This window comes from Cytobacillus sp. OWB-43 (assembly GCF_034651445.1).
GTDB classification, from domain to species: domain Bacteria; phylum Bacillota; class Bacilli; order Bacillales; family Cytobacillaceae; genus Cytobacillus; species Cytobacillus kochii.
Genome location: NZ_JAYEFF010000002.1, coordinates 57,672 through 115,342, shown reverse-complemented (window position 1 = coordinate 115,342; position 57,671 = coordinate 57,672). Strand labels below are relative to the sequence as shown.

Below are 57,671 nucleotides of genomic sequence, written 5' to 3'. Positions count from 1 at the left end.
ATAAATAAATGTATAGAGGAGGGAGAAAAATGAGTACGCAGATTTTTAGAACACCACAAACGGTCTTATATGGGAAAGGTTCTTTTGAAAAGCTTGGCGAGGAAGCCAGTTTAAGAGGAAAGAAAGCCCTTATTATTAGTGACCAAATTATTGATGGCCTAGGGTGGACGAAAAAAGCGAAAGCCAACTTAGCAAAATCTAATGTTGAAACTATTCTTTATTTAGGTGTATCTACTGAACCAACTGATAAGTTTGTGGCAGAGGCATTATCTCTTTTTCAAAAGGAAGCCTGTGATTTAATTATTTCGCTTGGAGGTGGAAGTTGCATTGACACAGCCAAAGCGGTAGCTGTATTAGCTACTAACGGTGGATATATTGGTGACTATATGGGCGCAGATAAATTAGCAAGTAGTGCGGCTATCGATCATATTTCTATTCCAACAACTGCTGGAACTGGATCTGAAGCAACAGATGCAACCATCATTACGAATACGACTAATGATGTCAAAATGATGATTAAACAACCAGTCTTTATGCCGACTGTAGCTATTGTGGATCCAGTGCTTTCGATGTCATCTCCCCAACATGTCACTGCAGCTACCGGGGTCGATGCGCTCAGTCACGCGATAGAAGCGTACATATCGAGAAAAGCACACCCAATGACAGATATGATGGCTTTATCAGCTATGAAATTAATTGTCGAGAATATCGAGACAGCTTTTACAGATGGTGAGGATTTAGAGGCAAGAGAGGCAATGGCATTAGGTTCAATGCAAGCAGGGATGGCATTTTCTAACGCAAGTGTTTGTCTTGTGCACGGGATGTCAAGACCGATAGGTGCCCTTTTCCATGTGCCCCATGGCTACTCCAATGCTATGCTATTGCCGGCTGTTCTAGAGTTTAGTAGAGAATCTTGTGTCGATCGGCTAGCCGATTTAGGAAGAATCTTTACTAAAGGAAGTGAGCCTCTAACAAATGAGCAAGCAGCTGATTTGGCAGTAGAATCCGTTAAAACGTTATGTGTGAACTTAAATATTCCTAATCTGTCTGGATGGGGAATAGATGAGAGTCTATTTAAACAATCGATTAGTAAAATGACGCATGATGCCATGGCAAGCGGTAGTCCTGGGAATAACCCAAGAGTGCCAACAGTTCCTGAGTTAGAAGATTTATATCTTGCTTGCTATCATTATCAATTTGCTCAAAAGGAACAAGTGAAGTAATAGTCCGGGGGAGGGCGTTTAAATGTTAGGAATGCTAGGGTTAATATTAGGTTTAGTCCTACTGATGTTTTTAACATTAAGAGGCATTAATATCATTATTGCTGCCATTCTAAGCTCGATTGTTGTTGCCATAACAGGTGGCTTAAATTTAGAGACGGCACTGGCAGGTTATTATATGGACGGCTTCACAAATTATTTTGCCTCTTGGTTCTTAATTTTCTTACTAGGAGCGATTTTTGGGAAGATAATGCATGAGACAGGTGCCGCTGAGAGCATTGCCCAGTGGATTAAGAGAACATTAGGCGCGAAAAGGGCTGTATTTGCCGTAGTGGCTGCAGCCGCAATCATGACTTATGGTGGAGTAAGTTTATTTGTGGTCGGTTTTGCTGTTTATCCTATTGCTGTTTCATTATTTAGAGCGGCGAATCTTCCACATCGATTTATCCCTGCTGCTCTTGTGTTTGGATCGATTTCATTTACGATGACCGCACCAGGTAGTCCAGAAATTCAAAACTTAATCCCAACTGAGTTTTTCGGTACAACTCCCACGGCTGGCGGTTGGGTCGGGGTACTCATGGCACTTCTTGTAATGATTACGGGAGGCCTGTTATTAAGCAAATTCGTTCAAAATGCTGTTAAAAGAGGGGAAACTTTCTCATTGCCAGGAAATAGGGCAAAAGAAGAAGTATCTGCAGGTTTGGCGGAGAAAACAGAAGGAGAACTCTTGGTAGAGGAAAAAACATTACCTCATATTGTTTTCTCAATTTTGCCATTAGTCTGTGTTATTGTTATGCTAAATATTATTGCACAGTTTGCTTCTTCTACTGCAGCAGCCCTTATTTCATTAACGGCTGGTATTGTCCTTGCATGTCTGACAATGTACAAGTTTTTAGCACAATTTTGGAATGCGTTAGCAAAAGGAGCACAAGATGCACTTGTTGCCGTTGCGAATACTTGTGCGGTCGTTGGCTTCGGTAGTGTAGCTGCTCAAGTGCCTGCATTCGATTCTGTAGTCGATGGACTTGTAAGTTTGCCAGGTCCACCTATATTAGGTTTGGCGGTGGCGGTCACATTAATTTGTGGAATTACAGGATCAGCCTCAGGTGGTTTAGGTATTGCCCTACCTATTTTAGCGCCGATCTATTTAGCTCAAGGTGTCGATCCAGGAGCCATGCACCGTGTAGCGACATTGGCTTCAGGTGGTCTAGATTCTATGCCACATAACGGTTATGTTGTTACAACAGTGCGAGCGATTTGTGGAGAAACACATAAACGTGCGTACTGGCCAATATTCTGGCTCAGTGTAGTTATTCCAACAATTGCTATGTTACTAGCAGTAGTCTTGTATTCTATATTTTAAAATTTGAGAGGAGTATGACAAATGACAACAACTACAACATCTACATTAAAGAATTTTATTAACGGACAATGGGTAGAGGCAAAAACGGAAAACTATCAACCGGTTCCTAATCCAGCAACTGGTGAAGAGTTAGCGCAAGTACCGATTTCAACTATTGATGATGTCAATGAAGCAGTAAAAGCAGCAAGCGAGGCATTCAAAAAGTGGAGTCAAACGCCAGTACCAAAAAGGGCACGCGTACTTTTTAAATATCAACAACTACTGGTCGACCACTGGGATGAGTTGGCACAGCTTGTAACCGAAGAAAATGGTAAAAGCTTTAAAGAAGCATATGGTGAAGTACAACGTGGGATTGAGTGTGTAGAATTTGCTGCAGGTGCACCGTCGTTAATGATGGGTAAACAATTACCTGATATCGCCACAAATATCGAATCGGGTATGTATCGCTATCCTGTCGGGGTAGTGGGCGGTATTACACCTTTTAATTTCCCGATGATGGTCCCGTGCTGGATGTTCCCATTAGCCATTGCTTGTGGTAACTCATTTGTATTGAAGCCATCAGAAAGAACACCTTTACTTGCTAATCGCTTAGCAGAATTATTTAAAGAAGCAGGATTGCCAGACGGCGTATTGAATATCGTTCACGGTGCTCATGATGTCGTGAATGGTTTATTGGAACATAAGGACGTTCCAGCTATTTCGTTCGTTGGATCCCAACCTGTTGCTGAATATGTATACAAAACAGCTTCCTCTCACGGCAAGCGAGTACAGGCGTTGGCGGGAGCGAAAAACCATTCTATTGTTATGCCAACAGCTGATTTAGACGCTGCTGTTAAAGAAATTATTGGTGCAGCATATGGCTCTGCAGGAGAGCGTTGTATGGCATGTTCAGTTGTCGTGGCAGTAGATGATGTGATTGAGCCCTTATTACAAAAATTAAATACCGCTGCTGATCAAATTACAATCGGTAATGGTATGGACGAAAATGTATTCTTAGGTCCAGTGATTCGCCCAGAGCATAAAGCACGTACAGCTAGTTATATTGAATCAGGGGAAGAAGAAGGTGCCGTTTTAGTACGTGATGGACGCAAGGATGAAGCTTACCATGAAGATGGTTATTTTATCGGGCCAACCATTTTTGATAAAGTAACACCGGAAATGAAGATTTGGAAGGACGAAATCTTCGCACCTGTTTTATCAATTATCCGTGTATCATCTCTCCAAGAAGCGATTGATCTAACGAACCAATCAGAATTCGGAAACGGTGCTTGCTTGTTTACGAAGAGCGGCAGCGATGTCCGTCAGTTCAGAGAACGTATCCAAGTGGGTATGCTAGGGGTAAATATTGGGGTACCAGCACCAATGGCCTTCTTCCCATTCTCAGGTTGGAAAAATTCATTCTATGGTGATCTTCACGCAAATGGTAGTGATGGTGTGGAATTTTACACACGTAGAAAAATGCTCACTCAACGCTGGGAGTTTTGATCGATTTAAAAGGAATTTGTCGAAAATAAAGGATTCTCTTCCTTTTTTCAAGAATATTTCTGGGGAAATAAAATGAATCGGAGGGGAATATGTTGGCAAATGACAGTTTGTATCAAAAATCAAAGATTAGTAGAATTGGAGAATTAGGAAAGTCAGCAGCGGAAGCCAATAAAACCTTTTTTGCCTTTGATAAGGCAGCATTAGCGGATGGCGCTATTACGGAAAGAACGAAAGAAATTATTGCTGTCGCCTGTGCTCATGTTACGGGGTGTCCGTATTGCATTGAAATCCATGTAGGTAACGCGAAGAAATTGGGGGTTTCAAAAGAGGAAATTACAGAAGCAGTCTTAGTAGCAACCGCTCTTAAAGCAGGCTCTGCCTTCGCACATGGCACTCATGCGTTAAATGCTTATGAGGAAGTAGAAGCAGATAACCTCTACCAAGCGGCTAATATGAAGAGAATGACTGAGTTGAAAGACTATGCTCCAGATGCGGTAAAAGGTTTCTTTGGTTTTGATGAAGCAGCTATGAAAGACGGGGCCATCAATAAAAAAGATAAAGAGCTTATTGCTGTCGCCGTTGCCCATATTACAGGTTGCGCCTACTGTATTGACATACACACAAAGAATGCGAAAAGACTCGGTATTACAAAAGAAGAACTTGTCGAAAGCATCTTTGTCGCAACTGCTTTAAAAGCAGGTTCCGCGCTAGCACACGGTATCAATGCATTAAACGCCTATGACGAATAGGTGAAATTAGATCACTCCACGGCCATCATTGCCCGTGGGGTTTTTTTGATGGGGAGTCTAATAGTTTAGCCTCTCCTGAATAAAGTGGGAGAGATTAGGGTTGCAACTAAGAAGGATGGCGTAGCTGTTAGCGTATGGGTCACGAGCACAAGAGGGAGGGGAGCTGTTAGAAGTGTTAGCAGAATGAGAAATGTACACAAAAGATTAGAAAAATACCAGTTGTACTGACAAATCACAAATGTGAACAAATGTTTTAGAAAACCGTAACTTGCCATATCTGTGCGTAATAACCGTGAAGGATGTCATCTACTAAGGTATAATAGAGTTATGACATATAAAGGACGACATGCTTATGAAAAAACAATTATATTGGCTCCCTAGTATTTTGTGGATGGCAATGATCTTTATTTTATCTCATCAACCAGGGACACAATCAAGTCAATTAAGTGGTGGGATTACAGAAGTTATCGCTGCTTGGGTTCCATTTTCAATTGAAAACTTACATACTTTAGAGACTTTTATTCGCAAAAACGCGCATTTTTTTGCTTATTTTATTTTAGGGATATTTATTCTTTTTGCCATAAGACAAGGGAAAATACTTACTCGTCAAAAGCTGCTTATATCCTGGATTCTCACAACAGTTTATGCGGCGACTGATGAATTTCATCAGCTTTTTATTCCAGGGCGTTCGGGTGAAGTAAGGGATGTATTAATTGATAGTGTAGGCGCAGCAACAGGGCTTATTTTATATTCTATCGTTTATTATTGGCGGAAAAGTAAAAATCGTGGGTCCGTATAGTTACAAGAAGGTTCAAATTGAGAAACCCACACACAAAGACGGTTCAAAAATCAGCATGAAATCGAAAATCACAAGAAGTGTGGGCAAATTTAAAAAGTCCGCACTTGCTCCAATCACCCATTATGCAAACATCATTCGCTTTTACCTAGAAAGACTTTTACATTACAATTAAACTGAGCACCAATACAGCATTAATCGCATGCTTAATGACGAGGCGCAAGTAACATCACGCCAACACCAACCAAGCAGATGGCAGCTCCAATCCAGTCATACATATCAGGTGCTTTTTTATCAATGCCCCAGCCCCAAAGGACAGACAAAATAATGAATACACCACCATAGGCAGCATACACACGTCCGAAAGATGGGAAGGCTTGAAAGGTAGCAATCACGCCGTATAAGGCTAAGGCAACACCACCACCAATTCCCCAATAAAAAGGTTTCCCCTCTCTTAGCCATAGCCAAATTAAATAACCGCCACCAATTTCTGCAATTCCGGCTAATAAAAATAATATAATCGCACTCAAGATTTACTCAACTCCTATTTTCTGTTTATGGTAAAATATAGGTAACGATATCAAGGAAGAGGACATCTGATGAAAAAATTTATAATATTCTTACTAAGTTTTATCGTTCTTATTTATGTATTTGAAATCGGATCCGGTCTAATCTTGACACTTATATATACACCCGAGATTACATTTGGTACAACGCAAAGTCAAACAGTAGAATTTGGGGCCATTGCTAATCCGTTCCCTTATTTATTTGCATTACTTGCCGGCTGTATCGCTTATTTTCTATCTCAACGATTATATCATGCGAAGTAAACTTGGGGTCATAGTTTGAAAAAGAAAAAAGACGAAGAGAGTAAAATGAAGACAGATGATGACTGGAATAGAACTTTTTACGGTGCGCCAACTGTTGGGGGAATGGTTATTGTTCTTGCCATCATAGGGTATATCATTTATCAAGTGTTAATGAGTTAGTACAATCAAGATGATGTTCTTTAAGAGCATCTTTTTTTATGGAGCATGAATATAAGGAGTGATTTAATGCTAACTTTCAGTTTCATCGGCTTCTATTTGATGCCAGTCCTATGTATTGTTTTTTGCTTAAATTTGGTTTCCCTTTTGAAGAAAATCCGTGATGAAAAAGAAACAGAGAAGAATACTTTTTGGCTGACAGTATCGTTTAGCTTAATCGTTTATACGATTACGATGATGCTAATAGCTATTTAGATACAAAAAAAGAGCCCCTTCGATTGAAGGGCTACTCCTTTTTCACTAATTGCGGAGCTATACGGCCACCGGCAGCTTTTTCATAGGCATAGGCCATACCAAGTATGTCACCTTCGCTCCACATTGTACTAAAAAAAGCGAGGTTAAAGGGGGAGCCGTTACTATAAAACCCTGCTGGTATTGTTATGAGTGGCAATCCACTAATATTAATTTCGGATATGGTAGAAGTCGCAACATCCTCACGATCTAAAGTTGGTACATCTTCTAGCATGGTTGGGTAAACAAAAGCATCTAATTGTTGCTCAGCCATAATGTAGGTAATGGTGCGTAACAGTTCGTTCTTCGTTTCTTTAAAGCGTGTTAAATCAGGTAAGCGTTCAGCATTTTCGAAAGCTTTGTCGGCTTCAAGTGGTCGGACAAAGGAAGCTAAGGGCTGGTCTTCTTCCCAAGGTATTGCTCCCGCTTTTAAGAAAACTTTCTCCATATTTAACGAAGGATCAAGGTTTTTGAAGTATTGATTAAGGTCGTAAAAAAAGGATTCTCTTCCAATCATTGTATCAATAGTTTTCATATATGGAGCCAGTGGCTTTACATGAAAAGGATCCTCAATCACCTCTGCACCCAGTGATTGCAATATTGAAATACTTTTTTTATAAAGTGCTTCCGTTTCTGCCGTCATTTTCGTTTCTCTCCAACTAGGGCCGTATAAACCAATCTTTTTCCCTTTCAGAGCATGTGATGAAAGGAAAGATGTATAGCCCTTCTCTGGAATCGTACTAGAAATGGTTTTAGCATCATCAGGTGAATAGCCTGCGATAACATCAAGCATAATCGCTGCATCCCGCACCGTTCTGGCATGTGGCCCTAGTACATCTCTTGTACTGCCAGCAAGCGGAGTCACACCTGTAGTAGGAATGAGTCCGAATGAAGGTTTAATACCAACAATTCCTTGCGCTGCTGCTGGTACTTGTATGGAACCCGCTGTTTCTTCTGCTACTCCAAGAACGGTAAAGTTACCAGATACGGCAGTAGCCGTGCCACTACTACTACCACCAGGTGTTAATTTTCTATTTACCGCGTTGTATGTAGGACCTTTCCAACTAGTATTAGCATGGTATGCACAACTAAAGGCAGGGATATTTGTTTTGCCGAGTATGATGGCATCAGCTGCTTTTAATCTAGAGATAATGGTGGCATCTTTCTGTGGTAATAATTCTATTCCACCTGTATGTTTAGCGAGTGGAGCCCAGCCAAATGTAGATGGAAAACCAACCATATCGACAGCTTCTTTCACAACTACGGGGATACCTGCTAATGGGCCCACCTTTTCCCCACGCATTCGTTTCGCATCGATGGTTTTCGCATCAGTAAGCGCCTGTTCGTTCATAAATGTAAAAGCATTATATGTCGATTCATATTGTTCAATGCGCTCAAGAAAAGATCGAATGACTTCTTCAACTGTATACTCACCTGTATCATACAATTTGTGAAGCTGTTCAATTGTTATTTCCTCAAATAAAAATAAATGCTGATTTTCTGATCGTAACGAGTGCGTTTTCATCACATCATCTCCCTTCAACATTTGTGTATTTAATCTATACTATTACAATTGAGGAGAATTTGCATGATTATTGTTAGAGAATTTAACAAAATATGTTATTGTGTTTGTGAGATGGGTTGATTCAAATCGGCCAGGAGGTGGTTAAATGTTATCGAGAAAGAACTTTTTTATTTTACTCTTGCCATTCTTTCTTCTCTTTGGTTGCCAAGGTGCAGAAGAAGAAGAATTATTCCGATATAAGGGTGCCTATATTGGTGACAATAGTGCCGTTGGAAATATACTGAATGAGACAGCGGACTCAATAGATTATTTTGAATTAAAGACAGAGCAAGAACCGTATGGTTTTGAAGTATTTTATCATGAAGTCAATGATGGAGAGGCATTAATGAAAAAACAAGCGACTGTTCTTTTTTCCTTAGTGCGAAACGTGGAATGGATAAGTTTTCATGTAAATGGAAGTGAAACGAAAGTAACGAGAGATGAAGTAAACAATTGGTATGAAAAAGATATAGCAGGTGTAGGGAGCCAAAAGGAGCTAGAGCAATTAATAAACAGTTGGAACTAGATCTATTCTACCTATGACTGCTGAACTATAGGCCTGCATCGTCACTTTTGCAGGTCTTTTTTTGATACTAAAACTACCTAGTAAATTGGAATGAGAGATAAGTATTTGGTAGAACAAGTGACCTATTAAATGGATGTGGGAGGTTGAATATTTTTCCTTATTTTTCTTGTTGTACATATAGGTAATTGGATTTAAAAGTCTTGCTAGAAAAGGAGTGGAAGCACTTCTTCTCTATTATTCAAGTGTGAATGAGTGTAAATAATAGGAAGAATGAGAAAAACATAGATATCAATAATATATTCTGAATTTTTGGTAAACTATTACGTTTTTCATTATGATGCGTCTCATTTATACTACGTGTAGTGTTTTTTATCAAGAACAATATAGAACACATGAAAGAACAAATGACAAATGAAAGGGGGAAAGTGATGATTCTAGGATAAAAGTCACAGCAGTTGAATACTAGCTTTACTTTGTCCTAAAAATGAACACACATCTATGGTTGATTCCCCTATGAAAAATAAATGTGAGCAAGAAAGGACAGTATGAGAGTGAAAAAGGTAACGACCATCACAATCATTATTTGTCTCATGATTGGTCTAACAGGTGTCTTCGTTCAAGCATTTTCGAGCGAATCTCTAGGAAAGTGGAGTAATGCATTATTCGAGATAAGTGAGGAACAGACCAACAATGAGCTGGCAACCGCCTATGAATCTTGGTCTGAACAAATGAAACAGCAAAAGCTAGATGCACAACTAACCTATGAAAAAGCAATGGAAAAAAACGTAGTAGTTTCAAGTGAAGAAGCGAAAAAAGAGATTAACCAATACTTAACTTTATACAAAGTAGATATTCAAAACATAAAAAAAGAACTAAGCGACTCATTTGATACGTATGAAGGTGAAAAGAAGGAAGAACTTAAATCTGAGATGGATCAAGAAATACTATTATTTTTAGAAGAAACGTTAGAAAAATAAATTTCGACAAAGGGGTCGGGAAGATGAAAAAGAAAATCATAGCTGGTGCAGTTACAGTCGGATTGCTAACCGGAGCAGGCTTTTCGTTAGCGAATACAGATGCGGGACAGGCTTTGAAAACTTGGTATGATAACTTATTTAACCAAACAAGTGCTGAGGTTCTGAGTGAATCGGATGCCAATTTTGAACAGTTATTAACAGAGCTCAGAGCAGAAAATGAAACATTAAAGGAATTAGCAGCCAGTCAAATTGACGAGAAAACATTGCGTGAAATTGAAGGTTCTACTTTAGCTATTGACCAGGCCAAATATGAACATATTGCATCCCTAGATGGTGAGAAATTGTTGATCTTGGAAAATATGGATTATCAATTCTATCAACTATTTTTAGAAGGCTATTTTCATATTAAGGCAAAAGGCGATTTAATGCAGGAGGAAGCAACGGCTGGTTTCCAAGCTTTTGCTAGTGAGAAGGGCCAGTCGGCTTTAGAGCAAGTCACAGCGGAATTAAATCAAGCGAAAGCTGATGCAGTAACAGAACTTGAGCAAGAGATTGTAGCAGCGAAACAGGAAATTGTTACAAAAGTGGAATCTCAAGTTGAAATTAGTAGCCGAAATCTTCGTAATCAGGCGAATTGGAAGGCTGAAGAAATTCGAGAGGCATTAGATGCCATCCTAGCTAATTTAGTCGCAGAACAAGAGGCTGCTATAACAGCGAAAGCTGCTGAATTAGAGGCAGATGCAAAGATGAGTTTAGATGACGTTGTCAACAATATTGTCAATGATTAATTCGTTTCAGGGCCAGCTTGCTTGGCCCTGGAAATCTCGTAAAGGGAGGAAAACAAAATGAGTCATAAAAAAAGGAAATATATCAAAATATTGTTTAGTTGCCTTTTCGCAGGTTTCCTTCTTTCTGTTAGTTTTCGATTTGTTTCTGCAGGTGAAGATATGGAATCGATGCTAACGAATTGGTTTTCTGCAAAAAAAGCAGCGTCCATTGCCGAGATAGAAACGGCTGTCAACGAAGAAAAAAATAAACAAATTGCTAAATTAAAAGAAGAAATCCCACAAAAACTAGCGGAAGCAGATCAACAAATAAAAGAAAAAACACAGTCAGAAGTGGCAAAACGTGTAGCTGAATTAGATGCGTACACAAATGAACTGATCAAAAATTACGATCCAACCATTGAGGAGAATCAGAAAAAAATCGCTGAGTTAGAAGCCATAATGGAAGCAGCAAAGGCTGATATGACGGCAGTAGCTGAGGAATAGCTGAGTTGATCCATTCTTAACTGATTCCACTAATTCATCACTAACAGGGGCCTGTCTTTTATTGTTAAACTTTGAATCGATGTGGGTTGAAACCGTTCAAACTGAAATCCGCATTTGAAAGCTTGACGCGATACCGGGTTAAACGAATCAAATTTACCGATGTCTCCAGTTAATTAACGTGTTTCCAACCTAATCTTACAAAAAAATAATCCAAACCCTTCCCTATATTGCTGCTTTTTCATTTTAATCAAATCCAAGATTATTAAAATTTAAAACATCATCTGTCCTCATCTAAACAAAATCAAACTCCAATCTGAACTCTTATCGATTCCAATTTCAATCCATAAAGGTCATATACCGCACCATAAAAAAGAACAAAGACCAAAAAGTCTTTGTTCACACATAACTTACTTTTCAATGGTTCTCATTGATAGTCGGTGTCATTTCCATACGATTAATAAAACTTCACTACGCGCTCAAGAGGTAGTCTAGTTGTATTAAAGGCAGGTGCAGCGCTTTTACCGATAGCGATTAATGTAATCGGGAATATATTTTCTTCTAGCTCAAATTGTTTGGCGAAGGCAGCTTTATCGAAGCCTCCCATTACGATTGTATCTAGCTCACGTTCTTTTGCGAGCAGAAGCAATTGCATTGAAATCAGACCAGCATCATAGCTTGCGATGTTCATTAGTCCTTCTTTCGGTTGGCCAGGATAAAATTGGTGTGTATTGCTGATGGTACGGTCAGCAATGGATTGATCCATGTAACCAGCTTCGACATTTTGAGTATAGATTTCCTCAACATTTTTATAAGCCTCCGTATCACCAAGTACGGCAATAACAGCAGAAGCATTTTCTACAATTTTTTGGTTGTTGCCAAATACAGGTAATGCCTTTTTCATTGCTTCATCTTGGATAGCGATAAATCTCCATGATTGTAAATTACTAGAAGAAGGAGCTGAAATAGCATGTGCTAATAGTTCTTCTAAACTTTCTTGATTTATTTTAAAAGAAGGGTCGAATACCCTCACAGACTTGCGTTCATTCATAAGAGTAACTAATTCTGACATTTATTTCTCCACCTTTACTTATGTTTAGTAAGTTTATATCGTTTATAAACTTACCATTCGTAAGTTATGTTGTCAACTAATGAATATATGGTACTATTTAATGAGGACAGGTAAAGGAGCTATAAAGAATGGATTGTAACCATAAATTGAAAACGGATTCTAAGCATATCTGTAGCAACTACCATGAAGCGATTGAATTTATAGGTCGCAGATGGATGGGCATGGTCATCTATTCCTTAATGGACGGACCGAAGAGATTTTCTGAATTAGCAGATGAAATTAATGGTATTTCTGACCGATTACTTACAGAACGGTTGAATGAACTCATTAAGGAAGAACTTGTGAGTAAAACATTTTTAGAAGATTCTTCGAAAAAAGTTGAATATGCCTTAACAGAAAGAGGAATGAGCTTGAAGAAAGTTATTGAAGCCATTCTTGCTTGGATTGCCGAAAACGAGAAGTAATAACCAAGACAAATATTGTAGCTGAAGAACGAACAAATCTATAGAGGATTTGTTCTTTTTTTGGGGCTCTTTTTTATATTAGAAGGAGTTAATAATTCTTTTGTTGAAAGCTATAGATTGTATAATAAATTGAGCTTGAAGAGGGGTGGAGGGGAAATGAAAAGTATCTATGATCCGGTATATTTAGAGGAAATCATAACACGTATAGATCATTTGAGCTCCAATTCAAAACGGCAATGGGGGAAGATGAATGTCGCCCAAATGCTGGCTCATTGCTCAGCCTTTCAAGATATTGCGATGGGGGAATCTTCTCCTAAAAGGAGTTGGTTGGGAATCTTTGTAGGAAACTTCGCCAAACCGATTTTTTATAACGAAAAGACTTTACCTAAAAATATGTCTACGATTCCGACCATTTTAATTGTCAATGATAGGGACTTTAGCAAAGAGAAGGAAAAGTTGAAACAAAAATTGTTGCAATTCCATGCTGATGGACCAGAAAAGTGTACAACCCATCCCCATTCTTTTTTTGGTAAACTAACCGCTGAGCAATGGGGAAAGGGTATATACAAGCATCTAGACCATCATCTCAAACAGTTTGGTCTATAACTCATCATCTTCGTTCTTCCTTTATTTTCTTCATCAAGGCTTCACAACCAGCGCTCACTAAATCATATGTTTCCTGGAAATTCCCGGTATAGTAAGGGTCCGGCACATCTTTTGCATCTTGAGTTAAATCTAATAAACGGAATATTTTTGGATGCTGAGGTTGACCAAGTATACGGTATATATCTTTTATATTCGATTCATCCATTGCCACAATATAATCAAATGCTTCGAAGTCTTCTTTCTGTAATTGACGTCCTTTTAATCCTTTAGAGGAAATACGATAGTCTTTTAAAATCGCGAGTGTCCCTTTATGTGGAGGCGCGTCAATGTGCCAAGAGCTCGTCGCTGCTGAATCTACGAATATTTCCTTCTCTAGTCCAACTTGTTCCACCTTATGTCTAAATATCGCCTCTGCCATTGGTGAACGACAAATATTACCTAAACAAACGAATAACACTTTAATCATGAGGATGCCCCTTTCCTTTTACAAAAAATGATTCAGTCGAAACGACCATAAGTTCAACAATTTGTTCAGCCATATATGTGGGTGTATGTGGGAAGTCCTCTTCAATCCAGCGAATAATGAGACCAGCAATGCCATTGGCTCGATAAATATATAACCATTTAGCGTCAACTGAACTATCCTTAGGCAACACATAGTCGTATTCATCTAAAAAGAGTTGTTCAATTGCTTGTGCCATTTGATAGCGGAAATCGACACGAATATGGTCACTTAATAATAATTGATATAGAGATGCATGTTCTTTGAAATAATTGAATAAAGTAATCTCCTCAATCGGAAGTTCTCGTAAATAAACTTGTTCATAAGCTTGATAAGGAATACCAATTTGTTCAATCATCTCATGTAATGTCTCATCAATGACCTCTTTTAGTAACTCGTCCATCGAATGAAAATTGGCGTAAAATGTTCCACGATTATAATTTGTCTCTCTTGCAATCTCAGATATAGTAATTTGGGCGAAAGGCTTTTTGTATAATAATTCAATAAATTTTGTTTTAATAGCTGCGCGTGACCTTTGTACGCGTTTATCTAAAAAATCATGCTCCAAGAGAATCACCTCTTCTCTTATTATGTTGAATTCCTACATATTTTGCAATTTTACTGAACAAAATAAAATCGGTTGCACATTACTGAACAAAATGACCCAGTTTGTATATTGAGACACTAAAAATGATGAGATTTAATAGAAACTGAACAAAGGAAAGGGAGGAAAGAACAATGACATTTCCAGTATTAGAAGGTAAAGTCGCTATCATTACAGGCGCAGCAATGGGTATGGGGGAAGCGACGGCTAAACTTTTTGCAGAGGCAAAAGCGAAAGTAGTCGTAGCTGATTTTAATGAGGAAAAAGGCCAAGCAGTAGTAGAAGAAATCAAAGCTAGTGGCGGAGAGGCCGCTTTTGTAAAAGTAGATATCTCGAAATCAAAGGAAGTACAAAACATGGTGCAATTTGCTGTAGACACATATGGTAAATTAGATGTAGCTGTAAATAATGCTGCGCTAACACCAGATGATAAATTAGCCGCTGAGTTCGATGAAGATTATTGGCACCGTTTAATGTCTGTAGACTTAACAGGTACGGCTCTTTGTATGAAATATGAGCTCCAACAATTAGAAAAACAAGGAAACGGTGGTTCGATTGTTAATATCTCATCTGTAAGCGGATTCCGTCCACAACCACAAAATATTGCTTATGTAGCAGCCAAGCACGGAGTAGTTGGAATGACTAAAGTAGCTGCAATGGAATATGGTCCAAAAAATATACGTGTGAATTCAGTAGCTCCTGGTGCAATTGATACACCAATGCTCAGAGGTGCGCTTGATCAGTTTGGATTTACGGAAGAAGAATATGCTCCACAACTAAGCTTGTTGAATCGCTTTGGTCAACCAAGAGAGATTGCTCAAGCAAGTCTATGGTTAGCATCAGATGCATCATCTTATATTACAGGTACCACTATTCATGCGGACGCTGGATATACATCTAGATAAGGTACAATTATTAGAGCTCTTTTTAAAAGGGGCTCTATTTTTTTACTCCTCATAACGATTCATCCCTCACCCATATCGCCTTCGTATAGGCAACCCTCATTCCTGCTCGCTCCATATTCCTCTGACTACCTGAACCATAGGAGGCCTGCCCAACTATCCATTTGCAGCCGATTTCCTGCGCATGTTGAAATCTTTGTTGAATAAGTGCAGACTGCACACCTTTTTGACGAAAAGTAGGTAAGGTAGAGGCAGCGGCGAGGTTCCCCCCTTTTTCATTACAAAAAAGTACGCCGACACCAGCCGGTTCATGATCCACTAACGCTAAGTAAAAAGTCCATTCTGGTAACGAATAAAGGACAGCATTGTTTTGTGCTACGCCTTCAAGTAAGAAAGAAGGCATTTGAAAGCCTTGTGTGTATATGTCAGCAAAAGTTTGGAATTCATCTTGATGTAAGGCGCGAATTTCTATTGCGTTATTAACAGGTTTTATGGTACCTGGTAACTGCTTATATAAAGTGGTATGAAAGTCTATCTGATAAAAACCACGTTTATGCAATGCCTTTAATAATGATTGGGAATGATGACTCGGTGCAATTTCGAAGCGAGCAGGAATATGTTTTTCATCATAAAAATCAATTATTTCATCAAGCAATAACTCGTCTTCTCCACAAAGCCCTTTGATCACATTAAAAGCTGGCCCCGGAATACTTTTAACAGTGTAAGCCATCGTTTGTCCGAATGATTGAATGGATACGCCCATTGGATTATTTTGTAGGTTTCCAATAGCAAGAAGGCGTGAAGTTAGTGTATCCATTTCGATTTGTTCCCATAATTTTTCTTTCATACATTTCACATCCTTGTTCAACTTTTTTTCGACACCCTTCTGGATATTTCCTCTTTGAGAAGTTTTTTTCTATCTTATGTCAGCATTGATTTCACCTGTCATCTAATTTTTATAAATGAAATACCTACCTACGGACATAAAAAATGTTTTATAAGAAAAACGGTTTGAACAACTAGAAAAAATTGTTTATTAATAGTGATTTATCCCTCCGAAATTGTTGTTTTAAGTCAAATCTGGTTGTCATCTATCGGTAAAAAAAGTTTATTTCCATGTGATGGCTATGAAATATTTATATATTAATATATTAATCGTGCCAATTTGACAATGAAAAAAAAAGGAAAAGAGGAGGCGGGCATATGTGGATTATTGTTGTTTGCTGTCTCATTTTATTAACGGCAGGAATTATGGAGAAGAGAAAACATCGTAAGAGGCTAGATGCGTTAAAGATACGAGTAAATATTAATGGAATCCGCGGGAAATCAACAGTCACAAGGCTTATTACCGGGATATTATTCGAAGCTGGTTATAAGACAGTAGGAAAAACAACCGGAACGGATGCGAGGATGATTTATTGGAATGATCCAGAAGAGAAACCAATCGTAAGAAAGCCTCAAGGGCCTAACATTGGTGAACAGAAGGAAGTGATTAAAGAGACGGTTGAGCGTGGGGCGGAAGCATTGGTCAGTGAATGTATGGCGGTTAACCCCGATTACCAAATCACTTTCCAAGAAGAATTACTACAAGCGAACATCGGCGTTATCGTTAATGTATTAGAGGATCATATGGATGTCATGGGACCAACATTAGATGAAGTTGCGGAGGCTTTTACAGCGACTATCCCACATAATGGTTATCTAATTATTACCGATGATGCATATCGTGATTATTATGAAAAAGTAGCTGCGGAACGTAACACGACCGTGATTGTTGCAGATAATAGTAAGATTTCAGAAACATATCTAAAACAGTTCGATTACATGGTTTTCCCTGATAATGCCTCTTTAGCACTGGCTGTAGCAGAAGCGATTGGTATTGATGAAAAAACGGCAAGACAAGGGATGCTCAATGCGCCACCAGATCCAGGAGCGATGAGAATTTCGCCAATTGGACATTCGAAAGAACCATCCTATTTTGTTAATGGTTTTGCGGCAAATGATGCGTCTTCAACTTTGAATATTTGGAAGCGCGTAGAAGAAGTCGGATATCCGACAAAGGAACCCATTGTTATCATGAATTGCCGTGCAGACCGCGTTGATCGTACGGAACAATTTGCAAGAGATGTTTTACCATTTATCCCAATGAAAACACTTGTTGTGATTGGGGAATCGGCGGAACCGATTGTGAAAGCATACGAACTAGGACTTATACCTGCCCATTCATTAGAAAACTTAGAAGGGTCGGATACGGGAGAAATTCTCGAGCATTTAAAAGGAGAAATGAAAGGTTCTACCATTTATGGAGTCGGCAATATACATGGTGCTGCAGAACCGTTAATAGAAGAAATTCAACATTTGAAAATAAAACAATTAGTCAGTTAAGGAGCGTTTTCCATGTTTGGTGATGATTTATACATATCTCTTATTCTAGGCGTCCTACTCAGTCTCTTATTTGCTGAGAAATTTGGGATTATGCCTGCTGGGTTAGTCGTGCCAGGTTATCTGGCTCTTGTATTAGACCAGCCAATCTTTGTTTTAATTATTTTGCTCGTCAGTTTATTAACTTATGTGATTGTAAAATACGGTGTATCAAAGGTCGTTATTTTATACGGACGTCGCAAGTTTGCTGCGATGCTGATTACCGGGATATGTCTCAAATTGATATTAGATTATTTTTACCCGATATTACCGTTTGAGATTAATGAATTTAGAGGGCTGGGGGTTATTGTACCAGGATTGATTGCAAATACGATTCAAAAACAAGGAGTTACCATTACATTAGGTAGCACACTGCTTTTATCCGCTGCCACATTTGGCATTATGTACGTGTATTACCTATTTTAAAGGAGAGAGAAGACCACAATGGAACATAAAAAGAAACCTAGGAAGCTTAATTTTCATGAACAACTTCTTCGTTTCTTAAAGAAGCAGAAAAGGCGTATTCCTGTGCATATCATGATTCTTTTTCCGGTGTTAATAGTCGCATTTGCTATTATCTATAGTTTTGATATTCGTACGGATGCAGATGCTGAGCCAGAAGAGAATGCGCAAGTAACGGGCGTGGCTGTTGGAGATGTGATGGTAGGGAGACATGTGGAAGAAGTAACAAACCGTTATGGCTATGACTATTTATTCCGTTATGTTCAGCCTTTGTTTAATCAAGCGGACTATGCGACAGGGAATTTTGAAAATGTAGCAAGCGACAGAGAGCTCGAACCGATGGAAAACAAAGAGATTACATTGCAAGCCAATCGTGAATCGGTTGCGGCGATGAAGGATGCTGGATTTAAAACGATGGCCATGGCGAATAACCATATGATGGATTACGGAGAACAGGGAATGATTGATACCCTTGATACCTTTCATGAACAAGGAATCGATGCCGTTGGCGCTGGGACAAATAGTACCGATGCTAGTAATCGTATTTCTTATCAGGAAATCAATGGATTAACGATTGCCACACTTAGTTTTTCCGACATAAGTTCTGAAGAAACGAAGGCAGGAGAAAAACAAGCCGGCATATTAGATTTTGATCCAGCCACTTTTATCCCATTAACCGCAGAGGCAAAGAAAAAAGCAGATTACGTGATTGTCCATGCCCATTGGGGACGTGAATATAATAGTCGAGCGAGTGATCGACAAAAAGAGTTGGGAAGAGCGTTAGCAGATGCTGGAGCCGATTTAGTTATTGGACACCACCCCCATGTATTAGAGTCGATTGAGGTCTATGATGACACAGTTATTTTTTATAGCTTGGGTAACTTTATTTTCGACCAAGGCTGGTCAAGAACGAGAGAAACAGCACTCGTACAATTTCATCTCATGCCTACAGGGGAAACGAATTTCGAAATTACCCCTATGAAAATACGAGAAGCTACACCGGCCCCTCTATCAAACTGGGACAAGCTCTCACAGCAGTCAATTATCCGACAATTAACGAGAGACTTGGATGTGGATCACGCGACAGTTGATGATAAATTAACGTTTACGGTTAAACAAAGGGAGGGAGAAGAATGAAGAAGTTCTTCACACGTTTATTGCCTTATTTATTTGTAGCCAGTTTATTCCTTTTTATCGTTGGCTTCAGTCAAACAGATACGCTAACAGAAAAAGAGGAACAAGAAATACAAATCGAGTTATTGAAGGTGAAGGTGCAAGAAAACCAAGATTAAAGAAGGAGGAACAATGAAGAAAAAACTTATACTGCTAGGATTGCTGGTCGTTATTCTCATTGTGATTGTTCTTCTGCGGGTATTTGATGGAAAGGGTGAAGAAGAGGTGAGCCTCCCGATGATAGGAACAGAGAGCGGTGAATATGGGGTAAGTGCAAGCCACCCGTTAGCTGTAAAGGTAGGAATGGAAGTATTAAACGAAGGGGGTAATGCAGTTGATGCAGCTGTTGCTGTGTCTTATGCATTAGCCGTTGTCGAACCATATGGCTCTGGCCTTGGCGGTGGCGGGGAGACACTTGTATATCAAGAAGGCGCAAAGCCATTCGTTCAGCAATATAGAGAAATGGCTCCGCTCTCTTCGGAGGAAGTAGAATCAGATTCAGGCATTCCTGGATTTGTAAAGGGAATGGAAGATATTCATGAGGCTGAAGGAAGTATGTCGTTTAAGAAGATTATGGATAAAGTGATCCCACTAGCTGCAGACGGCTTCGAGGTAGATGAGGATTTATCGTATCGCTTTAAGGTAGCGCTAAAAAATCGGATAGACGAGGATGAAGATTCACCTTTTATTATTGATGGGGAGCCGATAGAACCAGGTGATCGTCTCGTACAACCAGCTCTTGCTCAGACGCTTAAAAACATCCGTGATGGCGGTGCGGCAGCATTTTACCGAGGTGAGATGGCAGAATCATTCGCTGAGCAACATGACTCTTTTGACCGCAGTGATTTTAGTAAGTATACTTCACAAAAAATGAAAGCAGTGCAGGGAGAGTTTATGGGCTATGATGTTTTTTCATCTGCCCCCCCATACTCAGGGCTGACCGTCATTCAATCATTGCAGATGGCAGAGAAAGTATTAGAAGAACAAGAATGGGAAGATGAACCTTCATTTGTCGCCTCTTTCGGAGAAATTAGTAAAATTGCCTACGAGCAGAGATTATCACAAATAGGGGATATGGATTATACCGATCTTGATTTGGAAAAATCAATGAGTAAAGAGTTTACTGATGAGTTGGTGGAGGAGCATAAGGATATTTTCAAAAGTGCCCGATTAAATGATTCAGAGGCAGAGCGTAAAGATTATGGGCATACCACTCATTTTGTTGTCGTAGATGATAACGGTATGATGGTATCAACAACGAATTCATTAGGGAACTTCTTTGGAACAGGAGAGTATATGGAGGAAGGGTTCTTCCTGAATAACGCACTCACGAATTACAGTGAAAATGAAAAAAGTCCGAATGTGTTTGAACCAGGTAAACGGCCAAGAAGCTTTATCTCGCCAACGATTCTAGCAAATGATAAAGAAGTTATCGGCATAGGCTCACCTGGAGGAAGAAGAATTCCTGCAGTGGTCACCGAATCCATTCTCTATCATCTTGTGTATGGTTATAGTTTACAACAAGCTGTGGAGCGACCACGCTTCTATTTAGAAGACGATAAAATTGAAATTGAACCAGGCTTCAAACGGGAAACCTATAACGAACTACAAAGTAAAGGCTATAAAGTGAAAATCAATGACAACGCCACTTACTTCGGCAGTGTCAATGCCTTATCCCTACAACTAAATGACCGTACATTAGATGGAGCTGCAGATCCTCGTAGAATAGGAGAATGGAAGAAAGCTGAATAAATGAAAAAGGCATTCAATCAAACGTTTGATTGAATGCCTTTTTTTGCTGAATGACTCCGATATCTGAAGGGTTTCGGGTGAAAATAGTTGCATGAGTAAAACTGTGTGAGTGCTATTAACTTTATGAGGAGAGGGGGTTGCTAAATTGGAAGGATGTTTAATAGTAGGTCAATCAGATTTAAGGGAAGTAGATGGTGTGGGGGAAATCCAAGAACGTAGCAAAGAATTGTGTGCAAGTTGATTACACTTAGAAGTAACGAAGAAGGGGAAAAAATAATATTCAGATACATGAAGTGTGAAAATCCATAGAAGTGTTAGGAAACCGAAAATACGAACATAAGAAGAGGAACAATCGGCAAGTGGTGTTGGCAAACTGGGAATACGAACATAAGAAGAGAAAAAACCGGCGAGTGGTGTGAGCGAATCGAGATTACAACTATAAGAAGGAGTACATTCTTCCTAACTACACAAGTTACAAAAAACACAGATGAAGTTTGTGTTTATCTATAGAATATACACCAAGAATGATTGCTTTCTTAGAGTAGGAAATATCAAAATCTACACCATTAGTTTGAGGTTTACACTTAAAACAATTTGTTTAACTAAACTAAGTATTCAATAACGTATCATCGAAGCGGAGATTATTGTAAAAGAAAATCTAAAGCTAGCTCCTCTATTGAAAAGACTTCCCCTAAATTGTAAACCCTCCATTAACTATTATGAAAATTTTCTAACAAATGTAAATATCTATTAAATGGTTTGTAAATAATCGGTAAATCCATCATTTTTCGGCGATTGTCATGATACACTCTAGGCAAATAAAGCGTTAAATACAGCCGATGAATTTGGAGGATGCTAATGGCTCATTTCATGTTTATTCGAGGCAACCGCAATAAGAGGCTTTTTCATGATATTGGGGCTGAGTTGGAGCGAAAAGGTCATCAAGTTCATTTAATCCAGCTTGAATTAAATGAGTTACTAATGAAAACGACCATTCCGACCGTTTTTTTACCTAATCATGTGGCGAAAGAGGAATACCCGATTAGTGACAAGGAGTTAATGGATCTACAGATATATAATATTACTTTTACAAAAAGGGTACTGCAAAAGGAAATTCCGCTAAGTGAGCTTAGGATGTATAAGCGGTACATGGCAGCACTAGATCACCTGCTTGATAAGTACAACATAGAAGTAATTTGCTTGTTTAATGGCTATCACTGGATTGACCAAATATGCCGTTATTTAGCAAAGAAGAAGGGTTTGCGGACGTATTTCTTTGAAGATGGGTTGTTCAGGCCGTATACGATTACGTGTGACCCGAATGGGATTAATGCCTGTTCAAGCGTCCCGAGAGACTTCTCCTTCTATCAGGATATGGAGGTCGACCGTCCGCGTCTGATGAAATTTATGTTTCGCCCGGAGGAAGAATCACTGAAGCAACTAAAAAGGGAAAATCTAGTGAAGGTTGCTTCAGCAAAACTATTATCAATGGCAGGGTCACTTTTGCGTATCCACCCAAACTATTTTGCTCATATTAATTTCTGGCAAGGACTCAAATATTTCGTTCATAAGAAATGGTATAGCCGAAGAAAGGAAGATGAGGTTGACTTGCGGGGTGAATATATCTTTCTCCCGTTTCAAGTGTCTCGTGATACGCAAATTTTTTATCATTCACCACATATTCAATCAATGGAGCAATTACTAGAAATTACTTTAAAAGCGGTGGAACAATATAACCAGACGTATCACAGGCAAATCAAAGTCATTGTAAAGGAACATCCTGAAGACTTATCAAGACAAAACTATCAATCATTAAAGAACAAATATACAAATGTACAATTTGTGCAAAAATATAGGATGGACAAGCTTTTGAAGGCTAGCTTAGCTGTGGTGACGGTCAATTCAACAGTCGGAATAGAAGCGCTTGCTCATTACAAAAAGGTGATTACATTAGGAGATGCCTTATACAATATTGACCCACTAGTGGAAAGATGTCCGCATCCAGATCTTTTATATCAAAGTTTGCAAAAGTCATTATCGACGCCTTTATCTATAGATAAAATTGAAAAATTTCTCTATTATTTACGATTTCATTACCAAACGGAAGGTGTGCTCAATCGACCTAATAAACAAACAGCAAAGAATTTAGCGAATAGATTAGAAGATTATGAGAGAGGTGTATTGGATGAAAGCGATTGGAATCATTCCCGCAAGGTACGCATCGACTAGATTCCCAGGTAAACCACTTGCACTTATTGCTGGTGTACCAATGATTGAACGGGTATATCGCCAAGTGTGCCAATCGGAAGAATTAGAACGCGTCATTGTCGCTACTGATCATGAAGAAATTAAGAGAGTAGTAGAATCAATCGGGGGTGAGGCGATATTAACAAGCGCCGCCCATGAAACGGGCTCTGACCGTATGGCTGAAGTAGCATCCAATATAGAAGGTGACTTTTTCATTAATATTCAAGGAGATGAGCCCCTCATCCAGCCTACACTAATTAATGAGATGGTTCGTACCTCTCGAAAACAGCAAAATAGGGCTGTAATCACCGCTATGAAAAAAATTAATCGCCCTGAAGATATCACGGACCCAAATGTGGTAAAAGTCGTTACAAATGAGCAAAATGAGGCACTCTACTTTTCGAGAGCACCGATTCCTTTTCAAAGAGGCGAGAAAACCGATTATTTTAAACATATTGGTGTCTATGGTTATCCACGTGAAATATTAATGAGATTCGTTATGCTCCCACAAACACCGCTTGAACAAGCAGAAATGCTTGAGCAACTAAGACTGATAGAAAATAATATCCTGATTAAAATGATTGCAACAGATGACCCGTTCCACGGTGTAGACACAAAGGAAGATATTCAAAAAATAGAAGAGATTCTAGGGGGAAAACAGTATGTCTAAAACAGTCAGATTAAATGATGAAATCGTATTTGGCGGTGAGCGTCCTTTTGTATTAATTGCCGGACCATGTATGTTAGAAAGCAAAGAAGTAGTGATGGAGACAGCGGCAAGATTAAAAGAAATTACCTCTCATTTAGGCATTCCATTTATCTTCAAAGGGTCATTTGATAAAGCGAATCGATCTTCTATTTTTTCCGAAAGAGGGCCTGGACTTCAAGCGGGATTAAACATGTTAGCAAATGTGAAGGATGCCTTTCGCATTCCTGTGTTATCAGATATTCATGAGCCTAGCCAAGCGGCTTTAGCTAGTCAAGTACTGGATATTATCCAAATCCCAGCCTTTCTTTGTAGACAAACAGACCTGCTTACTGCTGCAGCGAAAACAGGAAAAGTTATCAATGTAAAAAAAGGTCAATTCCTCTCTCCTACTGACATGAACAATGTTGTGACAAAGTTAAAGGAAGCAGGCAATGACCGAATATTACTTACAGAAAGAGGCTCAACATTTGGCTATAACAATTTAGTTGTGGATATGCGTTCATTACCAATGATGAGAGAAATGGCACCAGTTGTATTTGATGCCACACATAGTGTGCAAATCCCAGGAGGCAATGGTACAAGTACAGGAGGGAAGCGTGAATTTGTTCCTTACTTATCTCGTGCCGCAGCAGCAGTTGGTGTCGACGCTATTTTTATGGAGGTTCACCCTAACCCTGAAAAAGCGTTATCTGATGGACCGAATATGGTGAAATTAAGTGATGTAGAACAAATATTAAAACCGATTGTAGCTATGGATTGTTTATTAAAAGCGTCATCCTATGCAGGAGGGAATGAGCATGCTGAATATGAAAACGAACCAGCTGGATTATACTAATCACGTAATTTCTGTCTTGGAAAAAGAAGCAACAGCTATTATGCAGTTAAAAGATCAAGTCGGTCCACATATCAATGAAGCGATTGCCATGATTCTCCAATGTGAAGGAAGAGTGGTTATTACAGGCATAGGCAAATCAGGCATAATTGCCAGAAAAATCAATGCTACTATGGCGAGTACAGGTACACCTTCTATTTTCCTTCATCCATCGGAAGGGTTGCATGGAGATTTAGGGATGGTTACGGCAAAGGATGTAGTGATAGCGATATCAAATAGTGGGGAATCGGAAGAAGTATTACAGCTCATCCCGTCCATAAAAAGAATCGGTGCAAAAATGATTAGTATTGTGAAAAACCCATTATCAACATTGGCTAGAAAGTCAGAGATCGTCCTTTGTATAGGTAATGTAGTAGAAGCCTGCCCACATGGTTTAGCTCCTACAACAAGCACGACGGTTACTTTAGCTTTAGGAGACGCCTTAGCCATTGCCTTACTAGAAGCAAGAAACTTTCAGCCAGAAGATTTTGCAGTCTTTCATCCGGCAGGCTCATTAGGTAGAAGATTATTACTTAAAACAGCTGATGTGGTCGCTAATACCCGCAAAAACCCGATTATTGCAACACATGCAACCGTTCAAGAAGCACTATTCTCTATGACTTTACAAGGAATGGGCGCGATTAGTGTAGTCACAGAGAAAAATGAATTATTCGGGATTTTAACAGATGGTGATATTCGAAGAGCATTTGCGGTGACAAATACAATACTTGAAGAACAAGTCCTTCAATATTGTAATCCACAACCATATTTCCTATCAGAAAATCACCTTGCTTCTGAAGCGAAGACATTAATGGAGCAGCATAAAGTAAATGTGCTGCCGATAGTCAATGAAAAACATGAGCCCACTGGTATGATTCATATTCATGACCTTATGCATCTTGGGTTGTAGGAGGCACACTGATGAAGAATATTCGCTTAATCGTGTTAGATGTTGATGGTGTGTTAACCGATGGCAAACTCTTGTTATCAAGCAGTGGTGAAGAAGTAAAGGCATTTCATGTACATGATGGCATGGGAATTAGCCTAGCGAAGTTTGTTGGGATAGAGGTTGCGATTATTACAGGCAGACGATCTGCGGCAGTTGAGAAACGAGCAGCGGAACTGAACATCAACTATGTGCAGCAAGGTGTGAAAGATAAAGTATCCGCCCTTTTACAATTAGCGGGAGAAATAGATATTGATGTGAATCAAATGTGTTATATCGGTGATGATCTCAATGATATAGAAGCAATGAATATGGTCGGGTTAGCTGCATGTCCAGCAAACGCGATTGAGGAAGTGAAGCAAGAAGCGGAAATCGTTGCGGAACGGATGGGCGGTAATGGCGCAGTGCGGGAGATTATAGAATCCATTCTTCGTCAAAGTTTTGATTACACGGCACTTGTAAAGGATTTTCTTAACCAACAGGCGGTCAGACAGTAAGGAGTGTTTCTCTTGAATAGCTGTGCAATTTGTGAAAAACAGTTCACTCATAAGCGTGAAGTAATTTACAGTAATGATCGGTGGATGCTTGTTGCGGTTGAATCAAGAACTGCATTAGGCTATTTACACTTGGAAACGAAGAGACATATTGAACATTGGCACGATTTAAACGAGGCAGAACAGCATGATTTTTTTCATATCGTCAAAGTGGTTGAGATCGCATTGAAAGAAGTAATTGGCAGTGAACGTTTATATATGACTTCAATGAATGAGCTTGTACGGCATCTTCATTTTCATCTTATCCCACGACTAAAAGGTAGTGCTAAGCGGGGGCTGCCATTTATTTCTGAAGTCATTGGAGGAGCCCCATCCGTATCCCTAAAGGAAATGGATTGGGTCAAAGGGCTGAAAACACATTTCGTACAAGTATAAAGGAAGGAGGTATTGTACGTATGGGTTGGAAAAAAACAATAAAAAAAGGTTTAAAACAACTTTCACTGAAAAAAGGGAACGAACAAAAGCCATTTATTGAAATGGGAGAGAATTGGAGCAAAAGTGAGGCAGTGCCTGTCGCCTTTATGTTTGGCTTTAATCCTTGGAAAAGGGAACATAGCAGCAAATTTTTCTCAGAATATCGCACCGCGTTTGTTTTTGGTCAAGGGGATTTAAAAAGATTGCAACCTTTCATCAATAAGGCTTCTCAGGTAGTGTTTATCGTCTGGGGATTCAAAGAACCTGAAGGACTAACAGCTTATGCAGCTAAGAAAGGTATTAAAGTCCTTCGTGTGGAAGATGGTTTTGTCCGCTCAGTAGGCTTAGGTGCAGCCCATACGTTTCCTCTATCCATCGCTGTTGATTCGAAGACCCTTTATTTCAATGCTCGGCAGCCATCAGATTTAGAAGAATTATTAAATACTTACGAAGTATCGGCAGAAATGTTGCAGCGTGCAAGAGAATGTCGGCTACAGCTTATTCAGCAGGGCGTATCAAAATATAACCATACGGCGCAAACTGATATCAATAAGATTTATGGTGAGAAAAAGTCAAAGAGAATTTTAGTCATAGGGCAAGTAGAAGATGACGCATCGATCCAATATGGACTAGAAGCGAAAATGACCAATAATGATCTCGTTCGTGCAGCTGCAAAAGAGCATCCAGAATGTGAAATCATTTATAAGCCCCATCCTGATGTTCTCGGCGGATATCGTAAAGCATTTTCTAATCCAATGGATGTGACCGATGTGGCGAAAGTTGTAACTGAATCGCTTGGTATCGTTGATGCACTCCAGACGATTGATCATGTATACACGATGACTTCTCTCGTTGGCTTCGAGGCCCTTATTCGCGGTATACCAGTTACCTGTTACGGATCGCCATTTTATGCAGGATGGGGCCTAACAACAGATAGGCAGCCCAACGCTAGAAGGCAACGGAAACGTACGATTGACGAGTTATTTGCAATCAGCTATCTTGTGTATCCGCGGTATATGAACCCAGATACCGGTGAACATATTCAACTAGAAGAAGCAATGAAAATCTTAATTAGACAACGTGCAGAAAATATGGAGCTAGAGGGTGATAAGAAAAGACAAGCACTTGCCTTTTCTGAAGCTGAACAATTATATAAACAAGCATTAAATTTAGTTTATCAACCTGGAAGAGAGCAAGTGTATATTGAACTCCTAAATGATGCGAGACAATACGAAAAATCCTTGCGGCTAATAGAAGAAAAGCAGCGACAGAACAGCTTACCTGACTCTCTATATTGTGAAAAGGGCATTGCTTATGCCGGTCTTGGGCATTATCAAGCAGCACTTTCCTCCTTATTAAAAGTAGAAAAAAAATCTAAGCGACAAATGCTTGCTTTAATTAGATTACTATGGAAAATTGAAGGCCCATCAGATAGGTTATTACAAGCAACAGAAGAGACATTAAAAATGTTGGATGTAGATTTTTCTAAAGAAGATATTATGCAGTTTGCAGCTATCCTTAATCATTGCGGTCATCCCTATAAGGCGAAACGGCTTTTACGGGAGAAGCAAATAGAACCAATAGAGGTACCTTATCTTTCTTTGGCAGTCAATTTTGATTTTGATCAACTAAACGCCTCTACTTATAGTGAAAAAGTGGTTGTCAATCAATTGATCCAATCAGAAGGTCAGTTTCAACAACTGCTGACCACTCAAAAAAAGATAGGTATTGTACTAGAAGCGACATCACAAGAGGCACTGCATCATTTCTGCCAAAAATTTGATACCCTCATCTTTGTCACAAAACCAACCTTTCCATTGGTTGATCGGAACCGTTCATTCGTTATATTTAGTGCCATTCATCCCGAATTGCATGAGCAGGTCAACTTATCACAGGTGGAATTATTATTATGTAATGAGCCGGGCCTTATTCATCGCTATCCCCATGGCTCAGATTATATGCGTACATTGATAGAACGAGGTGTGAAGCTAGAGTCTTACCCACAAGGTTTGTATCGTGAGTTAGTCAATCAACTTGGCAGAAAACCAAGCGATCGTGAATTATTACTCTTCTGGATCGTTCAACAAACAGGAGAAAAAATAGCCGAGGAACAAATTCTATACTCAGGCAACAGTGAAGACAAGGATATGCTCAAATCCTACATCGTAGAAGGTGTCCTACAGTGAAAAAATGGAGAGTATTAGCAAAGAAAGGTGTTAGGAAAGTAAAAGAGCTACGAAAATATTCACAAAGTGTTCGCCAAGTGAAAAGGAATAGTGGAACAAAACCGATTGCGCTAGCATTTTACTTTTCCCATTGGAAACAAGAGTGTGTGAAGGAATTTTTTCGTGAATATGAGATTATTTTTATCCCCCATACTTTTACTACTGTTTTTTTACACAGGTTGCTCCGTGTAAACAGGGAAAAAGTGTTTTTAATATGGGGATCTAAACAAAATGTACAGCTAGAAGATATAGCTGAAGCCTATCAAGTTCCCATATATCGTGTGGAGGATGGCTTTGTCCGCTCTGTTGGTTTAGGGGCGCTGCATACATTGCCATACTCCTTATGCATAGACAAGACAGGTATTTATTATGATAGTACACAACCAAGTGACTTAGAGCACTTACTGAATCATCATCATTTTGACCAAGATATCTTAGATCGGGCAGCGCGCATCATAGAAGAAATAAAAGAAAACGGCTTAAGTAAATATAACCATCTTTCAACAAAAGATGTGAATGTAGTCTACGGCAGGAAAGCGAACAAGCGGATACTAGTCATTGGACAAGTAGAAGATGACGCTTCGATTTTGATGGGAGCAGCTACACGTTGGACAAACAATGACTTGGTCCGCTTAGCTCGGGAGGAAAATCCTCATGCACAAATTATATATAAGCCGCATCCTGACGTATTATCTGGTAAAAGACCGCTGCAATCCAATCCAAAAGACGTCACACATCTAGCACAGATTGTCAGCGAACCAATTAGCTTGCATGATTCACTAAAAACCGTTGACCATGTTTATACTATTACTTCTTTATCCGGTTTCGAAGCACTCATGCGAGGCATTCCCGTTACAACAGTCGGAGCCCCTTTTTACTCCAACTGGGGCTTAACAGATGATCGTCAAATGGTAGCCAGAAGAAGAAGGCAACGCACACTTGTAGAAGTATTCGCTGCCGCCTATTTACTTTATCCCAAATATATGAACCCAAATACCAAAGAACCTATCACTCTTGAAGAGACAATCCAATTAATTAATGAAGAGAGGAATGCTCCCGTTCACACTTAATGGCGCGTTCCTTCTCGCCCCATCTACTTCCTTAAGGATCTCCGTGCTCCTTCCCGCCACTGCTTCACAGCAGAAATAGACACCCCCTCTTTAATGGCAATCTCTCGAATCGAGTGATCATACATGAGTGTATACCATACCCACTTAAACTGCTTCTCCGTCAAACATCCTCGACAAACCCGTAAAAACTCAAACTCAACAGAAGAATCATCACTCGTTTCATCACCAGCCACCAATAACCAAAACTCTTCCTCAGTCACTACCCACCGCTCTGCGTAGTTAATCGACCGCTTCAACTCATTCAACAATTTCCCCCTCACACAAGCATAAGCATAACTAATAAAAGGCTTTCCCAACCCTTCATCATATCGCTCCCAAGCCTCCCACAAAGCAATCACACCCACCTGATAATATTCCTCTTTCTCCCGATAAATCCCCAAACTCCTCATAATCTTAAAAATCATTGGCTCATACGACTTAAGCACAACCTCAAACTCCTGCACTCTCTCTCATCCTTAAAGGAAGCGCGCTTACCGGTTTTTTCCTAGGTAGGGGTAGTTTAATGAATTACATAGAACATTGACAAAATAAAAAAACTATATTTATTGCCGGGAAAAGTTATGTATTTCTAAGAAAAACAAAAAAATTAACTAAAAATTAGATATTTTGCACTGTTTAATTACTAAATACAAATAAGTAATTTTAATACTTGTTTTACTGGTCGATCTAGTGAAATCTTCCTGATATAACCATTTATAATATGATATTTTCAATGAAGAAGGATAATAGTGGTATTGTGTGGTCCTATTTTACTGATATAATAGTTTTGGTGTTCTGTGATTTGACAAAGTATTTATTCTAAAATAGGAAAATGTTATTTTATCTACTCTTTTATAATATTGGAATTTACTTTACAATGTTTTATATTATATAAGTTCTTTTAACTAGCTTTGAGAGGGGAAACAAGATGGAATTTGATATATCCGTAATTATACCTACATATAATGTAGAGCTTTATATAGATGAAGCTTTAAATTCTGTAAAGAAGCAGAGTTTCAAGGGTAGTGTTGAAGTAATAATTATAGACGATTGTTCAACTGATAAAACTCATGAACTTATTGAGGAGTTTAAAAGAGTTAATGATGCAAAAAGTTTTAGTATTAAAACTATCTATCAAGAAAAAAACATGAGACAAGGTACTGCTCGTAATAGAGGTATTGAGGAGTCGAACGGGAAATATATATTCTTTTTAGATGGGGATGATATTTTAGACTCTAGTTGTTTTGAGAAAATGTTTGATAAAGCAATTGAGGGTTCTTATGATTTTGTTTTATGTGATTGGGCTTATTATTATGAGGATAAAGGACTTGTATATGTTAATAATGATCTTTTCTTAAATAAACAAGCATTATATAACATTGATTGTGAACAATTATATGAGGCACCAACTTATTTTAGTGTTAATAAATTATATTTAAAAGAGTTTTTGATAAATAATAATATAAGGTATGGAGAGGGGTATATTTATGAAGATTTTGAATTTTACCTTGATGTTGCACAAAAAGCCAATGCGATTGCAATAATCTCTAATCCTTTGTATTGGGTACGTGTAAATGAACATTCGACTACAAAAACTAATACTATGGGGACAGACCATATAACTTCGTATTTAAAAGCAGTTGAAAATAGTATAAAGTTGTTTAATCCAAGAGGGAAAAGTTCATATTATCAGGTGTATAAACATTTAATACAAAAATCTATTTACTATGCTAAAAAGAGGGCTCCGATTGGTTATAAAAGAAAGACTTTAAAAAAAGTTATCTCCATTTTAAATACGAAAAACAAACATTACTATGTCCCCTTAAATATTATACCTTTAAACCATTTATTATTCCGAAGAAGGTATGTTCAGCGAAGTAAGGTTAATAGAATTTTATTTGTGGATTGGCTACAGTCTAAAGGGAAATTAGTACCTATTTTTAAAATTGCAAAAAAATATAAAAATAAGATTAAATATAATAAGCTGACTGATTTTATTCGAAATACTAATTATTATAAAAACAAGAAAAAACATCAAAAGCTTAAAAAAATTGAGTCGTTTAATAATAGAGCGATTAAAGAGAATTCTATATTGTTTTTGGGCTTTGATTATAGATATATAGGCAACTCAAGATACTTTTTTGAATACTTACAGGAAAGGAAATCTCAATTTGAGATTCATTTCGTTACAAAAGACAATAGGGTTCCTTCTGAATTCAGAATTACTCCTAGGTCAATGAAATTCTATGAAAAATTAGCAACCTCAAAGATTGTAATTGGAGAAAGTTGGTTACCTCTAGATTTTAAAAAAAGACAAGGTGCATACTGGCTTCAGATGTGGCATGGGACACCCTATAAAAAATTATTATTTGATAGTCATGAAATGTATATATCAAAATATAACAGGAACCATAAAAAGCAGAAACAAAGAGATATTATGAGGTGGGATTTTCTACTATCTGATTCCCCTAAAGCATCTGAAAAGTTTATATCTGCCTTTGTTATTCCGAAAGAGAAAATATTAAACTTTGGTTACCCTCGCGTTCAATGGCTAAAATCAAATCAAGAAAACACAGAACTAATTGAATCAATTAAAAAAGGTTTGAATATACCAATTGGGAAAAAGGTTATTTTATATGTTCCAACATGGAGAGATTATAATTTTAAATCCCATAGACCTGATAATAAGTATAAATTGGATTTAAATAATCTTTTAGAAAAACTAAACGATGATTACGTAGTAATTGATAAAGATCATAGTATGAGTTTGGGAAGTAAGGAAGTAAATAGTCAGGTTATTAATCCATCTTCAAGTATTGACGTTCAAGAACTTATATTGATTTCTGACATAATAATAAGTGACTATTCTTCAATTATATTTGATGGTCTAGCAATTAATAAGAAATTCTTATTATATATAAATGATTTTGAGCAGTATGAAAAGGCAAGAGGAGTTTACTCAGATATTAACGAGCAATTATTGGAATTTAATTCCACAGATGTTGAAACACTAGCGAATAAAATAACTATCTTAAATTTAGAATATCCGAATGTGACTTATGAGAAAGTTAAATCAGTTTTAGCAAATATATATACGGAAAACTCCAACTTAATGTTAGAAAACTTTATACAAAAGTTAATGAATAGTAAGGAATAGAAAGGAAATATGATGAAATTCTCAGTAATTATACCTATTTATAACTCTGGGAAGTATCTAAGTACAACTATCGAGAGTGTAATAAATCAAGATTACCCTTTAAATGATATAAGCATAATTCTTATAAATGATGGTAGTACGGATAATAGTGAAAAAATATGTCATGCATACTTAGAAAAGTTACCAGAAACCATAATATATAGAAAAATAAATAACAGTGGACCTTCAGTTGCTAGAAATATTGGTTTGTCCTGCGTTCCTATTTCAACGGATTATGTAGTTTTTCTTGATGCGGATGATAAGTTGAGTTTGGATTATTTGAACAATGCCTTTTTGTTCTTTACCGCCAATCCTACAGTTAATATTGCTGTTTCACCTATTGTGTATTTTGGAAGAGTACAAGGAGAACATAAATTAAATTATAGATTCAGTAGTAAAAATGATAGGGTTATAGATATAACTAGAGAATATAGTAGTCCACATTTTTATATTGGTGGGACAATTCTTCAGGCGAGGGTTCTGAATGATCTGGGATTGACGTTTAGATCTGATATTAGTTTTTTTGAGGATGCTTTTTTTGTAAATCAATTTATACTGTCTGTTGAAAAATATGGTCTTATAAAAAACAGTATTTATTTTTATAGGAAAAGAGAAGAACAAAATTCTTTGGTTGATATAAATTGGGAGAAGAGGGATAGGTACATCCCTCTTCTAAAAAAATCATATATGCCATTATTAAAGTTATCAATTGAAATGGATAATAATTCCTTTCCTTATGTGAGTTATTTAATAATTTATCACTTAAGACTTTTTTTAATCTCAAAAAATTACAGTAAAATGTTAGATGTATTGGAAGAATCGGAAGTGGAAGAGTTTATATACCTTATGCGGTTGCTTTTGGGGAAAATAGAAGATAAATATATTTTAAAACAAAATTTTAATACAATAGAAAAGAAGGTATTATTGAAGGTTAAATATGGTAAACAATATGATGTCAATAAATTTACATCTTTTAGGAAAATTATCATTGAGAAATTACGACTGAAATATCTTTATTACCAAATTGAAGGTACTTCATTTAATCGAGAAGTGTTTGTTAAATATAAAAATAAACTAATCCCTTGCACTATTAAAAATAGTGAAGAATTAGTAGTACAACAATTTGCGATTACAACAACTCAAAAACGTTTTGAATTTATAGTAGATATTCCGTGGTATATTTCTAAGTTTGAATTATGTGTAAAGGAGAATGAGGAAATAACGTCAACTCGGAAAGTGAACCTGCTAACAAAATTAATTAGCACTATAAAAAAAGAATTGATAAGTAAGCAATTGGAAAATTAAATATTATATAAGGGTAAATACCTTAAACTATTAGTTTAAGGTGTTTTTTATAAAGACAAATGTGATTATAAATATTTTTTAGATATATTTATTATGAAAAACATGGTAAATTATCTTCTATATACTATTTTTAGAAAATTAAAACCATTGCAAAGGGGTCGTTCAATGTCTAGTATAAAAAAAGCTATTATCCCAGCAGCCGGATTAGGAACAAGGTTCTTACCGGCTACCAAAGCTATGCCAAAGGAAATGCTCCCTATTGTTGATAAGCCGACTATTCAGTACATAATTGAGGAGGCTGTAGCCTCAGGTATTGAAGACATTATTATTGTTACCGGTAAAGGAAAGAGAGCAATCGAAGATCATTTTGATTATGCTCCAGAGTTAGAGAAGAACCTCTTAGATAAAGGAAAGTTAGATATTTTAGAAAGGGTAAGATACCCCTCTAAAATTGCGAATATTCATTATATAAGACAGCAAGAACCGAAAGGGCTTGGGCATGCGATTTGGTGTGCGAGGAATTTTATAGGTGATGAACCTTTTGCTGTGCTATTAGGTGATGATATCGTACAAAGTGATGTGCCGTGTATTAAGCAATTAATTAATCAATATGATTTACTTGAAGCTTCAATTGTAGGTGTCCAGACTGTAGATGATGATGAAACAGATCGTTATGGTATTATCGATCCTTCCAATAATAATGGAAGATTGTATGAGGTCAATCAATTTGTAGAAAAGCCCTTAAAAGGTACTGCCCCTTCTAATTTAGCGATTATGGGAAGATATATATTAACTCCAGATATTTTTAGTTATCTAGAAAATCAAGAAATTGGTGCTGGTGGGGAAATTCAATTGACTGATGCTATTCAAGCATTGAATGAATATAAGTCGGTATTTTGCTATGATTTTGAGGGAACAAGATATGACGTAGGAGAAAAATTAGGGTTTATTAAAACTACTATAGAGTTCTCACTCCAGAATGAGGAACTAAAAGATGATATTATGAAAATATTAGAAAATATAGTAGAATCAAATAAAAATAAAGAATACTCAAAATAATTTTAATTGGCATATTTTCAATGAAAGAGGAGCAGATCAATTTGGCAGGTAATCTAATGAAATACTTCAGTCGCAAAGTTCCTTTTATTAAACAACCTATACGTGATTATATTAAGAATGAACGGTTTAAGATTCGCGCGAAGTATAATTATTATGTGAATCATTTAAAAGTGGAAGATCGAGTGATTTTGTATGAGGCATATCATGGTAAGAGTTTTACGTGTAATCCATTAGCTATTTTTTTAGCGTTTGAAAAAAGAACTGATTTCGATCAGTTTCTTCATATTATAGTGGTGAATGAAAAAGATTCTTTTGTAGACGCATTACCAAAAAGAAAAAATATAAAATTTGTGGCAGTAGATAATGATCTTTATTTAAGATACTTAGCTACTGCCAAATATCTAATTAATAATACGTCCTTTCCTTATTATTTCATTAAACGAGAAGGTCAGGTATATGTAAATACATGGCATGGGACACCTCTAAAGACGTTGGGAAGAGATATTAAACAAGCGGGCATGACTGATCATATGAATATCCAGCGGAATTTATTGCAAACGGATATATTGGTTAGTCCTAATCAGTTTACATATGAAAAACTATTGTCTTCTCATGATATTTATGAAATCTATCCAGGAAGGGTAGCTGATATTGGTTATCCTCGTGTCGATCGAACGCTAGCTGCTCCGAATAAGGATCTATTATCTCAATTAGGGGTAACGAAAGGAACTAAGGTGATCTTATATGCCCCAACGTGGCGGGGGACGGTAGGGAATGAGGCAGATATGAGTGAGCAACTACTTCAGGATGTCCTCCAATTAAAGAGGGAATTAGGCAGTGATTATACTGTATTACTGAAGTCTCATTATTTTACCTTTAAGTACTTTGAGGAAAACCAAAAACAAGATCTATGTGTACCAAATGGTATGGATACAAATTTATTGCTATCAGTAGTCGATATTTTAATAACTGATTATTCTAGCATCTTTTTTGACTTCTTGCCGACCGGGCGTTCAGTCATTTTTTATGGAGATGATATTGAACAATATAGTCATGAAAGAGGATTCTACCTCCCGATTGATCAATTACCTGGACCACTCACTCAACAATTAGAAGAAGTGATTGTGCATATTAAAAATATCGACTTAGAGCAAGAGAAATATAATGAGAAGTACAAAGAATATCAAGAACAGTTTTGTTATAATGATGATGGACAGGCTGCTTCAAGACTGTTATCAATCTTATTAGACAAAGAACAGAAGCATTTAATTAAAACGGAAACAAATAAAGAGAAAATTATTATGTATTGCGGAGCTTTCTATAATAATGGTATAACGATGTCTGCTTTAACCTTATTAAATGCGATTGATTATGATAAATACGAAGTGGTTGTCATAGAGAATCCGAAAGGTTCTGAAGAAAAATGGGTAAATATTAAAAGAGCTAATCCTAATGTTCATTTTATTTATCGACCTGGTGTTCTCGGTAGAACAGTTCTTGATAGCTATAAACATCAATGGATCTTGAATCGTGGTGTCAGTGGACAAATTGTAGAAAAGGTACTTCCAGCACATTTATATTATAATGAGTTTCGCCGGTTAGTTGGAGACGTGAAATTTGATCATGCAATAAATTTTGGTGGTTATAATGATTTTTGGAGTCTCCTATTTGCCTTTTCGCGAATAAAGAATAAATCTATTTATCTTCATAACGATATGATGGAAGAATTTAATAAGAAAATCAAAGGAAAATTTAAACATAAAAAGAATCTAAAAGTGATTTTTTCTATTTATAAATATTATGATAGAATCATCTCAGTAGCAGAATCGACACATGAAACGAATATGAAAAACTTAGAGCAGTTAGTACCAGATAGTCACAAAAAAATGACATATGTTAATAATCTTGTTGATAGTAACCGTGTGAAGACACTGATGAATCAATATGATTATATCGAAGTGAACGGGAATAATTATCTTGTTACGGACCAATTAGCAGAATCTGTTAAGTTAACTATTCAAGGAGTCATAGCTCCTGAAGAAGTAGATGTGAACTTTGTCACTGTTGGTAGACTTTCACCTGAAAAGGGTCATGAAAAATTAATTCATGCATTTTGGGCTTTATACCAATATGATCAACATATTAAGCTTTATATCGTTGGGGAAGGACCACTTAAAGAATCATTGCAATCTCTTATTAAGAAGCTAAAAATGAATGATCGCATTATATTGGTGGGACAATTATCTAACCCTTTTGCTCTTATTAATCAGTGTGATTGTTTTGTTCTTTCTTCAAATTATGAGGGTCAAGGACTCGTTCTACTCGAAACATTGATTATAGGCAAACCGATTATAGCAACAGATGTAACAGGTGTTAGAAGTGTCCTTAAAGAAGGCTATGGTGAGTTAGTAGAAAACAGTCAAGAAGCATTGGCTGAAAAGTTAATTCAATTTGTTGAGCGTTACCGACAAAAATGTTTACCTGAGAGAAGTACATTTCATGACGAACAGTATAATCAAGAAGCATTAAACCAATTTTATGGTAAAGTACTAGGGAAATCATTATAATATTATTATCGGCAATGTAAGGGAATTATTCATCTTTTAATTCCCTTTTTATTTTTGCTCTGTCGCAACAGAAAATGACAATTTCATCATTCAATGATAAAATATTTTCTCGGGGAGAGTAATTCATTGTTAAAAGAAAATTAAAGGCACGGAAAGGAAAAACGCATGCGTTCTGTAGTGACAGTTTTAAAAGAACAAATAAAAAGTTTTTATTTAGTTAGACGCCTTTCTGTTTATGAAATGAAAAGTGCGAACAGAAACAACTATTTAGGGATTCTATGGGAAATTATCAACCCTATGATTCAAATTGCGATTTATTGGTTTGTGTTTGGCTATGGGATATTTAAAGCAGTTGGTAGACCTGATGTACAAATGGGTGATGGAGGAGCTATTCCTTATTTTTCATGGATGTTATCAGGCATAGTCGTTTGGTTCTTTATTAATCAATCGATCACAATGGGCTCGAAATCGGTTTATTCGAGAATTAAGATGGTATCCAAAATGAGTTTCCCAATGAGTGTCATACCTACCTATGTGATTTTTGCAAAGCTTTATCAACATTTAATGTTACTAGTTATTGTACTCATTATGTTCCAATTTATGGGTTATCCAATTTCTGTATATTATATACAATTACCATATATGATGTTAGCGACCTTAATATTCTTGGTTGCGCTATCACTAATCACCTCTACTATTTCAACAATCGTACGTGATTTTCAAATGGCTATTCAATCAGTAGTGAGGATTCTCATCTATGTATCACCATTTTTATGGCCACCATATGAACTTGAGCCTGAGATTGTGCCAACATTAATGCAGCTGAACCCGATTTATTACTTAGCAGAAGGATATCGTGCGACAATCTTAGGTCTAAATTGGTATCCATTTGTGAATTGGGAATATAGCCTTTATTTCTGGGGAATTACTATACTATTATTTGTCGTTGGTTCGATTTTACATGTGAAATTTAGAGATCGCTTCGTAGACTTTCTATAAGATGGATGTGAATTATGGAACATTCAGTTGTTTTAAACAATATTACAAAAAAATATAAAATGTATGATGGTAATAAGGAAAAGTTATTAGATATTTTATTACCGAAAAGTTATGGTGAAGATTTTTACGCGTTGCAAAATGTTAGTTTTACAGCTGAAAAAGGTGACGTTGTTGGATTTATTGGAGTGAATGGTTCTGGTAAATCTACGCTGTCCAATATCCTTGCCGGCATTATCCCACCTACTACAGGGGAGGTAACCATCAATGGGAAGACGGCATTAATTGCTGTCAATTCAGGTTTGAATAATCAATTGACTGGGCGCGAAAATATCGAATTAAAATGTCTGATGCTCGGTTTTAGTAAAGCGCAGATTAAAGAGTTAGAGCCGGAAATTATTGATTTTGCTGATATAGGTAAATTTATTGATCAACCGGTCAAAAGCTATTCCAGTGGGATGAAATCACGTTTAGGCTTTGCTATTTCTGTAAATATTGATCCGGATATATTAGTGATTGATGAAGCACTTTCAGTAGGTGATCAGACATTTGCCGATAAATGCTTAGATAAGATGAATGAGTTTAAAGCAAAAGGAAAAACAATTTTCTTTATTAGTCACTCGATTGGTCAAATGAATCGTTTCTGTGAGAAAGCACTTTGGCTGGAGTATGGTGAAGTGAGAGAGTTTGGTCCGATTAAAGAAGTCATGCCAAAATATCAGGCTTTCTTAAAGGAATATAAAGCGATGAATGCTTCCGAGAAGCGTGCCTTTAAAGAAAAGGCAATGAAGAAGCAAGCAGGACTTGTAACAAATTAAATAAATGTTTATGAAGTGTGAGGCTAAATTGATTTTTAGCCTTTTTTTCTTTGCAAAATTTGGTATAGTAAAAAGGACTAATTTAATAAATAATGGGGAAAAAGATATGGCCATTGAATCAGTTCATTTTGAAAATGTAACGAAGCGTTTTAAAATGTATCAAAACAATAAAGAAAAACTATTAGATATATTCGTACCTAAAGGATACGGTGAAGATTTCTACGGATTGCAACATATCAACTTCACTGCTTACCAAGGTGATGTCATTGGTGTGATTGGTATTAATGGTGCTGGAAAATCTACACTGTCCAATCTTATTACAGGAGTAGTACCTCCTACCACTGGTAATATAACGATTAATGGTAGTGCATCGCTTATTGCTATTGCATCAGGGCTTAACAATCAATTAACAGGTCGAGAGAATATTGAATTAAAATGTCTCATGTTAGGGTTTAATAAGAGAGAAATTAAGCAGCTGATGCCTGAGATTATTGACTTTGCTGATATTGGTAAGTTTATCGACCAACCAGTTAAAAACTATTCTAGTGGTATGAAGTCACGATTAGGCTTTGCCATTTCTGTAAATATTGATCCTGATATTATTGTCATTGATGAAGCCCTCTCGGTTGGTGACCAAACCTTTACTGATAAATGTTTAGATAAGATGAATGAATTTAAACAAAAAGGTAAAACCATCTTCTTTATTAGTCATAGTATTGCACAGGTAAAGAAGTTCTGTGATAAAGCATTATGGCTAGAGGCGGGAGAAGTGAGAGATTACGGGACTATCGATGAAATTATTCCAAAGTATGAAAAGTTCCTAAAGGATTTTAAATCACTAACCAAAGAGGAACAGAAGAAATTTAGACAGGATATTTTAGATAGGCGTAGTCAGTTGAATAATTATACTGACAACATTGAACCCGATAATGCTAACATTGGTTCTAGTGATATTCAGCGAAGTTCAAGAGTAAAAAAACGTACAAAACCTAGTCGTAAAAAATGGAAATTTGTTTTAGGATTAAGTGCACTCTTAATATTATTATCCGTTAGCACGCTAGTTTTAATAAATAATTATCACTCAGCGACTCCGACTGTGAAGAACAACCAAACTGAATCATCTGCAGGATCAGAAGAACCCAAAGTTATAGAAGAAGGTTTAAAGGATGAATCATTAGATATTAGGTATATAACTGTCTCAAGTGCTAATATAAGACAAGAGCCAACAATGGAAAGTGAAGCAATAGACTTTGCTATTTTTGGTTTTCCATATGAAGTATTAGAAGAAGAAGACGGATGGGCTAAAATCCAACTAAATGATAATGAGGAAGGCTGGGTTAGTACAACGGTTTTGGCAAGATTAAATAATACAGTTGTTGACCAAGAGATTGAGAACAAATTAAATGGCATTGTCGGTCCTGATATCCCTCTAGAAACTGTTATGAATACTTTAGGGAAAGGGCAAGTGATGGAGGAACCTCTTGAACATACAGAATTTATTTACAAAGATGAAGTAATCAATGGTGTGATTATTGATATGAATGGTCCATCTACAGATACCTTATTTAATCAATTAGGAGAACCAGATATGGAGTTAGAAGAGACGAAATCTTTCTTATATCATGGAGAAGAATTTGATTACTTATTTCAAGGAGTAGAAGATGGAACAATAAGCTCACTTCAGTTGATTAAAAGAAGTTAAAAAAAGGTCTTATTCTTAACCGAATAGGTTGATAGAATAAGACCTTTTTTTCTTATATATCTAAGTGTGATTTCAATTCTTCTTGTACTTTTAATTGCTCTTCATTCGAAACGATTAAATACCAAATATCATTGATACGCTGACCATTTCCGGATATGGTTAGTTGGTCAATTTTTCCGACTGCATTTTTATAATTTTTTTGGATATCACGCATTTCGTTGAAAGACAAGTTCGTTCTAACATTTTTTCCTAACGCATCTAAGATGTCATCATAGTTTGTGAGTGTGTTAATGCTCATCCCTTTTTTAATGACTCCTTGAATCACTTGACGCTGACGGTCTTGACGACCGAAGTCACCGTTTGGATCTTCTTTTCTCATCCTGACATAGGATAATGCTTCGTCGCCATTTAAGGTGTTTGTCCCTTCTGTAAAGGAAGAATTCCCTTGTGCAAATGCGAGGGAACTGTTAACTGTAATGCCTCCAACCGCATCAACAATATCTTTAAATCCTTCCATATTTACCTTAATATAATAATCAATTGGGATATCAAGGAAGTTTTCCACCGTGGCCATTGCCATTTCCTCATTGCCGAATGCATAAGCATGATTAATCTTATCATCAATGCCCTTACCGACAATTTCTGTACGTGTATCTCTTGGGATGCTTAACATTTTCATTGATTGGTCATTTGGATTAACAGTGATAACAATGATTGTATCTGAACGCCCTTTGTCTCCGCTTCTTTCATCTACTCCGAGCATTAAAACAGAAAATGGCTCTTTCTCAGTCAGTGTAAGCTCCTGCTCTCTTTTCTCTGTTTTATACTTGATTGGTTGATGCATCGTTTCTACAGCCCCTGAAACAGAACGATAGACCATTAACCCATAGATGCCAACTGCAATGACTATTAACAGAACAATAGAACCAGTTATTTTTAACCATAACGGCTTCTTTTTCTTAGGTTGGCTACGCATTTCTTTTCCTCCATATAAATGTTAATTTAATCGATATATGTTATAGAATACCAAATTATTAGTTCGGTGGATATAAAATAAATGTAAAATAGACAGTATTAGACAAAAGTTCTTCTCATTCGTAAAGTGAATGTAAAAAAAATAATAAATACTGTCATATTTTAATATGTTAATATGAATGGTGGGGTATGTAGAATTTAGCACTACTGGAAAATTAGTTATAAAGTATCATAACTTTAGAAGAGGAGGAGAAAATGACTAAACTAAAGAAACATATTTCCATGTTTCTTATTGCTTTATTAGTATTCGGTTTAACTTCGAATATAGGATATGCGAATGAGATAAATAATAAAAGTGTTGAACAAGAACCAATTACATATGTTGTAAATGAAGAACAACAAGTTGCTGTATATCTTGAAGATTCACAAGAAAGCGAGATTTTATTTCATTTAATTAAAGATTCAGTATTTGATATCGTAGAATTAGGGGACGAGTACTCTTATATTCAAACAAAGGACGAAGAAGATAATGAAGTACTTGGTTACGTCCTTAATGAAGAAATTGATCAATATGCGATTGTTCAAGATAAACCTGATGAAGAAGAGCTAAGTGATGAGAAACAGGAAGAAACGATTGAGACCCCTTTGACAGAAGAACCGCAAGAGAATGCTCCTAATGAGGAAGAGGCGGTAAGTGAGGAGAATACTTCTATCGACTCAACAGAAGGACAAGATAATCTTACTGAAGAGGATGAACTCACTGAAGAAGAAAGTCAAAAAGATGAATTAAAAGAAGAAGAACAACAAGCGGTACCAGATGAACAGGAAGTAAGTGATGAGCAACCTGTAAAATCAAGAATGCTTATGAGTAAAGCTTTAGTTACTGTACAAGGTGTCGCACTTAAAAACCCCACAAATGTTTACACAGAATCCAGTCGAAATTCTACAGTGTTAAAGAGCTACTCTCAAGGTAAAATTCTTAAATTTGAAAAGTCAAATAATCAATGGTTACAAGCAACTGTTTATGTAAATGGTAAGGCAGTAGCTGGTTACATCAATAGTGATGATGTTGACTTACTTGTTGAAAAGCAAGAGAGTTCGAGAGGAATCGTTTATAACGAGAATCTACATGTTTATGCTACACCGTCTAAAAACTCGAATGTCTTAAAGAGTTATAAGGAAGGGCATACGGTTGTGTACCAAACATATTCTGCTCAATGGAATGAAGCGAGAGTTTATGTAAATGGTAAATGGCAATATGGCTTCATTCATGAAGATGATGTGATTCCAGAAAACACACCACAATCTACGTTAAATGGTGTGGTGAAAAATGAAAAACTCAATGTGTATAGCGGATTATCAAAATCATCTAATGTGTTGAAAAGCTATAATGAAGGTACAAGTGTAAAATACAGAACACATACTGAGAATTGGTATGAAGCGACTGTCTATGTGAATGGAAAAGCGACTACGGGTTATATTCATAAAAGTGATGTAATCAATAGTGATGCGAAGCAAGAGACACTCAGTGGCATTGCTAAAAAACGTGTCAATGTATATAGCAGTACTTCAACAAGCTCAAGTATCCTAAAAAGCTATAATGAAGGTAGTACCCTTAAATATAAAACCTTCACGAAGAATTGGTATGAAGCAACTGTCTATGTAAATGGAAAAGCAACAACAGGCTATATTCAAAAAAGCGCAACTATTGACGAGGATGCAGCTAGAACTGATTATAGAGGAGTGGCTTTGGCCTCGCCAACAAAGGTATATGCAGACGAATCAACTTCAGCTAATGTGCTGAAAAGCTATGGCTCTGGGTCCATCCTTAAGTATCGTTCGTATACTGACAACTGGTACGAAGCAACTGTTTATGTAAATGGAAAAGCAACAACAGGTTATATCAATAAAAAAGATGTTGAAAATAGTAAAAACCCACAACAAACATTAACAGGTACAGCACAATCAAAAGTGACAGTTTATACAAAGGCCTCTAATACGTCTAGTGTCTTGAAAACTTATAGTAAAGGTTCCAAAATTAAATATAAAACCTTTACATCGAATTGGTATGAAGTGACTGTGATTGTAAATGGAAAAGCTCATACTGGTTATATTAAAACGAATACGATGGAAAAAGGATTACAAGGAAAAGTTATTGTGCTTGATCCTGGACATGGTGGTCATGACCCAGGGGCAATGGGCATAGAAAAAGACTTGAATCTTAACACCGCTAATTATCTGCGTTCTTATTTAAATGCCGCAGGAGCTGAGGTAATCATGACTCGGTCTACTGATGTATATTTAACATTAGCTGAACGTGTAGAAATTAGCCATCAATATAGTGCAGATGCTTTCATTAGCATTCACTATAATTCAAATCCAGACCCTAGTCCTAATGGAATTGAAACCTATTATTTACCTTCTAATGAGAATGAACGAGAGCTAGCCCAATTGATTCAAGATGGCGTTGTCGCTGAAACAGGGTTACGAGATCGTGGGGTTAAAAATAATGGGAACTTCCATGTCATTCGTGAGAATCAAAATGTGGCAGTCTTAGTAGAGTTAGGATTTCTTTCAAACCCTGAAGAATATGATGTTGTTACGAAAGCAGCTTATCAGAAAAAAGCAGCTAAAGGAATTTATAACGGTTTGAATCAATACTTTAATTAAAATAAGTATAAAGGAAGAGCGTAACTATTGGTTACGCTCTACTTTTTTATGTTCAGAATGTAAGTCTGCTTGTAAATATTTCACGAATCGATAACTCGCTTTACCGTCATTATTAGTATTCCACTCATGATTAAATGTATTTATTAAATGGTAATCAAAACTTTGCTGACGAATGACTTCAATTAGCTCATTAGTGGAAGAAACAACGGGACCGGGTACAAGTTCTTTATATTCGGTCCAAAACCCTCTACTTTCTTTATAATGATTTAAATCATATGGATAAAAAATCATAGGTTTATTCAGTAATGAAAATTCAAATGGAATAGAAGAATAATCTGTTACTAAAATATCTGTTATGAAAAGTAATTCATTGGTGTTAGCAAAGTGAGAGAAATCATAAACAAAATCTTTCATACTGTCATCGATAGTTACTGTATTTCTGATTGCTGGATGAAGCTTTAAAAGTATGAGGTAATCGGAATCTCTTAGATCTTGATACAATAGTTCTAAGTCAATTTTGAGCTCATAAGTCTCTAAGTTCTCATCCCTAAATGTAGGGGCATATAGTATTAATTTCTTGGTACGCAGTTCAGGATATTGTTGCAGTAATCGCTCTTTTTTCTTATAAATACTTTCTTCGTGAAAAAACACATCTGTTCTTGGTATCCCAATAGGTAGGAAGTGATTTTCGTTTAGGTTAAACGCTTCTTTAAAAATTTCCTTCATTTTATCCGATCCAACAATGACTTGGTGGAACTGTTTATATACTTTTTGAAAACGTATTAATGCTTGTTTACTTCTTTTTTTATTTGAAGGATCCTTCAATCCGAAACGTTTAATCGCTCCATTCGCATGCCAAAGTTGGTAACACTTCACCTCTGTTTTAAATCGAATATTTGCTAAAAAACCATAGTAATTATCGACTAAAACAATTTTTGTCGTTGCCAGATGAAACAAGCCTTCTAAAAAGGCGATGGGTGATGATGGGGTGAATTGTAAAATTTGATCATCATCTTGTTTAATAGCATTGAATTCAGATGTTAATGAACTTTTCGTCAATAAAAAAATAGTGCGACAAGATTGCTCTTGTCGCTTCCATTCTTTATATATATTTATGCTATTCTCAGAAAAAGAAACTACATGAACAACTTTATCCTTACTTGGAAAAAGAATATTAAAAAATTTAAAGACCATTCCAAAAAAGAATAAGTAGATATTTATAGCTATTTCTCTAGCCATTTTGTACTTCGAAAAGATCGTTTTTAATTTTAGATGTAGAAATACCTACTGTTCGAGGCAAGTATACTACTTCACAATATTCTTCCAAAAAATCAAATTTTCCTTCCCAATCATCGCCCATAACAAAAACATCAATATCGTTATTAATTACATCTTGAACTTTTTGATCCCAGTTATCTTCAGCAATGACCTTATCTACATAACGAATAGATTCTAGAATCATTTTTCTGTTTTCAAAACTGTGGTAAGCTTCTTTACCTTTAATTTTGTTAAATTCGTCAGAAGAAATAGCAACTGTTAAATGATCTCCAAGGTCCTTTGCTCTTTTTAATAGATTAATATGGCCCCAGTGCAATAAATCAAAAGTGCCATATGTTAATACCTTTTTCATACGAAAAACCTCCTAGAATAGGTTTAGTAAAATTTATAATTTCGTTGGTAAATGTCGTTTTTTGTAAAAATCAATAGTTCAATTTTAAAACAAATTGATAGTCTTATCAAGTTAGAAAGTTGGTTATTATGGCTAATTCCTCCAACAATTCACCTTATGTAAGTATTATATATCAATTTAAGTCATAAAGCTAAAATTCAAGGTTATTTTTATCATAATGTAAGAAATGTTATTTGTACGTAATTAGTTTTTTAAATACATTGTTTAAAAAAGGTTACAATAGATAGTACATATATCGTATGATTAAAGGTTTTATTGACAACGTTATTAAATTTGTGATAATTGTAGAGAGGTTTAAAGTGAACGTTTAAAACAAGAAAATAACATAAAATTCAATTTGGAAATATAAGGTGGAGAATAACAATCATGGCTTTTAAACGTCTAAAAAAAGTATTCTTTTCTAAGAAAGGAAAAAATAATGGATTTAAAAAGAAATTAAATATTATTCAAGATAGTATGATGAATATTACGATAACCGGTGAATTATTGAATGGTTATACTGTGAAAGAAGTTTGGGTGAAGTCTAGGGAGAGGGATTTTAGTTGCAAATTAGCAGAAATGAAAGCAACCAACATATTCTCATTTGAATTTAACTTATTTCAATATAAAGAATCACTAACAGAAGGAATATATGATTTTTTCTTTCTAATAAGGGTTCCGAGAGAGCAATTAAGTGAAAAACGCTTTGAAAAAATAAGTAAACATGAGTTTGAAGAAATCGTCGAAGGTAATCAACAATTTATAGAATATTTGAGCCCAATAGGTAAATATCTAGAAACCATTTGTACTGGGCTACAAAAGGTAGAAGACACAGATTCCTCCATGCAATTATATATCAATAAATCAAAAATATTATCAATGGCAGTAGACAGTGAAATATCTATAAAGCCTATTGTGAAATTGACTAAAATTGAATCTAATAGTGATGTATTTAGCTTAGAAGGTACTTTAAACACTAAGTATATGGAAGTGAAAAGTGCTTCATTGTTACTTTCTGGAAGAGAGTCTGGAAATAAAATAAATATACCAGTCGATATAAAAATAAACAATGAAAAATCCTATAATTCAAGTGGGAGACATTTATACGATTTTTATGCTTCCATTGAATTTAATAATTATAAGGGTATGGATTTAGTTGTAGAAGATATATTTGATTTCTTTTTTGAAATCGATTTTGGAAATAAAATTGAAGCTAAAACTGTTAGGTTAGGGCGTCCAAATAGAAAAGTTAAGAGATATTCTAAAGAAGTTAATTTTAAAGAGGGTAACAATGTTCTAGTGTTGACCCCATATTTTACCATCAAGCATTTTAATTTATCTTTGCAAGTAAATAAGTTTAAGGAAGATATCTTTGGTTATTTGAATAATGTGGTAAATTTTGCATGGTTATTAAGACCTTTCTATAAAAGAAAGGATATTTGGATTGTTGGTGAACGTCCATATAAAGCTCAGGATACAGGATATCGTTTTTTTAAATATATGAGAGAAAACCATCCAAATAAGAATGTATATTATGTTATAGAAGAGGATTCTCCTGAGAGAAGGAATGTAGAATCATTAGGGAACATTCTAATATATGGATCTAAAAAACATATATTGTATACTCTTATGGCATCAAAAATATTGGGTTCTCATCATGCAGATTATTTATTCCCAATGAGAACTGAAAAGTTTAAGAAATTGGTTAAAGCTAAAAAAGTATTTCTCCAACATGGTGTTATAGGAACTAAAAACACAAAACATTTCTATGGAGTAAATTCTCCAAGTTTTGATACAGACATGTTTATCGTTAGTTCAGATTATGAAAAAAATATAATTGTACAAGACTTTGGTTATTCACCAGATACTGTAGCAGTTACTGGTCTTTCTAGATTTGATAGCTTATTTGATAATAAAACTAAAGTAAAAAGGCAGTTATTAATTATACCTACGTGGCGAGAGTGGATTGTTAATGACGAAGTTTTTTTCGAAAGTGAGTATTTCGCTAGATATAAACAACTTGTTAATCATCCAAAGCTCCATGAACTATCAAAAAAATATAATTTTGATATAGTTTTATGTCTACACCCCAATATGCAAAGATTTTCATCGTTTTTTAACGATAGCCCTATTAAGATAGTTACACAAGGGGAAGTTGATGTCCAAGATCTTTTAAAAGAAAGTTCCTTGATGATAACCGATTATTCAAGTGTTGCATTTGATTTTAGCTTTTTAGAAAAACCAATTATTTACTATCAATTCGATAGAAATAGGTTTATTGGTAAGAGGCCATCACATCTTGATTTAGATAATGATTTACCTGGAGATATTTTATATGATCATGAGGAAATTTTAAAAACGTTAGAACTGTATGCTGAAAAGGATTTTAAAACTAAACCAGAAAATATTATAAGAGCAAAAAAATTCTTGAAATACAAAGATGAAAAATCTTGTGAAAGAATTTATAAAGCAACTGAAAAGTTGAAGCATAAAAGAAAGTCTGTAAAGGAAATATTATATGGAAGTGAATATATTAGAGCCATATATAAAAGGTTTAGAAAAGGAAGTTTATATTTCCCGATTGTAAAAGTTTTATATAAAATAATGAAGCTTGTCTTACCAATCGATGAAAAGTTAATAATTTTTGAAAGTGGTTTAGGGAAGCAATATGCTGATAGTCCAAGGTATATCTATGAAGAGTTAGTCAAGAGAGATAAAAAATATAAAACTGTATGGATATACAATAAGAACAAACGTTTCATGGACCCTTCTACAATAAAGGTTAAAAGGTTAAGTATTAGGTATTATTATTACTTAGCTCGAGCTAAGTATTGGATTAATAATCAAAACTTCCCGACATATATTAAGAAAAGAACTGATACTATTTATATTCAAACATGGCACGGCACACCTTTGAAGCGAATGTTATTTGATATAGAGACAATTCAAGGTAGGGATGATACTTATCTAGAAAGAGTTCATAGTGCCACGAAGAATTGGGATTATCTAATTTCACCTAGTCAATATGCGACAAATGCATTTAGAAGCGCATTTAAGTATGAAGGAGAGGTATTAGAAATAGGATACCCTAGAAATGACATTTTTTATAAGGATAGTAATGAGAAGAAAATTGCTACTATTAAGAGACAACTAAATATCCCTAACGATAAGAAAATTATTTTATACGCTCCAACATTTAGGGATAATGTAACACAAGGTACGAATAAATTTATGTTTGAACTAAATATGGATTTGAATAGAATGAAGCAAGAATTAGGAGATGAGTACATTCTTTTAGTTAGGATGCACGTCGTCATTAGTAATAAACTAACAATACCTAGTGAACTAAGAGAGTTTGTATACAATGTATCGAACTATCCAGAAATTCAGGAGCTATATTTGATCAGTGATATATTAATGACAGATTACTCCTCAGTTATGTTTGATTATGCTAATACAGGAAAACCACTTTTGTTTTTCACATATGATTTTGAAGAATATAAGAATGACGTTCGAGGGTTTTATATGGATTTTGAAAAAGAAGCACCTGGTCCTTTTCTGTATAATACTGAGGATATTGTCCAGTCAGTTAAAGAAATTCAAAATGTACATCTAAAGTACAGTAATAAATATCAACAGTTTAAAGATAAGTACTGTTCTTTAGAAGATGGGAATGCTTCAAATAAAATAGTCAACCAATTTTTTAGTGAATAAATTGTATTGACGAGTACTAAGGTGATGGAGAGTGCTTTCGAAAATAAAAAAGTTAGGTATAATTAAGAAGGTATACCGATTAATATTTAAAGTCCTTGGTATGTTACCAGCAAGGAAAAATGTAATCGTTTTTGAAAGTTTTTTGGGAAAACAATATAGTTGTAATCCTAGAGCTATATACGAGTATTTAAAGATAAATAGTACGGGTTATGATATGTATTGGAGTATTGACCCTAGGTATGAAGAAGCATTTAAAGGCAAGGATTTACAAACTATTAATAGATTTTCGATTTCATGGTTATTAATTATGGCAAGAGCAAAATACTGGGTTTTTAACAGCCGGACTCCATTATGGATTCCGAAACCCAAGAATACAATTTATCTGCAAACATGGCACGGTACGCCATTGAAAAAGTTGGCAGCAGATATGAATGAAGTTCATATGCCTGGGACAACGACAGAAAAATATAAGAGAAACTTTTTAGAGGAATCTTCTAGGTGGGATTATTTAATTTCACCTAATCAGTATTCTACAGAAATCTTTTGTAGAGCCTTCAATTTTAATAAGCAAATTATTGAATCTGGTTACCCGAGAAACGATATTTTAAACTTGGGTAACGAAGAAGATACAATAAAACGAATTAAATTAAAATTAAACATACCACTGAATAAAAAGGTAATCTTATATGCTCCCACTTGGAGAGACAACGAATACCATCAAGTAGGGATGTATAGATTCAATTTAAAGTTAGATTTACAAAGCTTGAAAGAATCCTTAGGTGATGAATATGTTATTCTATTAAGAATGCATTATTTGATTGCTGAAAATATAGATATAACTTCTTACAAACCATTCGTATATGATGTATCAACTTATGAAGATATAAGGGAATTATATTTAATCTCTGATTTGTTGATTACTGATTATTCATCTGTGTTCTTTGACTATGCCAATCTAAGAAGACCTATGTTATTTTATGTTTATGATATAGAGAGTTATCGTGATCAATTAAGAGGTTTTTACTTTGATTTTGAGAAGTATGCGCCTGGACCATTAGTGAAAGAAACAGAACAATTAATCGAAGAAATTAAATTATTAGAGAAGAATAATTTTAAGCTTCCACTATATTTTGATGAATTTTATAACAGGTTTTGTTCTCTTGAAGAAGGAAAATCAAGCAAGAAAGTTGTAGAAACAGTCTTTGGAAAAGTGGAAAATGTTTAATATAAAGTTAAGCGTACAAAAGCATCTTAAAAGTGCCTTTTGTACGTTTTTTTTGTTGCTTGTGTAGGAATAAATACGCGTCAAAAGAACTGCAATCTATAAAAAATTGTAAAAATATAAGACAAATTGTCGATATTAAAAGTAATGCTGGTTACTAGTCAATGGCTTTGGTAAAGTGAATTTTGTGAGTTTAGGAGGTGTAGAGTTTTATTTAGTATTAGGTGGGCGTGTAGAGGAAATCTCTTATGATAGCTACCGGTTTTTTGAAAAATTAAATATTTGCTTCAAGTGTAAATCTGATAGTTATGTAAGGACCGCTACATGTATCCCTAAGATAAAGTATAGATTTACATGGGGGAAAAGTAGTGAAAAAAATATTTGTTAGTTTTTTAGTCTTGCTATTAATTTTACAGAGTATACCACAGAATATTTCGTTTGTTAAAGCGGAATCTCTACCTGAAACATATGTGGCAATGGTATTTGCTGAAGAAATTGATGGTGATATTTCTGTCTACGAAGAAGAAAATAGTGAATCAGAAGTTTTATTTACTATAAAAGATGATTCTGAAGTATTGGTATTAAACTGGGGACAATATTTTTCCTTTGTAGAATATTCTTTTGAGGATGAAACAGAAACAAAACAAGGTTATATAGAGAATAGTAGAATTGTAGAAAAAGCGGAAGCGAATGAATTCCGCGAAGCAAGGCTATTTGATTTAAACAATCATGATGAAGAGGCAAAGAATGAGCCGGGCGAAACGGAAGAAATCGATGTGGCTGAAGACCATGAGGTTCCTCAAAACAACTCACAAGAAAACTTAGATAAAAGTGAGAATTTAACAGTAGAGGAACCTGAGGACAACGCTTCCTCTTTAGAAGAAACTGATTCTATTGAGATGGAAGAAAGTACACCAAGTGAAGATCTCGATGGAGAATTGGAAGTTAGCCAAGAAGAAAAAGAAGAGGTTGTAGAGCCTAAAGCAAGAATGTCTACATTTGCTGCAACTGTCAGTCAAACACTCTATGGTGCTGCACTTAAAAGCCCGACTGTAATTTATGATAGCGCTAATCAAAGTGCCAAGCCTTTAAAAAATTATGCTCAAGGGTCAATCCTGAAATATGAAGCTTATAATAACGATTGGTATAAAGCGGTTGTATCAGTAAATGGAAAGTGGCGCGACGGTTTCATTAAAAAGACAGACGTAGAGAACATTCAAGATAAGAAAACACTTCGAGGAGTAGCAACTACAACTACAAAGGTTTATTCTAAGGCATCAAAAAATGCAAGTGTACTAAGATCATATAATACTGGAAGCGTCTTGAAGTATACTACCCTAACTTCAAGTTGGTATGAGGCTACCGTTTCTGTAAATGGAAAATGGCAAACGGGTTATATATACAAAGGTGATGTAGAAAATATTACTTCTCAGCCAAATACTTATCAGGGTGTAGGTTTACAATCACCAACAAAAGTTTATCAACAAGTAACTACAAGTTCTAAAACTTTAAAAACCTATTCACAAGGTAGTATCTTGAAGTTCCAAAGTTTTATTTCTGGATGGTATTCTGCCACGGTCTATATTAATGGTAAAGCAACCACTGGGTACATAAAGTCTTCAGATGTTTCCTTACCTACAACTAATCCAGAAACATTACATGGCGTAGCATCGAAAGATTCTGTTAATGTGTATAAAAGTGCTTCTAGAAGCTCTGGTTCCCATAAGTCATATGCTAAAGGAACATTATTAAAATTTGAGACATTTATTACAGGGTGGTATAAGGCTACTGTTTATATTGGTGGCAAGCCACAAACAGGATATATCCATGCCTCTGATGTGGAAATCCCTGTAAAAAACCCTGCTACTTATCAAGGGGTGGCATTGAAATCATCTACTCCTATTTATAAAATGGCGAATGTAACTTCCGGTACATGGAAATCATATAAGATCGGTAGCATATTGAAATATGAATCCTTTATTAGTGGTTGGTATAAGGCAACAGTCTATGTGAATGGGAAAAAACAAACAGGTTATATTGCAGCTAGTCATGTAGAAAATGCTTCGCAATCCTCGAAGGATGTACGATTATATGCAGTGCCAGACACTTTGAACGTATATAACATTGCGTCAAAATCTTCTAGTGCAATTAAAAAATACAAACAAGGTGATTTACTAAAAGTTTATCCATTTACTTCAGAATGGTACAGGGCTACTGTTTCTGTAAACGGAAATTGGGTAACAGGCTACATCCACAAAGATGACCTCAGTACAGAAAAACCAGGTTATCTCAATCTTGACTTAAGAAAACCTGCAAAGCTGACTGTACAGGAAATCAAAGCTTTATTTGATCGCAAAGGTCATGGGGATAGTAAGTTAAAGGATTATGCCCAAGAATTTATTAATGTTCAAAATAAATATGGGGTAAACGCAACTTACTTAGTAGCGCATACAATTTTAGAGACTGGTTGGGGAAAGCAATCCAACTTGTTCGATTATAAAAATAACTTATATGGATACGGGGCGTATGATGTTTGTCCATTCACTTGCGGTTACTATTTTGATAGTGTAGAAGATAGTATTAGTAATGTAGCGTACCAAGTGAAATCCGATTATTTAACTCCTAATGGTAAATGGTACAATGGACCAGACTTAATTGGCATGAATGTAAAATATGCAACGGATAAAGATTGGCAAAATAAAATTGCTCGGTTAATGGAAGATTTACAGCCGTATGACGCTAAGTACTACTCGTCTACAAATGTTGTAACGAGCAATGGTCCTGCACCATCAGGTAATTGGAGTAGGGATATTCCAGCAGGCAAGCCATATCCATCAGATGTTGTTAAAAACATGCCGGCTGGTACGAAGGCAACAATCAACACCAATGCGAATTGGAGATCGTTCCCTTATGTTAATAATAATAGTAATGTCATTGGCACATTAAAAGTTTCAACTGAAGTGATTGTATTAGGATATAACACGGATGTAAAAACTAATGGCAGTTATCCATATGATACAACTTGGTATCGCATTTCAGTTAATGGTAAACAAGGTTGGATTTACGGTGACTATTTAACCTTTACAAATGCAAAACAAGCAAAAGTTTATACTTCTTCTTATGATTTACTACAGCAATTTAAATAATGACTATACCGAGGGGAATACCCTCGGTTTTTTTGTGTTTACATGTTTCTCTTTTCTAAAATAGTACGGGAAAATCTAATGAACATATTTTGCACCTCTTATAGTAAATTCCCAATTTCCTCACATACTAAAACCATACAAATTCCACCAAAGAGGTTGTTTATTTATGCTGAAGACTGAAAAGAGAAATAAGGTGTTGTGGCTGAGTATGCTTTTTTTGTTATTACAGCCAATTATTGATGTGCTTACATCTTTGTCTATTCGTTTGAATGATCAGGCATTTACGCTTGGTTTAGCGATGCGTTTTTGTTTCTTATTATTTATATGTGTTTACTTATTATTTACATCATATGTAAGAAAACCCGTGATTTTAGGCTATCTGTTGTTATTTGGCTTGTTTATTGTGATTTCGATTGGGGTTCAGTTTACGATGAAACCTGTTTTTATGTGGGGAACTGAGCTGAAATGGTTATTGAAAAATGTTTATTTTGTTGTCTGTTTTCTATTCTTTCTAGTGGTTTTTCGCAGAGGGTTTAGGATTTCTCCGCTCTATTATTTGATGATAGCTGTGATTTTGACTGGGGCGATGATGACGGTGGCGGGGCTTTCTGATACTGCGTTTCCTAGTTATGATTATTGGAAGAGTGGTCATGTTGGCTGGTTTTATGCTGGCAATGAGATTGGTGCCATTTTGGCTATGGGGTTACCGGTTGTACTATATTTTGCCTTAAAAGGTTCGTGGTGGTTAATGGTAGGATTACTCACGGTTATGTATGGGTTGCTGGCTTTAGGGACGAAAGTGGGTTATGGGGCGATTTTGATTACATTGCTTATCAGCATTGGTACCTCTATTGTTCTTCGTTTGGTAAAAAGAGAATACATACAAAGAACTAAATTAGTTACACTTGGCATTTTGTTTGTTGTTTTTATTCTTATGACACCATATACTCCAGTTGCCCATAACATGGAGCTACAGCTTGATTGGCTTGGTGTTTCAAAAGAAGAAGGGAAAACACAAGTGATAACAAGTGAACAAAAGGATAACATTGTCTATAGCGGCAGGAAAACTTACTGGGAAGAGTATCAAGCTTATTTTCAAGAGGCGCCTTGGATGCAAAAGCTTTTTGGCATGGGTTATGGTGGCAACTTTACGGATGAAGCTAAAACGATTGAGATGGATTTTTTAGATTTATTCTATTCATTAGGAATGATAGGGTTTAGCTTATATTTGCTGCCCTTTGTCTATATGCTTTGGCAATTGATTAAACAAGCATTTCAAAATATGAAACGAATGATGGACTTAGAGGTCATTTTAGTACTCACTGGAATAGCTCTAGGTCTTGGTATCGCTTTTATCGCTGGTCATGTATTAACAGCGCCTGGTGTGAGTATTTATTTAGCTGTACTAATGGCTTGGCTAGCCTGTGGAATCCAATACGTGCAGCTTGAGAATTCTATGAACTAAGAATTCTCAAGCTGCACATTTCGAATGAACGCAATTTTTAAACAAACGTTTGATTGATTATGTTAGAATTTTCTCTTGAGTGTCCTTGCCCATTCAGTCAACTTTTCCATTTCGGATATTCTCAATAATGTAGCGACTAGTATAGTGAAAATGACGGCGATGAAGGTTGTCACTGATATCGACAGCAGTGCTGGTAAGTAGGAATGATAGAGCTTATGTAAGCCGAAAAGAACGCCAGTTACGAGTAAGAACATCGTGAGTACTTTCCCTTGAGAAAATAATAAATCCTTCATCTCTTTTCTCGGTATGTCTAATTCCTTCCGTAAAAAATATAGCAAAACAGCCGTCTGTGAGACCATGCTGATAGAAGTAGCCAAGGCTACACCACCAATGCCCATTAAAGGTGTTAAAATCAAACTAAAAATGATATTGACGATAATAGAGACGATTGCAGCTATCATGGTCATTTTCTCATTTTGTAAGGCAATAAATGAACGATTTAAAAATTCCTTTAATGCGATTGCGATCATACCGATGGAATAAAAGAAAAAGGCAATGCTCGTTATAGTAGTAGCGTTCGTATTGAATGCGCCTCTCTCATAAGCTACTTCAATTAATGTCCGGCTTTCTATTAACATGACCGCACTAATAGGTATGCCTACTAAGCTAATAATCGTCATACCGCTAATGATCAGTGGTATAAGCTCTTTCTTATTCTCTGCCGCCGTATCAATAATGGATGGAAACAACACGGTGATAAAGGATAGGAGAATGATACTTAATGGCAGAAACATCAGCTTGTTTGCATAGTTTAAGGCTGAAACACTACCATCTATCAATCCAGATGCAAAAAAGCGATCAATGACTGTATTAAACTGAAAAGCAATGGACGTAATAATTAATGGCATA

Annotated in this window: 49 protein-coding genes and 2 pseudogenes (1 of these 51 only partly in view); 40 read left to right on the top strand and 11 right to left on the bottom strand. The window is 36.1% G+C overall.

Annotated features, from left to right (window positions below; translation table 11 throughout):
* Positions 1–29 precede the first annotated feature (29 nt).
* The 5 genes from U9M49_RS10365 (at position 30) to U9M49_RS10345 (ending at position 5,616) form a co-directional block, all read left to right on the top strand.
* The gene (locus tag U9M49_RS10365; RefSeq protein ID WP_307315970.1) at positions 30–1,223 is read left to right on the top strand and encodes an iron-containing alcohol dehydrogenase; all 1,194 of its coding nucleotides are present in this window, start codon (positions 30–32) and stop codon (positions 1,221–1,223) included.
* Positions 1,224–1,245: 22 nt separating this feature from the next.
* A complete protein-coding gene (locus U9M49_RS10360) occupies positions 1,246–2,583 on the top strand; it encodes a GntP family permease (RefSeq protein WP_322909735.1) in 1,338 nt (445 codons plus the stop codon).
* Between the two features lie 21 nt (positions 2,584–2,604).
* Positions 2,605–4,068 (top strand): CoA-acylating methylmalonate-semialdehyde dehydrogenase, encoded by a 1,464-nt coding sequence (locus U9M49_RS10355; protein WP_322909734.1) that lies wholly within the window; start codon positions 2,605–2,607, stop codon positions 4,066–4,068.
* Positions 4,069–4,157: 89 nt separating this feature from the next.
* Positions 4,158–4,817 carry a carboxymuconolactone decarboxylase family protein gene (locus U9M49_RS10350; protein ID WP_095371765.1) on the top strand — a complete coding sequence of 220 codons (660 nt, stop codon included), beginning with the start codon at positions 4,158–4,160 and terminating at the stop codon, positions 4,815–4,817.
* A gap of 352 nt (positions 4,818–5,169) precedes the next feature.
* The gene (locus U9M49_RS10345) at positions 5,170–5,616 is read left to right on the top strand and encodes a VanZ family protein (RefSeq protein ID WP_095371766.1); all 447 of its coding nucleotides are present in this window, start codon (positions 5,170–5,172) and stop codon (positions 5,614–5,616) included.
* Positions 5,617–5,819: 203 nt separating this feature from the next.
* Here U9M49_RS10345 and U9M49_RS10340 read toward each other — a convergent pair whose 3' ends face one another.
* Positions 5,820–6,146, bottom strand: a complete 327-nt coding sequence (locus U9M49_RS10340; protein WP_095371767.1) for a YnfA family protein — start codon at positions 6,144–6,146, stop codon at positions 5,820–5,822.
* Positions 6,147–6,212: 66 nt separating this feature from the next.
* Here U9M49_RS10340 and U9M49_RS10335 point away from each other — a divergent pair, with 66 nt between their 5' ends.
* The 3 genes from U9M49_RS10335 (at position 6,213) to U9M49_RS10325 (ending at position 6,854) form a co-directional block, all read left to right on the top strand.
* Complete coding sequence (locus U9M49_RS10335; RefSeq protein ID WP_322909733.1) at positions 6,213–6,443, top strand: hypothetical protein; 231 nt, start codon at positions 6,213–6,215, stop codon at positions 6,441–6,443.
* A gap of 15 nt (positions 6,444–6,458) precedes the next feature.
* Positions 6,459–6,602, top strand: coding sequence for a hypothetical protein (locus U9M49_RS10330; protein ID WP_157733880.1), 144 nt, complete (start codon positions 6,459–6,461; stop codon positions 6,600–6,602).
* Positions 6,603–6,668: 66 nt separating this feature from the next.
* Positions 6,669–6,854: a hypothetical protein gene (locus U9M49_RS10325; RefSeq protein WP_095371769.1), complete on the top strand. Its 186-nt coding sequence runs from the start codon at positions 6,669–6,671 to the stop codon at positions 6,852–6,854.
* A gap of 31 nt (positions 6,855–6,885) precedes the next feature.
* Here U9M49_RS10325 and U9M49_RS10320 read toward each other — a convergent pair whose 3' ends face one another.
* Positions 6,886–8,415 carry an amidase gene (locus U9M49_RS10320; RefSeq protein WP_322909732.1) on the bottom strand — a complete coding sequence of 510 codons (1,530 nt, stop codon included), beginning with the start codon at positions 8,413–8,415 and terminating at the stop codon, positions 6,886–6,888.
* 145 nt (positions 8,416–8,560) lie between these two features.
* On the opposite strand from U9M49_RS10320, the gene U9M49_RS10315 reads away from it, so the two are divergent.
* The 4 genes from U9M49_RS10315 (at position 8,561) to U9M49_RS10300 (ending at position 11,228) form a co-directional block, all read left to right on the top strand.
* Positions 8,561–8,980 (top strand): DUF4825 domain-containing protein, encoded by a 420-nt coding sequence (locus U9M49_RS10315; RefSeq protein ID WP_322909731.1) that lies wholly within the window; start codon positions 8,561–8,563, stop codon positions 8,978–8,980.
* 545 nt (positions 8,981–9,525) lie between these two features.
* Entirely contained in the window at positions 9,526–9,957 is a 432-nt protein-coding gene (locus tag U9M49_RS10310) for a hypothetical protein (protein WP_095371772.1), read from the top strand.
* Between the two features lie 23 nt (positions 9,958–9,980).
* Entirely contained in the window at positions 9,981–10,745 is a 765-nt protein-coding gene (locus U9M49_RS10305; protein ID WP_095371773.1) for a hypothetical protein, read from the top strand.
* A gap of 57 nt (positions 10,746–10,802) precedes the next feature.
* Positions 10,803–11,228, top strand: coding sequence for a hypothetical protein (locus U9M49_RS10300; RefSeq protein WP_322909730.1), 426 nt, complete (start codon positions 10,803–10,805; stop codon positions 11,226–11,228).
* A 454-nt stretch (positions 11,229–11,682) separates the two neighbouring features.
* Here U9M49_RS10300 and U9M49_RS10295 read toward each other — a convergent pair whose 3' ends face one another.
* Positions 11,683–12,297, bottom strand: coding sequence for a nitroreductase family protein (locus tag U9M49_RS10295; protein ID WP_095371775.1), 615 nt, complete (start codon positions 12,295–12,297; stop codon positions 11,683–11,685).
* A gap of 128 nt (positions 12,298–12,425) precedes the next feature.
* Between U9M49_RS10295 and U9M49_RS10290 the strand changes: the two genes are divergently transcribed.
* Both U9M49_RS10290 and U9M49_RS10285 read left to right on the top strand, forming a co-directional pair.
* Positions 12,426–12,761, top strand: coding sequence for a winged helix-turn-helix transcriptional regulator (locus tag U9M49_RS10290; protein ID WP_095371776.1), 336 nt, complete (start codon positions 12,426–12,428; stop codon positions 12,759–12,761).
* A gap of 156 nt (positions 12,762–12,917) precedes the next feature.
* Positions 12,918–13,367, top strand: coding sequence for a DUF1569 domain-containing protein (locus U9M49_RS10285; RefSeq protein ID WP_095371777.1), 450 nt, complete (start codon positions 12,918–12,920; stop codon positions 13,365–13,367).
* A gap of 4 nt (positions 13,368–13,371) precedes the next feature.
* Here the strand turns inward: U9M49_RS10285 and U9M49_RS10280 are convergent, their stop codons facing one another.
* Both U9M49_RS10280 and U9M49_RS10275 read right to left on the bottom strand, forming a co-directional pair.
* Entirely contained in the window at positions 13,372–13,833 is a 462-nt protein-coding gene (locus U9M49_RS10280; RefSeq protein ID WP_322909729.1) for a low molecular weight protein-tyrosine-phosphatase, read from the bottom strand.
* On the bottom strand, positions 13,826–14,437 hold the full coding sequence (locus tag U9M49_RS10275; protein WP_251162174.1) for a TetR/AcrR family transcriptional regulator: 612 nt from the start codon (positions 14,435–14,437) through the stop codon (positions 13,826–13,828). Before U9M49_RS10275 ends, U9M49_RS10280 begins: the two co-directional genes overlap by 8 nt.
* A gap of 170 nt (positions 14,438–14,607) precedes the next feature.
* On the opposite strand from U9M49_RS10275, the gene U9M49_RS10270 reads away from it, so the two are divergent.
* Positions 14,608–15,378: an SDR family NAD(P)-dependent oxidoreductase gene (locus tag U9M49_RS10270; RefSeq protein WP_095371780.1), complete on the top strand. Its 771-nt coding sequence runs from the start codon at positions 14,608–14,610 to the stop codon at positions 15,376–15,378.
* A gap of 49 nt (positions 15,379–15,427) precedes the next feature.
* Here U9M49_RS10270 and U9M49_RS10265 read toward each other — a convergent pair whose 3' ends face one another.
* Complete coding sequence (locus U9M49_RS10265) at positions 15,428–16,222, bottom strand: GNAT family N-acetyltransferase (RefSeq protein WP_322909728.1); 795 nt, start codon at positions 16,220–16,222, stop codon at positions 15,428–15,430.
* Between the two features lie 356 nt (positions 16,223–16,578).
* Between U9M49_RS10265 and pgsB the strand changes: the two genes are divergently transcribed.
* From pgsB to U9M49_RS10200, 13 genes are all read left to right on the top strand, one after another.
* Positions 16,579–17,760, top strand: a complete 1,182-nt coding sequence (gene pgsB / locus U9M49_RS10260; RefSeq protein ID WP_322909727.1) for a poly-gamma-glutamate synthase PgsB — start codon at positions 16,579–16,581, stop codon at positions 17,758–17,760.
* A gap of 12 nt (positions 17,761–17,772) precedes the next feature.
* Positions 17,773–18,222, top strand: coding sequence for a poly-gamma-glutamate biosynthesis protein PgsC (gene pgsC, locus U9M49_RS10255; protein WP_095371783.1), 450 nt, complete (start codon positions 17,773–17,775; stop codon positions 18,220–18,222).
* Positions 18,223–18,240: 18 nt separating this feature from the next.
* The gene (locus U9M49_RS10250) at positions 18,241–19,395 is read left to right on the top strand and encodes a CapA family protein (protein WP_307315929.1); all 1,155 of its coding nucleotides are present in this window, start codon (positions 18,241–18,243) and stop codon (positions 19,393–19,395) included.
* On the top strand, positions 19,392–19,550 hold the full coding sequence (locus U9M49_RS10245; protein ID WP_157733881.1) for a hypothetical protein: 159 nt from the start codon (positions 19,392–19,394) through the stop codon (positions 19,548–19,550). Before U9M49_RS10250 ends, U9M49_RS10245 begins: the two co-directional genes overlap by 4 nt.
* A 13-nt stretch (positions 19,551–19,563) precedes the next feature.
* Positions 19,564–21,183 (top strand): gamma-glutamyltransferase family protein, encoded by a 1,620-nt coding sequence (locus U9M49_RS10240; protein ID WP_095371785.1) that lies wholly within the window; start codon positions 19,564–19,566, stop codon positions 21,181–21,183.
* A gap of 858 nt (positions 21,184–22,041) precedes the next feature.
* Entirely contained in the window at positions 22,042–23,412 is a 1,371-nt protein-coding gene (locus tag U9M49_RS10235) for a hypothetical protein (protein WP_157733882.1), read from the top strand.
* Positions 23,369–24,100, top strand: a complete 732-nt coding sequence (gene kdsB / locus U9M49_RS10230; protein ID WP_095371787.1) for a 3-deoxy-manno-octulosonate cytidylyltransferase — start codon at positions 23,369–23,371, stop codon at positions 24,098–24,100. The genes U9M49_RS10235 and kdsB overlap by 44 nt, the downstream gene beginning before the upstream one ends.
* On the top strand, positions 24,093–24,974 hold the full coding sequence (kdsA, locus tag U9M49_RS10225) for a 3-deoxy-8-phosphooctulonate synthase (protein ID WP_095371788.1): 882 nt from the start codon (positions 24,093–24,095) through the stop codon (positions 24,972–24,974). Before kdsB ends, kdsA begins: the two co-directional genes overlap by 8 nt.
* Positions 24,937–25,920: a KpsF/GutQ family sugar-phosphate isomerase gene (locus tag U9M49_RS10220; protein WP_322909726.1), complete on the top strand. Its 984-nt coding sequence runs from the start codon at positions 24,937–24,939 to the stop codon at positions 25,918–25,920. Before kdsA ends, U9M49_RS10220 begins: the two co-directional genes overlap by 38 nt.
* A gap of 11 nt (positions 25,921–25,931) precedes the next feature.
* Positions 25,932–26,453 carry a KdsC family phosphatase gene (locus U9M49_RS10215; RefSeq protein WP_307315913.1) on the top strand — a complete coding sequence of 174 codons (522 nt, stop codon included), beginning with the start codon at positions 25,932–25,934 and terminating at the stop codon, positions 26,451–26,453.
* 12 nt (positions 26,454–26,465) lie between these two features.
* On the top strand, positions 26,466–26,885 hold the full coding sequence (locus U9M49_RS10210) for an HIT family protein (protein WP_095371791.1): 420 nt from the start codon (positions 26,466–26,468) through the stop codon (positions 26,883–26,885).
* A 20-nt stretch (positions 26,886–26,905) separates the two neighbouring features.
* Positions 26,906–29,110 carry a hypothetical protein gene (locus U9M49_RS10205; protein WP_322909725.1) on the top strand — a complete coding sequence of 735 codons (2,205 nt, stop codon included), beginning with the start codon at positions 26,906–26,908 and terminating at the stop codon, positions 29,108–29,110.
* Positions 29,107–30,219, top strand: coding sequence for a capsular polysaccharide biosynthesis protein (locus tag U9M49_RS10200; RefSeq protein WP_322909724.1), 1,113 nt, complete (start codon positions 29,107–29,109; stop codon positions 30,217–30,219). Before U9M49_RS10205 ends, U9M49_RS10200 begins: the two co-directional genes overlap by 4 nt.
* Before the next feature lie 23 nt (positions 30,220–30,242).
* Here U9M49_RS10200 and U9M49_RS10195 read toward each other — a convergent pair whose 3' ends face one another.
* On the bottom strand, positions 30,243–30,722 hold the full coding sequence (locus U9M49_RS10195) for a sigma-70 family RNA polymerase sigma factor (RefSeq protein WP_322909723.1): 480 nt from the start codon (positions 30,720–30,722) through the stop codon (positions 30,243–30,245).
* 464 nt (positions 30,723–31,186) lie between these two features.
* Here U9M49_RS10195 and U9M49_RS10190 point away from each other — a divergent pair, with 464 nt between their 5' ends.
* The 7 genes and pseudogenes from U9M49_RS10190 (at position 31,187) to tagH (U9M49_RS10160) (ending at position 41,901) form a co-directional block, all read left to right on the top strand.
* Positions 31,187–33,415 (top strand): bifunctional glycosyltransferase/CDP-glycerol:glycerophosphate glycerophosphotransferase, encoded by a 2,229-nt coding sequence (locus U9M49_RS10190; RefSeq protein WP_307315900.1) that lies wholly within the window; start codon positions 31,187–31,189, stop codon positions 33,413–33,415.
* A 12-nt stretch (positions 33,416–33,427) separates the two neighbouring features.
* On the top strand, positions 33,428–34,759 hold the full coding sequence (locus U9M49_RS10185) for a glycosyltransferase family A protein (RefSeq protein WP_307315898.1): 1,332 nt from the start codon (positions 33,428–33,430) through the stop codon (positions 34,757–34,759).
* Positions 34,760–34,924: 165 nt separating this feature from the next.
* Complete coding sequence (gene galU, locus U9M49_RS10180; RefSeq protein ID WP_251162159.1) at positions 34,925–35,818, top strand: UTP--glucose-1-phosphate uridylyltransferase GalU; 894 nt, start codon at positions 34,925–34,927, stop codon at positions 35,816–35,818.
* Between the two features lie 41 nt (positions 35,819–35,859).
* A complete protein-coding gene (locus U9M49_RS10175) occupies positions 35,860–38,385 on the top strand; it encodes a glycosyltransferase (protein WP_322909722.1) in 2,526 nt (841 codons plus the stop codon).
* A gap of 165 nt (positions 38,386–38,550) precedes the next feature.
* Positions 38,551–39,384 (top strand): ABC transporter permease, encoded by an 834-nt coding sequence (locus U9M49_RS10170; protein WP_307315892.1) that lies wholly within the window; start codon positions 38,551–38,553, stop codon positions 39,382–39,384.
* Positions 39,385–39,398: 14 nt separating this feature from the next.
* A pseudogene (tagH, locus tag U9M49_RS10165) lies at positions 39,399–40,184 on the top strand (teichoic acids export ABC transporter ATP-binding subunit TagH); the annotation flags it as partial.
* 121 nt (positions 40,185–40,305) lie between these two features.
* Positions 40,306–41,901 carry a teichoic acids export ABC transporter ATP-binding subunit TagH gene (gene tagH, locus U9M49_RS10160; protein ID WP_322909721.1) on the top strand — a complete coding sequence of 532 codons (1,596 nt, stop codon included), beginning with the start codon at positions 40,306–40,308 and terminating at the stop codon, positions 41,899–41,901.
* A 52-nt stretch (positions 41,902–41,953) separates the two neighbouring features.
* On the opposite strand, the gene U9M49_RS10155 is transcribed toward tagH (U9M49_RS10160), so the two are convergent.
* The gene (locus tag U9M49_RS10155; protein WP_322909720.1) at positions 41,954–42,877 is read right to left on the bottom strand and encodes a LytR family transcriptional regulator; all 924 of its coding nucleotides are present in this window, start codon (positions 42,875–42,877) and stop codon (positions 41,954–41,956) included.
* Between the two features lie 254 nt (positions 42,878–43,131).
* Here U9M49_RS10155 and U9M49_RS10150 point away from each other — a divergent pair, with 254 nt between their 5' ends.
* Positions 43,132–45,546, top strand: coding sequence for an N-acetylmuramoyl-L-alanine amidase (locus U9M49_RS10150; RefSeq protein WP_322909719.1), 2,415 nt, complete (start codon positions 43,132–43,134; stop codon positions 45,544–45,546).
* A 24-nt stretch (positions 45,547–45,570) separates the two neighbouring features.
* Here U9M49_RS10150 and U9M49_RS10145 read toward each other — a convergent pair whose 3' ends face one another.
* Both U9M49_RS10145 and tagD read right to left on the bottom strand, forming a co-directional pair.
* Positions 45,571–46,785: a CDP-glycerol glycerophosphotransferase family protein gene (locus U9M49_RS10145; RefSeq protein ID WP_322909718.1), complete on the bottom strand. Its 1,215-nt coding sequence runs from the start codon at positions 46,783–46,785 to the stop codon at positions 45,571–45,573.
* Positions 46,778–47,176, bottom strand: coding sequence for a glycerol-3-phosphate cytidylyltransferase (tagD, locus tag U9M49_RS10140; RefSeq protein WP_307315881.1), 399 nt, complete (start codon positions 47,174–47,176; stop codon positions 46,778–46,780). Before tagD ends, U9M49_RS10145 begins: the two co-directional genes overlap by 8 nt.
* Positions 47,177–47,602: 426 nt before the next feature.
* Here tagD and U9M49_RS10135 point away from each other — a divergent pair, with 426 nt between their 5' ends.
* The 4 genes and pseudogenes from U9M49_RS10135 to U9M49_RS10120 all read left to right on the top strand — a co-directional run bounded on the left by U9M49_RS10135 (position 47,603) and on the right by U9M49_RS10120 (position 56,762).
* Positions 47,603–50,929 (top strand): CDP-glycerol glycerophosphotransferase family protein, encoded by a 3,327-nt coding sequence (locus tag U9M49_RS10135; RefSeq protein WP_322909717.1) that lies wholly within the window; start codon positions 47,603–47,605, stop codon positions 50,927–50,929.
* Between the two features lie 28 nt (positions 50,930–50,957).
* A pseudogene (locus U9M49_RS10130) lies at positions 50,958–52,154 on the top strand (CDP-glycerol glycerophosphotransferase family protein); the annotation flags it as partial.
* 365 nt (positions 52,155–52,519) lie between these two features.
* Positions 52,520–55,297: a glucosaminidase domain-containing protein gene (locus tag U9M49_RS10125; protein WP_322909716.1), complete on the top strand. Its 2,778-nt coding sequence runs from the start codon at positions 52,520–52,522 to the stop codon at positions 55,295–55,297.
* Between the two features lie 166 nt (positions 55,298–55,463).
* Complete coding sequence (locus tag U9M49_RS10120; RefSeq protein ID WP_322909715.1) at positions 55,464–56,762, top strand: O-antigen ligase family protein; 1,299 nt, start codon at positions 55,464–55,466, stop codon at positions 56,760–56,762.
* A gap of 62 nt (positions 56,763–56,824) precedes the next feature.
* Here the strand turns inward: U9M49_RS10120 and murJ are convergent, their stop codons facing one another.
* Positions 56,825–57,671, bottom strand: partial view of a murein biosynthesis integral membrane protein MurJ gene (gene murJ, locus U9M49_RS10115; protein ID WP_307319521.1) — the 3' portion only. It continues 689 nt past the right edge of the window; only the last 847 of its 1,536 coding nucleotides appear in the window; its start codon lies off the right edge, out of view; the stop codon is at positions 56,825–56,827.

What these genes read in the sequence shown, in the direction of transcription:
- U9M49_RS10365 (WP_307315970.1), top strand. Translation starts at nt 30, where the DNA reads ATGAGTACGCAGATTTTTAGAACACCACAAACGGTCTTATATGGGAAA.
- U9M49_RS10360 (WP_322909735.1), top strand. Translation starts at nt 1,246, where the DNA reads ATGTTAGGAATGCTAGGGTTAATATTAGGTTTAGTCCTACTGATGTTT.
- U9M49_RS10355 (WP_322909734.1), top strand. Translation starts at nt 2,605, where the DNA reads ATGACAACAACTACAACATCTACATTAAAGAATTTTATTAACGGACAA.
- U9M49_RS10350 (WP_095371765.1), top strand. Translation starts at nt 4,158, where the DNA reads ATGTTGGCAAATGACAGTTTGTATCAAAAATCAAAGATTAGTAGAATT.
- U9M49_RS10345 (WP_095371766.1), top strand. Translation starts at nt 5,170, where the DNA reads ATGAAAAAACAATTATATTGGCTCCCTAGTATTTTGTGGATGGCAATG.
- U9M49_RS10335 (WP_322909733.1), top strand. Translation starts at nt 6,213, where the DNA reads ATGAAAAAATTTATAATATTCTTACTAAGTTTTATCGTTCTTATTTAT.
- U9M49_RS10325 (WP_095371769.1), top strand. Translation starts at nt 6,669, where the DNA reads ATGCTAACTTTCAGTTTCATCGGCTTCTATTTGATGCCAGTCCTATGT.
- U9M49_RS10320 (WP_322909732.1), bottom strand. Translation starts at nt 8,415, where the DNA reads ATGAAAACGCACTCGTTACGATCAGAAAATCAGCATTTATTTTTATTT.
- U9M49_RS10315 (WP_322909731.1), top strand. Translation starts at nt 8,561, where the DNA reads ATGTTATCGAGAAAGAACTTTTTTATTTTACTCTTGCCATTCTTTCTT.
- U9M49_RS10310 (WP_095371772.1), top strand. Translation starts at nt 9,526, where the DNA reads ATGAGAGTGAAAAAGGTAACGACCATCACAATCATTATTTGTCTCATG.
- U9M49_RS10305 (WP_095371773.1), top strand. Translation starts at nt 9,981, where the DNA reads ATGAAAAAGAAAATCATAGCTGGTGCAGTTACAGTCGGATTGCTAACC.
- U9M49_RS10300 (WP_322909730.1), top strand. Translation starts at nt 10,803, where the DNA reads ATGAGTCATAAAAAAAGGAAATATATCAAAATATTGTTTAGTTGCCTT.
- U9M49_RS10295 (WP_095371775.1), bottom strand. Translation starts at nt 12,297, where the DNA reads ATGTCAGAATTAGTTACTCTTATGAATGAACGCAAGTCTGTGAGGGTA.
- U9M49_RS10290 (WP_095371776.1), top strand. Translation starts at nt 12,426, where the DNA reads ATGGATTGTAACCATAAATTGAAAACGGATTCTAAGCATATCTGTAGC.
- U9M49_RS10285 (WP_095371777.1), top strand. Translation starts at nt 12,918, where the DNA reads ATGAAAAGTATCTATGATCCGGTATATTTAGAGGAAATCATAACACGT.
- U9M49_RS10280 (WP_322909729.1), bottom strand. Translation starts at nt 13,833, where the DNA reads ATGATTAAAGTGTTATTCGTTTGTTTAGGTAATATTTGTCGTTCACCA.
- U9M49_RS10270 (WP_095371780.1), top strand. Translation starts at nt 14,608, where the DNA reads ATGACATTTCCAGTATTAGAAGGTAAAGTCGCTATCATTACAGGCGCA.
- U9M49_RS10265 (WP_322909728.1), bottom strand. Translation starts at nt 16,222, where the DNA reads ATGAAAGAAAAATTATGGGAACAAATCGAAATGGATACACTAACTTCA.
- pgsB (WP_322909727.1), top strand. Translation starts at nt 16,579, where the DNA reads ATGTGGATTATTGTTGTTTGCTGTCTCATTTTATTAACGGCAGGAATT.
- pgsC (WP_095371783.1), top strand. Translation starts at nt 17,773, where the DNA reads ATGTTTGGTGATGATTTATACATATCTCTTATTCTAGGCGTCCTACTC.
- U9M49_RS10250 (WP_307315929.1), top strand. Translation starts at nt 18,241, where the DNA reads ATGGAACATAAAAAGAAACCTAGGAAGCTTAATTTTCATGAACAACTT.
- U9M49_RS10245 (WP_157733881.1), top strand. Translation starts at nt 19,392, where the DNA reads ATGAAGAAGTTCTTCACACGTTTATTGCCTTATTTATTTGTAGCCAGT.
- U9M49_RS10240 (WP_095371785.1), top strand. Translation starts at nt 19,564, where the DNA reads ATGAAGAAAAAACTTATACTGCTAGGATTGCTGGTCGTTATTCTCATT.
- U9M49_RS10235 (WP_157733882.1), top strand. Translation starts at nt 22,042, where the DNA reads ATGGCTCATTTCATGTTTATTCGAGGCAACCGCAATAAGAGGCTTTTT.
- kdsB (WP_095371787.1), top strand. Translation starts at nt 23,369, where the DNA reads ATGAAAGCGATTGGAATCATTCCCGCAAGGTACGCATCGACTAGATTC.
- kdsA (WP_095371788.1), top strand. Translation starts at nt 24,093, where the DNA reads ATGTCTAAAACAGTCAGATTAAATGATGAAATCGTATTTGGCGGTGAG.
- U9M49_RS10220 (WP_322909726.1), top strand. Translation starts at nt 24,937, where the DNA reads ATGCTGAATATGAAAACGAACCAGCTGGATTATACTAATCACGTAATT.
- U9M49_RS10215 (WP_307315913.1), top strand. Translation starts at nt 25,932, where the DNA reads ATGAAGAATATTCGCTTAATCGTGTTAGATGTTGATGGTGTGTTAACC.
- U9M49_RS10205 (WP_322909725.1), top strand. Translation starts at nt 26,906, where the DNA reads ATGGGTTGGAAAAAAACAATAAAAAAAGGTTTAAAACAACTTTCACTG.
- U9M49_RS10190 (WP_307315900.1), top strand. Translation starts at nt 31,187, where the DNA reads ATGGAATTTGATATATCCGTAATTATACCTACATATAATGTAGAGCTT.
- U9M49_RS10185 (WP_307315898.1), top strand. Translation starts at nt 33,428, where the DNA reads ATGAAATTCTCAGTAATTATACCTATTTATAACTCTGGGAAGTATCTA.
- galU (WP_251162159.1), top strand. Translation starts at nt 34,925, where the DNA reads ATGTCTAGTATAAAAAAAGCTATTATCCCAGCAGCCGGATTAGGAACA.
- U9M49_RS10170 (WP_307315892.1), top strand. Translation starts at nt 38,551, where the DNA reads ATGCGTTCTGTAGTGACAGTTTTAAAAGAACAAATAAAAAGTTTTTAT.
- tagH (WP_322909721.1), top strand. Translation starts at nt 40,306, where the DNA reads ATGGCCATTGAATCAGTTCATTTTGAAAATGTAACGAAGCGTTTTAAA.
- U9M49_RS10155 (WP_322909720.1), bottom strand. Translation starts at nt 42,877, where the DNA reads ATGCGTAGCCAACCTAAGAAAAAGAAGCCGTTATGGTTAAAAATAACT.
- U9M49_RS10150 (WP_322909719.1), top strand. Translation starts at nt 43,132, where the DNA reads ATGACTAAACTAAAGAAACATATTTCCATGTTTCTTATTGCTTTATTA.
- U9M49_RS10145 (WP_322909718.1), bottom strand. Translation starts at nt 46,785, where the DNA reads ATGGCTAGAGAAATAGCTATAAATATCTACTTATTCTTTTTTGGAATG.
- tagD (WP_307315881.1), bottom strand. Translation starts at nt 47,176, where the DNA reads ATGAAAAAGGTATTAACATATGGCACTTTTGATTTATTGCACTGGGGC.
- U9M49_RS10135 (WP_322909717.1), top strand. Translation starts at nt 47,603, where the DNA reads ATGGCTTTTAAACGTCTAAAAAAAGTATTCTTTTCTAAGAAAGGAAAA.
- U9M49_RS10120 (WP_322909715.1), top strand. Translation starts at nt 55,464, where the DNA reads ATGCTGAAGACTGAAAAGAGAAATAAGGTGTTGTGGCTGAGTATGCTT.